This window comes from Vibrio sp. T3Y01 (genome assembly GCF_013114525.1).
Lineage (GTDB): Bacteria > Pseudomonadota > Gammaproteobacteria > Enterobacterales > Vibrionaceae > Vibrio > Vibrio chagasii_B.
Genome location: NZ_VTXJ01000012.1, coordinates 57672 through 115342, shown reverse-complemented (window position 1 = coordinate 115342; position 57671 = coordinate 57672). Strand labels below are relative to the sequence as shown.

Below are 57671 nucleotides of genomic sequence, written 5' to 3'. Positions count from 1 at the left end.
AGTGATTGGACTAGCGAATACGGCGATTAACACGCTCAATCAGCTATCGTCTACAGCGTCTCAACTGATTGATGAAAGTGAACTGGTCGTAAACCAGACCATTACTAACATCGACCGTGTGTTATTTATTAGTGGGTTAGTGATCGCAATGATCATTATTACGTCATGGCTAGTACTGCGTCGTTGGATGAACAAAGGCTTAAAAAACATTACACGTCAGTTAACGTCACTTGCAGAACATGACTTCTCGACGCAGAGTGAGTTGCTTGGCCCACTCGAGCTACAAGTCATCACCTCTAAACTTAATACGGTTGTCGATTCAACTGCCGATTCTATACGTTTAGTTACTCGCAACTGTGAAACGCTTTATCAGACAGCAGAAGTAAGTCACGACGCCGCAGAGCAAACCAACTTGAGCCTGCATGAGCAGAATGAATCTCTGCAGAATATGATCACCACAATCACACAACTTGAAGCGTCGATTGGTGAAATCGCTCGTATTTCGAATGCCTCGAATGATGATGCTCAAGTCGCAGAAGACGAGTCAGTGAGTGGTAGCCAGGTTATTGGTTTAAACCAAGAGCGCTTACAAGCGTTAGAGCACTCTTTAAACATGAACGAACAGTCGATGGCTGATCTTGATGGGCGAGTTAAGCAAATTCGTGAAATGGTCGACATGATCAGTGGTATTGCAGAAAACACCAACCTGTTGGCATTGAATGCCGCGATAGAAGCTGCGCGGGCGGGAGAACAAGGTCGTGGTTTTGCGGTAGTCGCAGATGAAGTAAGGAAATTAGCGAGTGGTACATCCCAACAAACCACCAATATTCGCAATATGATGAATGAGCTGGTGGCGGCGGCGGACCGTTCTCGTACGTCTGTTACTGAATCACGAACTGAGATGGCGAACGCACTTCAAGCGAGCGGCGATGTGAAGCAAGCTTTTGAGAAGATTGAAGTTGCGGTTAACCAGATTAAAGGCCGCGTCGAGCAAATCATGGTCGCAACAGAGCAACAGGCTCGTGCAACTGTTGATGTGACACACTCAATCACGCGCGTATCCGAACAGGGCGAAAATACTAAACTGCAACTTGAGTCCATGATTGAAAGTTCTGAGCAAGTGGGTGAAATCGCAGGCCATCAACAAGCTATGCTTCATAAGTACGTATTGAAGTAAGTGTGTCAACGTCATCCGGAAGTGTGAATTGCCGCTGAAGGGTGAAAAGCTACGCATATAAAAATGGCGCAATCTCTTAATGAGTTTGCGCCATTTTTTGTTATTTTCTTGAGGCGTCAGGTCTTGTCTTTCGAATGAGGGAAGGAAGCGAATGGTTGGCGTAACATCAAGTCGAGTCTTTGTTCTTTTCCGTCTCGTATTTCTGGCACACCAATATTGACCTTGTCATGGCCAAGCTTAGGTTGTGCGCGATACGTTTTAAACCAGATATCCCACACTGATAAGAAGAAGCCAAAATTAGAGTGTGTTTCTTTGACAATCACAGAGTGGTGCACTCGATGCATATCTGGCGTGACAATCACTTTACGAAGCTGTTTGTCGAACCATAAAGGTAGACGACCGTTACTATGGTTAAACATTGCACTTACATTCAGAACGACCTCGAATATCACAACGGCTAGTGCGGACACACCCAATACAAAAATTAACGCGACCTTAATCAACATCGACAAGATCATCTCAATTGGATGAAAGCGGGTACCTGTAGTTACGTCTATATCCAGATCGGCATGATGAACACGATGAAGTTTCCATAGAGCTGGGATACGGTGAAACACCAGGTGCTGAGTGTAAATGGCAAGATCTAATAACACGACACAAAGGAACACGGTGATTTCAAAGGGTAGACTGATGTTATTGAACAGACCCCATTGGTTTTGTTCCGCAATCAGTGCCGCTTGAAATGCCGCAACAGGTATTAATGTCGCCAATAAAACACTGTTAAGCGCCATTAATGAGAAGTTATTTCCCCAACGAAACCATTTATTTTGAGTCAACGTTTTTCTTGGCGCACGATATTCCCACAACGCACACAAAACAAAAGTGCTAACAAAGAAAACAAGGCGAAGTAAGGATGGGTCTTGCATGAGAATTCCTTCTATCATTCTAACGATACTGTAAGTACAATCGGGCCACTTTTCTAGATTTACTGTTATTGTCCATGAGAATCCACGCTTTTCACCGTTTATATCAACACCGTTTGTCCCTTTCTACCAAGCCGTTCAATGCGCGCGGGTGTAAAGTGGTTCGATGTGAGTTCTGTAAAATCAAACAAGACAGCTGTATCTGTGAGCACCAACCGAACATAGATACGAATATTGCCACAATGTTGATCTTGTCAGATAACGAAATATTGAAACCAAGTAATACAGGTCGTTTGATTGTCGACACAGTGAAAGACAGCCATGTTTACCTTTGGCATCGAACAGAGCCAAACACAGAGATGCTGGATGTTCTGAAGGACGAGCAATATCAACCGGTGATTGTGTTCCCAGAAGATTATACCGATGACAAATCGCGAGTGGTTCGGGACCTGCCACAAATGCGTAATCCAAATAAAAAGCTACTACTGATTTTCATCGATGGTAGCTGGCGTGAAGCAAGACGTATCTTTAGACGTTCTGAGTACTTACAAGATCTACCTGTGTTGTCGATTGAACCTGAATCCGTTTCTCAATACATGATGCGAAAGTCAGACAATGAGCAACACCTTTCAACTGCAGAAGTCGCGAGCTTAGTATTAAAACAAGCTGGTGAAGAGCAGGGCGCCAAAACATTACAACTATGGTTTGAAGCATTTCGCGAAAGCTACATGCTAAGTAAGACTCGTTACAAGTCAGATCCGACCAAACCAAGCCTGAATGCTTTCATAGAGCACAGTAAAAATGAGACGTCACTCTAACCTTTAACCGCTTTGTGCTGACTTGTTGTTCAAACAGACTCAAACACGAGATAAGTTTGTTATCTATCACGGTTTGTAGGGGGAGTGTTATGGATAATGTTCCCCAGTTGTTTTATTTAAAGAGTTTATTTGCCCGAATTTAGGGAAAAATTGGAGAGATTTCATGTATTACGGCTTCGATGTTGGCGGCACTAAAATTGAATTTGGTGCATTCAATGAGAAACTTGAGCGAGTAGCAACAGAGCGCGTTCCAACACCAACAGATGACTATCAATTACTGCTTGATACGATCGCTGGTTTAGTAAAGAAATACGATAGCGAATTCTCTTGCGAAGGCAAAATCGGCCTTGGCCTTCCTGGTATGGAAAACGCAGACGACGGCACTATGCTGGTTGTTAATGTTCCTGCATCAACAGGTAAGCCACTACGTAAAGATTTAGAAGCGCTAATCGGTCGTAGCGTAAAGATCGAAAACGATGCGAACTGTTTCGCGCTTTCTGAAGCGTGGGATGACGAGCTAAAAGACGAGCCATCGGTTGCTGGTCTAATTCTAGGTACAGGTTTTGGCGGCGGTTTAGTTTACGAAGGTAAGGTATTCTCTGGTCGTAACCACGTTGCCGGTGAACTAGGCCATATGCGTCTACCTTTGGATGCATGGTTCCACCTTGGTGACAACGCACCGCTTTTAGGTTGTGGTTGTGGTAAAAAAGGTTGTCTAGATAGCTATCTGTCGGGTCGTGGTTTCGAATTGATTTACGAGCACTACTTTGGCGAGAAGAAGAAAGCGATTGAGATCATCCAAGCTTACAACGAAGGTGAGGCTAAAGCGGCTGAACACGTTGACCGCTTCATGGAACTTTTGGCTATCTGCTTTGCGAACCTGTTTACTGGCCTAGATCCACACGTTGTTGCACTGGGTGGCGGTCTTTCAAACTTCGAGCTTATCTACGAAGAAATGCCAAAGCGCGTTCCTAAGTACTTACTGTCTGTTGCTAAGTGTCCGAAGATCATCAAAGCAAAACACGGTGATTCAGGTGGCGTTCGTGGTGCTGCATTCCTAAACATCAAATAGTGATGGCTTTCAGCTAAACAAGTTACGCAGAATAAATAAAAATGCCGCAATCTCGAAAGAGGTTGCGGCATTTTTTATTGTTTGGTGATTTTAGCTATCGATTAGCAAGAGCGAAGCTCTCTAAGAACTTACTTATTCTTTTTACCAACACCAAGGTTTTCTTTTTGCTTCAGCGTAAGCTTTGAAAAACCTAGCTTACGGAAGTAATTGTCTTGGTAGTTGCGAACTGCTTTAGTATCTGAAATCAACTCAAGCTGCTGCTCTGTTTTTAAATATTCAGTGATGTCGATGCCTTCAGCATCAGCAACCGCTTCTTGGATCGTGCGGTGTTCTTGCTTTGAAAACAGTAACTCTTTGTCTTCGTCTTTGTACGTGTACAGAATGGTACGAGCCATGATGCGCTCCAATAGAATTTTTACTTTGGGCGCACTGTACATAAAAACCGTACGTCGCTCAAGGTAATGGTAAGAAATCTTAAGATTAACTTAGTTAATGGGTTACTTATTAAGGTTGTTCAGAAATATAAAAGCCCCTTGCGACTAAACCATCGCAGAAGGGGCTTCGAACGTTCGAACTTCAGTGTAATCAATACACCTTAGGCCGTTTTATTAATTAAACACGACCTTGCAACGGAATGATCGTCACTGTTTCACCAACTTTCACGGTATCAACCGATGGTGAAATTTCAATTAAGCAGTTTGCTTCACTCATTGAGCGCAGAATGCCTGAGCCTTGTTTACCCGTTGTCTTAACTTCAAGTACACCAGATTCGTTCATAGTGAATACACCACGGCTAAATTCAGTTCGGCCTTGGCGAGAACGTAATTGCTCAGTTGCTACCGCATTCGCTTTTACTGGTGTCCAGTTTGTTTGACCTTGCAGCTTACGAATCGCTGGCTCAACAAAGTTAATGAACGACACCATTACGGCAACTGGATTACCCGGTAAGCCGAAGAATGGCTTGTCTTCAATTTTACCGTAAGCAAGAGGGCGCCCCGGGCGCATGTTGATACGCCAGAAGTTAATCTCTCCTAGTTTATCTAACGCAAGCTTAATGTAGTCGGCATCACCAACAGACACGCCACCAGAAGTCAGAACCATATCGGTTTCAAGCGACGCAGCGTGCAGTACATCCATCATCTTTTGTTCGTCATCTTCAATGATGCCGTAATCAACGATGTCACAGCCAAGCTTTTGCAGCATGCCGATAATAGTAAAACGGTTTGAGTCATAGATAGAGTTTGGTTTTTGCTCACTTCCCGGTGCTTGAACTTCATCACCCGTCGAGAACACGCCCACTTTCACTTTACGCAGAACAGGGCAGGTGCCGAAACCCAGTGATGCCATCATACCCATTTCTGGTGATTCGATTCGTGTGCCACGAGTAAAGACAGGTTGGCCGATTTCAAGATCTTCACCCGCCATACGGACATTCTGTCCTACTGAGATTTTCGCATCTGGGAAGCTAACAATGTCACCTTCTTGAACAGCCTGCTCACGCATCACAACCACATCAACACCTTCCGGCATTGGTGCACCTGTCATGATCTTAACCGCTTCACCTTGTTGAACGGTCTTGTTGTAGCTGTGTCCTGCCATCACTTCAGCAACAACATGGTAGCTATCCAGTTCTAAATCTTCACTACGAATGGCGTAGCCGTCCATTGCAGAGTTCGTGTTCTGAGGTACATTGATTGGTGAGATAACATCTTCCGCTAATACGCGACCATACCCTTGTTCTAAGGCAACAGATTCCGTCAGCTCTAATGCATCAATACTATCAACAATCTTTTGCTGACCTTGAGTCACGGAAAGACCTGCAGGAGAGAAAGAGTCACAACACACAACTGGCGTGTTGTCTTTCGATGATGCACACGAAGCGACTTTACTTGTTTTCGAAACTGGATCGAACGATTGTGCATAGTCGATGATGAAATCACGAATCGCTTCTAAGTCGCTGATCGCCATTTGTGGCAGGTCAGATTCGACTTTGCTGTCGGCTGCGATAGCAATGATGTTGTCATCATTTGGATAAAGCCAAGGTTTACCCACTTCATCACGGTGAAGCTCGATTTTAGGAAAAGCGATGTTCTTGCAGCCTTCAACCAAAATCAAATCTAACGTGTTGGTATCGAAACGGGTAAGCAGATAATCAAAGTCAGCTTCGGCTTCTGGCGTTTCTGTCATCATTACATGACGGTTACGAGAGCTGATCAACATTTGGTTTGCGCCCGCTTTACGTAAGCGATAGCTGTCTTTGCCCGGCTTATCGACATCAAAATCGTGGTGAGCATGTTTAAGAACGCCAACTTTCAAACCTGCGTCGGTTAACAAAGGTAACAGGGCTTCAAGTACCGTTGTTTTACCTGTGCCGCTGTAGGCAGCAAAACCTAATAACGGCAGGTTAGGGCGTTGTTTTGAATCTTTCATTATTGAAGCGTTCCGAATTGGGTGAGTTCTTCTGGCGTATTAAGGTTTACAAAGCAATTTGGTGCATCGCTGAAGTCGACGTACTCAGTGACGCACTCTTTATAGAGCAAGATTATCTTGCGATCGCCACGCTCTAAAAAGGCTTCTAGCTTTGGAAGAACACGCTTGTGGAATAGGGTAAATACCGGTTGTTTGAATTCGCCATCGTGAGCCACAAGAATGTCACTATCTTCTTTTACCGCCGCACAAAAGCGCTCTACAAGATCATCACTAATTTGTGGACTGTCACATGGGACAAAACCGACCCAATCAGTGGTCGCATTTTTAAGACCAGCATGAATACCGCCCAATGGCCCCGGATAATCAGGGAACGAATCGGAAACAACCGGAGCGAATGCTTGGTAACTGTCGAGGTTACGGTTGGCATTGATGGTGATGCTGACATCTTGTTGTGACAGCTTGTCTAAAACGTATTGAATAAGCGGGGAACCGTTGAGCTCAACGAGTCCTTTATCTTTTCCGCCCATACGGCTGGCTTGTCCGCCAGCCAAAATAACCCAACTAGTTTGCGTTGGAAGCAGCATAAATATTCTCTTGTGCTTTGTTCTTTTTAATTACTTGCAGAAGCGGTGACTCAGCTAGCGTGTTATCTTTGATCCACCATTGCTTCTTGCACAAATCGGTTAACGCGTTGGTTTGGTGACTGGTAATGACTAAACTCGCGCCTCTCTGAAGAAGATCTTCGGCCATAATCACCAATCTTTCAATAGATTCTTTGTCTAAAGAAGCACTTGGCTCATCCATCAGCAAAATTGATGGCTTGAGAATCCAAGCTCGTGCCATTGCTACGCGTTGACGTTCACCACCAGACAACACAGAAATATGTTCATCTGCTAGGGTTTCTAAACCTACCATCCTCAACGCATTAATTATTTGAGCTCGCTTATCTTTTTGGCTCTCTTTACTAAAGCGAATCCCATAAGCGACATTTTGGTACACAGAACCATCAAATAGGTAAGGTGTTTGATGTAGATAGATGATGTCTTTAAATTTTAGTCTAGGGAACAGGTTATGTTGCCAACTTTGTGTCGGTGACTGAATACGGCCAGAAGTCGGCTTAATCAATCCAGACAGAATTTTTAATAGAGTGGTTTTTCCTACACCGTTATCGCCCTTAAGATAAATCGCATCGTTCGGACCGATCGACAATTCAGGGATGTGGAACAAAACACGCTCTTTGTAGCGCATTGAAATTTGCTGCGTTGTTATTTTTATACTCATGACAGCGTTCCTAAGTTCTTAAATAGCCTTTTCCTCTCACACTAGAAAGGAAAAAGTTAAGGGCTAATGCCAATGCCAATAAAACCATGCCTAACGCCACACCTTGAGCGAAAGCACCTTTGTGACTTTCCATTGCAATAGCGGTAGGGATGTTTCTTGTCATTCCCATAATGTTTCCGCCAACCATCATTGAACAACCCACTTCAGTGACGATGCGAGAAAACGCAGCAATGACTGCCGCCAGTAGAGGAAAACGAGTTTCCCAAATCAAGGTGCAGGCAACGCGAGTGGTTGAAACTCCCAGAGTGCGTGCCGTTTCGACAGCTCGGCGATCACTGGCTTGCAGCGCACCGTGCATCATGGCAACTAGAATAGGAAAGCAGATCAGCATCTGACCTAGAATCATAGCCTTTTGAGTGAACAGCAATTGCCAGTCGCCCAATGGGCCAGAACGAGAGAGCATCATGTACATCAATAAGCCAATAACCACGGTTGGTATTGCTTGCAATGTGTTGATTACAGAGAGTAACGCCCATTTCCCAGGGAATTCCGTGTAGGCCAATAAGAAAGCCATGATGATAGAGGGAACAATTACCAGAGAGATGGCGGACAAAGATACGCTGAAGGACACCGCGACAATTTGCCACAGGTCGTGGTCAAAATTCACCAGTAAATTCAATGCATCTAGCGTTGTTTGCCATAAGGTCATGAAGTATCTCGTGTGAATCGATAATAGGTTTTTATCGGTAATGACTGATGTTAATCATAGCTGACACAATATTAATGAGCCTTATTGGCCAGCTATTATTTCTGTACTTGTTTGGTTTGCTGACTCGTTAAGCGTAGTGCTATTTGGGAAAGAGTGAACCTTTAACCCTATTTAGCACAACGTAGCGAGCGACAAACTACTCAGCACTCGCAACAAACAGTTGCTTGCCGTGCAGCTTAAAGTCGTTGATCAGTTTTTGACCTTTAGGGTTAACCAACCAATCGCTGAACGTTTTTGCTGCTTGGTAGTGAATGCTTGGGTAACGCTCTGGGTTAACTAGAATTACTTGGTAAGGGTTGAATAGGTTTTCGTCACCTTGGAAAAGGATTTTTAGGTCCAATTTGTTTTGGTAAGCCAGCCAAGTACCACGGTCAGTCATTGTGTAACCTTGCATTTCTGACGCCATGTTTAGAGTAGGGCCCATGCCTTGACCAACGCTGCGGTAGCCGCCAAAGTTTGGCTCCATCTTAGTTTGAGCCCAGATACCCATCTCTTTCTTATGTGTACCTGAATCATCACCACGAGACACAAACGTTACATTGTTTGTCGCAATCGCTTTAAATACATCCGCCACTGCTTTTTGAGATTCAACTTTCGCTGGGTCACTTTCAGGGCCAACGATCACAAAGTCGTTGTACATCAATTTACGAGGTAAAACGCCGTAGCCTTTCTCAACAAAGTTAGCTTCTGCTTTTGGTGCGTGTGTCATCACCAAATCCACATCACCGTTTTCACCCATGCGAAGTGATTTACCAGTACCTGCCGCTAAAACATCGACTTTGATACCCGAATCTTTTTCGAATTCAGGCAGTAGATAATCCAGTAAGCCAGAATGATAAGTGCTTGTCGTTGTCGCAAGCTTGATATGAGTGGTGTCTTCTGCGCTGCTAGCCGAGTAACTGACGATAGATAGAGCTGCAATAGTTAGGGGAATTGCTTTCATTATTATTATGTCCATTTTGTTAGAAATGAATGACATGTCTTCAGTTTTAAAGGGCTCAAAGAAGGACATGTGCATAAGATGCTAATTATAGTAATTAGAAATCCTCTCCCTATAAGCAATCTTAATGCCAACAAATAATGCATCAAGTCTCATTAAATTGCTGTTATTTCGGACAAAACTGCGTCATTTCGCTAGGTAAAATCAACCAAAACATGAGCTAGGACAAAATGTCGCACATTGTCCCTGTTGAACAAAAGGTTAATTGGTACACTCTGTCCCAACTTTCCCTTTCGGCTGATCATTATGTCTTTACCTAGTTCAAACGCCTCTAACCTCAATCCAAGCACCTTGACTCAATATCAGGCGTTTTCGGTCCTGGTGGTCGATGATGAAATTGGCATGCAGGCAATTTTAAAGAAAGCACTAGGTAAGTACTTTGGCAAGGTGTCGAGTGCAGGCTCTGTAGAAGAAGCAGAAACGCTACGTTGCAATGAACACTTCGACCTGATCGTTCTCGATATTAATCTTCCTGGTCGCTCTGGTATTGAGTGGGAAGAAGCCTTCAATGATAGCGACCGAAAAGCAGATGTTATCTTTATGACTGGCTATGCCGATCTGGAAATGACCATATCAGCACTCAAGCTCGGTGCTTCAGATTTCATTTTAAAGCCATTCAACTTAGAACAGATGATACAAGCTGTACTTCGTTGTATGGATAAGCGCCTTGACCAAAGAATGCAGTACGCGTTGAAGCGTGATGTCAGCCGCCACATCAAAACCGAGATTATTGGTAACTCAGATAAGACCAAACAACTTAAGCTTCTTATTAGCCAATTTGCTCCATCACGAGCGTCTGTGTTGGTAGAAGGTGAGTCTGGTACCGGTAAAGAGTTGGTTGCACGTGGTGTTCATGAAGCCAGTAAACGAACTGGACCATTTGTCCCAATCAACTGTGGTGCGATTGCTCCAGAGCTTCTTGAAAGTGAATTATTTGGTCACACCTCTGGTGCCTTTACTGGCGCGAAGAAGAATCGCGAAGGTTTATTCAGAGTGGCTAACGGCGGTACATTATTTCTTGATGAAATTGGCGAAATGCCGCTGCCTATGCAAGCTGCACTGCTGCGAGTGCTCGAGCAACGTACCATTCGCCCCGTCGGTAGCGAGAAAGAGATATCCGTAGACGTTCGTGTTGTCGCGGCAACCAACAGGAATCTTCAAGAAGAAGTCGAGAAAGGGCACTTCCGTCGCGATCTATTTTACCGACTTAATGTACTCAAGATTGATGTGACTCCTTTACGCGAACGACCATCCGATCTGAATGAGCTTGTTCCATATTTCACGCGCCTGTTATCGAGTGAATTAGGTATGCCGATACCTAATTGGGCACATGAAGATATCTTAGCGATGAATGAATACGAATGGCCGGGCAATATTCGCGAGCTTAAAAACCTCGTGGAGCGCTGCATTCTGTTAGACAAGCCACCAGCTCACTATTGGCGAGAGATAAATGGCGACCCAGCACCTGCGAGCATTTCAGTGACGGTGTCACATGGTGCTGAAGTGCCGAACTTGAATACAACGGACGCTGCTGAAGGCTATCCAAACACTTGGACACTTAAAGAAGTGGAGAAAGCACATATCGAACAACTTGTGAGTTTTCACGATGGTAATAAGTCTGCAGCGGCAAGAGACCTTGGCGTTGCACGCAAAACCTTAGAACGCAAATACAAAGACTGGAACACAGAAGGCTCAGAATATGCCGATTAGACGTCAGTGGTGGGCAAAGTGGGCGTTCCGCTTCAAAACCATGGTGCGCTACCGTTTACTGTTTCTCACGTCAGCACCGATCTTTCTTACACTGTGTGCGCTCGTTGCGATCACCTTTTATTGGTCTGTTCACTATACGTGGCAAGGCGCTTTGATCGATGTTGATGAACGTCTCGACGTCGCAGACAACAGTATTCATCTGATTCAAAACCAGCAAGCTTATAACGTGCGCGCATTTGCTGAGTCTTACAACTTTCGAATGAAGCTTGCGAGCCACGTGCCTCAAGATGAACTCATTCGTTGGGTCTCAGAGAATAAGTCACGATATGAGCTCGATTTTTTACGCTGGCGCAGCGTAGAAAACATGGAAAAGAAGCTTGAATATCTGAATCTCACACATAAATCATCGTTTTTCAGTGTGTTAGACAGAAATGAACTCGATTACTTAGATCGTGATCTTGCAAAAAAGGCAGAGGTTCCGATGCTTAATGGTCATGATGTTGAAACACGTGGCTTGGTTAGCCGTACTGTCGTATCCATTAAAGATAAACATGATCATGTGATCGGCTTTCTTGATGGCGGGATCTTGTTGAATAACAGCACTCAGTTGGTCGATCAAATCAGCAACCTGATCTATCCGCAGAGAGAGGGCTTCAACCGTCATGTAGGAACCGTCACCGTATTTCTTGACGACCTTCGTGTGAGCACTAACGTACCATTAAGCAGTGAAGACAGTGTAGGGCGTGCAATTGGTACGCGAGTTTCTCACGAGGTTCACTCTAAAGTCTTAAACGAGGGCAAAGAGTGGCTCGACAGAGCATATGTATACGATGCATGGTACATCACGGCTTATCAACCAATTCACGACCAGTTTGGCAACGTGATCGGCATGCTATATACGGGTTACCTAATCTGGCCGCTCATTGAAACCTACCTGACTAACCTTGGCGAAATCAGTATAACTATCGTTCTGTTGTTGCTGGTTTCAGGTTTGATCGTTCACAGAGGTGCGCGCGATCTTTTCAACCCTATCGAACGCATTCATAAAGTGGTGAAGCTAGTACAGATGGGGCAAGACAAGCGAATTGGTACGTTAGGACTGGATGATCAACATGAGCTTACCTTACTTGCTAAACAATTCGACAAGATGTTGGATCTGCTGCATGAGCGCAATCAAGAGATTCAACAAGCGGCGTTAGAACTCGAGTGTAAAGTCCATTCTCGCACCGCTAGTTTGAAAGAGAAAACCGAAGAACTCGAGCTGCATATCAAGCTGCTAAATCAAGCTAGAGATAAGCTGGTGGTCAATGAGAAACTGGCAGCGCTCGGTGAGCTAACCGCAGGTATTGCTCACGAGATCAACAATCCAACAGCGGTAATCCTTGGCAACGTTGAGTTGATGAAATTTGAACTAGGGGATGAAGTAAGCCGTGTCGAAGAAGAAGTCCATGCCATCATGGAGCAAATCGACCGAATCCGAAATATTACGCGAAGCTTGCTTCAATACAGCCGACACGGTGGCGTGCAGGATGAGATCACGTGGCAACACATCAACCCGATCGTCGATGAAAGTATCACGCTCGTGAAAACTGGGGCGAAAAAGCGCGGCATGGTTTACGTTTCGAACTTAAACGCTAAAACATCGGTTGAAGTAAATCGAAACCAACTGCTGCAGATTCTGGTCAACCTACAAATGAATGCTATTCATGCAATGGACGGGCAGGGAACATTAACAATCTCGAGTGAAGATTGGGTAGAAAACGGCGTGTCTCATGGCGCTATCGTGCATGTTGAAGACGAAGGTTGTGGCATCAAAGAAGAGCAGTTAAAGCGCATCTTCTCGCCATTCTATACAACGAAACGCGACGGGACTGGCTTAGGCTTATCTGTATCTCAAAGTATCTTAAGTCAAATTGGTGGCGAGATACGCGTAGAATCAGAAGTGGGTAAAGGAAGCCGCTTTAGTATCTACCTTCAGCAAAAAGCGACACCACAGTTATTGGTGTCTAACCTCTAAACCTGCTACGGCTATCGTTTGATGGTTGTCCTAGCTCGCTTGAGCTGTTGTTTTTACATTCAGCCCAAGCACGAAAATCCCGCACTACTAAACTATCACCAATCAAACCTCAACCTCTGCCTGTTTGACCTATACCTCTTTTTGATTATGTAACACAGTGTATATTTAGTGTTCTTGATGCATATCATCTGAACTGTACAAAATTTTGATAACTTGGTCGAAAATCCATAATCAAAACAAATAATAAAGTCAGTCAGCTATGAAATTAAGTAACTTATCTATCAAGTCAAAACTCGCCTCAATTGTCGTTCTATCGGTTGTACTGCTAGTAATGGCATCTACATTTAACCTCATGCAGCAAAGAGCCAGCTCTATGGAAGAGCGGCAAGATAAGCTCAGTGCTCAAGTTGAAACCGCAGTAAGCTTAGCCGGCTATTACTACAGCCAACGTAGTGTACTAGGTGAAGAAGTCGCAAAGGAGCGAGCGCTACAAGCCATTAAGACGCTTCGTTATGACAACACCAATTACTTCTGGATCCTTAACCAACAACTCAACATTATTAGTCATCCGCTCAAGCCTGAGCTTAATGGTACCAACGCAGGTAATTTGAAAGACGGAGCAGGAAAGCACCATTGGCGTGAAATGGTGACGATCTCACGCTCTCCTCAAGAGAAAGGCTTTCTTGATTACCAGTGGATGAGCCCTCAAGGTGAGCTAAAAGATAAAATCTCTTACGTACAACTTTTCCCTGAGTGGAACTGGATTATTGGCTCAGGAATACTGGTCGCTGATATTCAAGAGGCTTTCTACGCATTAGCACTTAAAGAAGGCATGGTCGCAGTTGTTTTATCAGGCTTACTGTTTGCGATGGGTTATGCGATTTCAAATAACATAATCGTCCCGCTTAACAAGCTCATCGATAACACGCATAAAATTGCCGATGGTGACCTTCGTGTTCGTATGAATATGACACGTAAAGATGAGTTGGGCGATATGAGCCACCAGATTGACACCATGCTCGACAAACTGCAAACAACGCTTCGTACAGCAAACGAGTCTGCGGATCTGTCTAGTAATATGGCAAGTCATATCGCTCAGGCCAGTGAAGAAGCAGCAACCAGTGTGAATTCGCAACATGCACAGCTTGAACTGTTATCGACCGCAATGACAGAGATGAGCGCGACCATTTCAGATGTCGCGATGAATGCAGAAAACACCGCCGCGAGTACCAACAAAGTGGTCGATCACGCTAACCAAAATGATGAAAACATGAAGGTAACGGCAACGACCATATCTCAAGTATCTGAGAACATTTCAACTGCAAATAACTTGGTCAGAGACCTTCAATCTGGTGTCACCGAGATAAGCCAAGTGGTTGGGGTAATTCGCGATGTATCAGAACAAACCAATTTACTGGCACTCAACGCTGCGATTGAAGCAGCACGTGCAGGGGAACAAGGGCGCGGTTTTGCTGTAGTTGCTGATGAAGTTCGTAACCTAGCAAGTCGCACGCAAAATTCTACCAACGAAGTGCAATCGACCATTGAGAAGCTAACACAACAAGCCGAACGTACATTTAATGCTATGCAAAGCAGCAACGAAAAAGTGGACCACAGCGTCGTTGCATCTAGTGAGACACGCCAGCAACTCGATGTGATTGTGAATGAGCTACACAACGCCAATGATATGGTCTCGCAAATTGCTGCAGCGTCTGAGCAGCAGAGCACAGTAGCAACAGAGATGAGTGAGAGTGTTACTGGTATTCATTTGGCCGCTAACGAAGTCCTACAGGCTTCACAATCGCTGGCTGAAGACAGTCAGAAGATGGCAAACACCACTGAACATCTCACAGAACAGTTGAAGTACTTTAAGGTTTAGCGCTTTTCGCCAGAAACTTATGGAGCCATAGCGCCGTAGAATCAATAGTTGTTACATAGGCGGCAACCATAAAAAACACCTCCGAATCTTATTCAAGTGCGGAGGTGTTTTTGTTTCGAACAATCGAGTAATCAACCTAAAACTATGAGTGAGCAGCCACCGATATTTTAGGTGGGTTGATGTTGTGTTTCTTAAACTCTTTCATGACACGAAGCGTAATATCTGTCTCGAACAGTTTCTCATAAGCTGTATCCACCACATAAGCCTTACAGGTTAGCTGTATTGCTAGGTAGTTGTCAGTAATGGTCTGTTTCACCAATACCGTCACAGGCTTAGGTAGGTGGATGTAACGGCTTGATGAGGCCGCTTCCTGTATCAGATCACGGGCGAGGGTGATGTCCTCATCCATACCGACGTAAAACGGAATCACTACCTGCATATCCAACGCGCCATAGTTACCACTGGTGGTGACTTCGTTTAAGAACTTGTTGTTCGGAATCGTGATGATGTCGTCATTCAAAGTTCTCATACGTACCGAGCGTAAACCGATAGTAATAATGTCGCCGTAGTTACCTTCAAACGTGACGCGGTCACCTACCTGAAATGGTCTGTCAATCATAACGGTGATACCCGCGATGAAAGAGGCCGCCAAGTCTTTAAGCGCAAAGCCGACCGACACGGCAAGAGTACCGCCAATCAGAGCCAAGATTTGGTCGTTGATACGGAAACTCATCATGAACACGATAAGACCCGTGCTCACATAAATGAAGAACTGCATGAACGATTGAAGCTTTTGCAACAGCATTCGATATTGAACGAACTGACTACCAAAGCTTGTCACCATTGAGTTAATGAACTTCAATAATAACCACATCGCTGCAATGACGATGATGGAGAAGAACACGCCACTCCAACGAACCAAGCTCGCGATCTTCGAAATGTTTTCTACATTGGCTAACTCTTCTGTCGCATAAGTCGGGAAACTTACCGCCGTTGCCAAGCCAACAAATAACAGGACAAATAACTTCTTCATTTTACTTCACCAATAAATGTTGACGGTCGAGAACGTTAGTAATGTGTCGGAACCAGTGGTCGGAAATTTTCGCCTTGTCTTCATTCCAACCAATGTAACCACGGCTTTCAAAATAGCGAAGAATACCGGTGACTTCAGCAATACTTAGCTGAGTACACTCTGATAGCACCTCGGTAGACGCGATCTCTAACTGAACGATAGAGCGAAGGACCGCCAACATTGGTTTTGGCATGTTCTCTAGTTCTTGCGCCTCGGGTACGTGGAAAAGCCTTACCACCGCTTGGTCTGTCTCTTTATTTCTATTTAAAGAGAGACGGAAGAAGCGCAGTGCAACGGTTGGGTTACCATCGGAGTAGTGCCACAAGATACGATAGAAACCTTGGCGCGCGCGCTCTTCTTCGCTCATGTCATCTTGGTCCCACTGTTTTGGTACCACTAAACCATCAAACGACAATGGCTTATCGAGTTCAGTATTGATACGGCTGGTTAGCAACTCGCCAACTTGTTTCTCAGTCCAACGTGGAAGGAAACAAACCAAATCAAACAATAGACGCTCGCCACGAGCTCGGTCGACAAATCGCCAGCTAGACTTGGCAATCGACATCACGATTCTGTGGTTCTTCTTCGAACGACGAAGTAAGTTAGTTAATCGAATCAGATCAGAAAGACCACCAACCATTGGTTTAACTAGGCGCTGGGCATTATCAATTGCAATCAGATAAGTCGTTTCGCTCTTACGAAGATGTGCCAAGATTTGAATCTCAGTTGCGTCTTCTTCTAAGCCGATGCTTACTGCTAGGTGACACAGTAATTCTTGGTAACCCGCGTAAGGGCAACTAACGTAAATTGGTTCTGCATTCGATACCTTGTGCAGTAGGGTATACAGAAGCGTTGTTGCACCCACGCCACGTTCACCAGAAACAATACAAATCGCTGGGCTATCAGACATAAGATAACGAGACAGTTGTTTTACTTCATCGCCTGCATAGTCAATCAGCTCGCTGTCGATGGATCCAGGTAGAATGTATTCGTATGTCTGATCGCCTTTAATACGCACTAAGTTTTTCTGATTCTTATCAAGGTCAGACTGCTTAGCCACTTCAATCCTAAACAGGTAAGCCAGTGCTTGACTGAATACTGTGTAGTTCGAAAGCAGTGACATGATGCGATGCTGGAAGTGATAAACACTCAACCAAGCAATACCAAGCGCAGTCGCGATGATATTAAGTAAAAAAGTATCTTGGCGATTCACGGCCCAATTAACCCACACTGGGCGATCAGAGATATGTTCTAGGCTATTGAATACCTTCGCTCTCCATAATCGAAGTACCGAGATGGTCACCAACACAAACCAAAAGAATAGAACGCTGTAAATCCAACTGTAGATGGTGCCTTTACCCAGCGTGATGCTTGAGATTTGCAGAATCACACCAGCAACAATGAAACTCCATACGTAACGGCGAATCGTTGAAAGGCGTAGCGCAATGACTTCTTTGTTTGAGGTACGTCCCATGCGGTATGCAAACTCAAGAATGAAGCTGATTGCGATCGAGCCACCTAAAATCCACCACGTGAAGATCTCAAGGAATATCAGATGTTGCAGGCTAGGGATACTTGATAGCACACGCAGAGACAGGGTGATAGCAATTAACCAAGCAATGGCTCTATCCGCACGGCTCACATACCAAATTAAACGAATCAGGAATGGAGGGTTTGGCTTCGCTTCGAGCAGGTTAACGCGAAACAGTTCGATCAACCTTTTACTGTTCGCTAACCACCACACCAGCGCAAAATAGATGAACAGCACTTTTAACGCTGCACCAATCACAGGCACCGGGGAAATGAAGATGTCTTTAATAAGCGCTTTGAAGCTGCGTATTTGGAAATACACCAAGTATTCGACGTTTAGCTTTGTCAGTTCCCACTCTTGTTTAAACTGGGTAACACCGTAAGGACCAAAACCGGTCAAGCGTTCTCTGTTACTTGTGGTGCTTTGCTCCAATAAGTGCTGCTTGCTCACATTCAAGCTGTTCAACGTGACGTAGCTAGACTCTACATCGAACCACTGTTTTGGCTCGCTGTTTTCTCGATAAGCCTTGAGTCGTTTATCGAACGTTGCGATTTGCTGATTCTGAACACGCAGCACTTCAGCGAGCAACAGATTTACCTTGCGCTTATCTGACGCCTCCATAAAAAGAGGGTCGGGAAGCTCATCGATACGATTACTCAGATCTTGGGCAATGTCAGAGACCTGAGGTTGTGATTGTAAGTCATATTCCAAGTTGGCATGACTCGGCCATGAGAGCATGGCTAATATGAGGAATAAGAAGCGCGGTAATGAACGCATAAAAGTCTCTTAGAATTATGAGGTTAGGATTACTATAGTTAGATAATCGAGCTTTGTGAAATCTCATGCATTAATGAGGGCGAGTACTTTATCCCCGAATCTTGGTGTTTTGTCATGAAACTGTCAGGCGTTAGACTAGTATTTGTGCATTAGAGGGTGTTGTGAATAGCTATGTATAAAGAAGCTTTGGCTGTAACGGGTTGTTATGCGATATATTAAATTATTTATAAGAGATATGTCTTTATATAAGGCGGATTTTACTCAGTGGCTCAATACTTTATATGTTGCACAGTTTGGCTATTTATCGCTCTATAAATAGAAATCAAAAATGTGAGTTATCTCAAACTATGATTTAGCTAGGTTATCGCTCACTTATTAGCGGGTAATTGCAATCAATACTTGCAGTTAAAGCCCTGAACAAGTAACGTTGCGGCGTTTTTCACATTAAAAAGGTAAAGGCATTGATCTCCACAGCAAATATCACCCAACAATTCGGCGCTAAGCCACTTTTCGAAAATATTTCAGTTAAGTTCGGCGAAGGTAACCGTTACGGTTTAATCGGCGCGAATGGCTGTGGTAAATCGACGTTCATGAAGATCCTATCTGGTGAACTTGAGCCGAGTGCTGGTAACGTAAGCTACGATCCAAACGAGCGCGTTGCAAAACTGAACCAAGACCAATTCGCTTACGAAGAATTCTCGGTAATCGACACAGTTATCATGGGTCACAAAGAGCTTTGGACTATTAAACAAGAGCGTGACCGCATCTATTCTTTGCCAGAAATGAGCGAAGAAGACGGCATGAAGGTAGCTGATCTTGAAGTTCAATTCGCTGAGATGGACGGTTACATGGCAGAAGCGAAAGCGGGTGAGCTTCTTCTTGCTGTAGGTATCGAAGAAGCACTTCACTTCGGCCTAATGAGCGAAGTAGCACCTGGTTGGAAACTTCGTGTGCTTCTAGCACAAGTTCTGTTCGCAGACCCGCACATCATGCTTCTTGACGAACCAACGAACAACCTGGACATGGATACCATCAAGTGGTTGGAAGATACGCTAAACCAACGTAACTGCACAATGATCATCATTTCGCACGACCGTCACTTCCTAAACTCTGTTTGTACGCACATGGCTGACCTTGATTACGGTGAACTTCGCCTATTCCCGGGTAACTACGATGAGTACATGACGGCTGCGACTCAAGCGCGTGAACGTCTACTGTCTGATAATGCTAAGAAGAAAGCACAAATTGCTGAACTTCAAACCTTCGTTTCTCGTTTCTCTGCTAACGCATCTAAAGCGAAGCAAGCAACGTCTCGTGCTAAGCAAATCGATAAGATTCAGCTTGAAGAAGTGAAAGCTTCTAGCCGTCAAAACCCATTCATTCGTTTTGAACAGTCTAAAGAGCTATTCCGCAACGCACTTGTGGTTGAAAACCTATCTCAAGGCTTCGAAGAAGACCTATTCAACAAGTTCGATGCGATCTTCGAAGTAGGTGAGCGCGTTGCGATCATCGGTGAGAATGGTGTGGGTAAAACAACACTTCTGAACACACTAGCTGGCGAACTTGAAGCTCGCACTGGTGAGTACAAGTGGTCTGAAAACTCAAACATCGGTTACTACGCTCAAGACCACGCACATGACTTCGAACAAGACATGAACCTGTTCGATTGGATGAGCCAATGGCGTCAAGAAGGTGAAGACGAGCAGGTAGTTCGTGGCTTCCTAGGTCGTATGCTATTTGGTCAAGACGACATTAAGAAATCAGTTAAGGTAATTTCTGGTGGTGAGCAAGGTCGTATGCTTCTTGGTAAGATCATGATGCACAAGCCAAACATCCTACTTATGGATGAACCAACTAACCACATGGATATGGAATCTATCGAAGCGCTTAACTTGGCTCTTGAGAACTACAAAGGCACATTGTTCTTCGTATCTCACGACCGTGTATTCGTAGACTCTCTAGCAACGCGTATCCTTGAAATCAAAGATGGCAAGATCAACGATTTCCGTGGTACTTACGCTGAATTCCTAAAAGCACGTGGCTAATCTAGACTAGTGCTTCGGACAACCGCTGTTTATAGACACCTGTAGTCTGCAGATAACAGAAAGTGTCCTTATAGAATTAAAACGCCCTTATCAGCATAAAGCGATAAGGGCGTTTTTTATTACCTACAGTTTATGCAGAGGTGGTGACAGCCCACAACAAAGTAGGCTACACATCAGTATTTAAACTGAGCCACAATCTTCTCTAACTTCACACTCACGCTCGATACCTGCTCACTACAACGCACTGATCCTGATACTACGGTATGTGTATTACTTGCTAGATGAGCGATGTCGCTGATGTTTCGGTCGATCTCCGCAGATACCATGGATTGTTCTTCAGATGCTGTCGCTATCTGACTGTTAAGGTCGAACATCTCTCCGACTTGAAAGTGGATACCTTCAATCGCATTGACCACATCTTTAGTCTGGTGCTTAACTTGTTCGGTTTGCTCCAAGCTTGCCGACATCTTAGCGACTGTCTTGGCAATGCCGGACGTTAAACCATGAATGGTCGATTCAATTTGATGGGTTGAGTCGTTAGTCATTAAAGAAAGCTCTCTCACTTCAGAGGCGACCACCGCAAAGCCTCGTCCATGATCGCCTGCTCGTGCAGCTTCAATCGCAGCGTTAAGCGCAAGTAGGTTAGTTTGTTCGGCAATTCCCTGAATCGTCGTTACCACTTGATTGATTTCACGGCTCTGTTCTTCAAGCTGCACGATTAGGTCTTGCGACTCTGCAATGTTTTCAACCAACACATTGATACTCGCATCTGTTAAGTGTGTTTCTTGTAATGCTTGATGGGCGTTATCTTTAATTTTCTCTGCATTAGTTGCGGCATTTTCTATATTGGCTGTGACCTCGTTACTGGTCATCACCAGTTCGTTCACAGCGGTCGCGACGGACTCCGATTGTTGTTTCTGTTTCTCAGCATTACTCATGCTTTTGATCGCGGCTTCTTCAGAGCTACATGAACTCTCTGTCAACACTGTCATAACTCCCGACAACTCTTTAATGTTGCCGTGCAGCTTGTTGATGAAGGTATCAAACGAGTGAGCAAGTTGAGCGAGCTCGTCGTTACCTTTAGCGTTCATTCGCACCGTTAAATCACCATCGCCATTGGCAATCGACTCCATCATCACGTTTATCGCTTTGATACGACCCAAGATATTGCGACCGATGAACACCAACAGCAAAGAAAGCAACGCAACAATAGCGGCGCCAAACAGATGCAACATATTTTGTGTGTGCCTAACTGCCACTGTAATTGCATGGCTTATCTCATTCTGCACTTCTTCAATGGCTTGTTCCGTTTTATGGACATTGCTACGTAATGCGCCTCTAAGCCCCAACTCTGCAGACAAGCCTAGATTGCTGTTAGCAACCAACAGAGTTTCAACTGCAGCCTTATATTCGGAATAGGCTTGTTCAGTCGCAATCGAGGTTTGGGAGTAGGGTTCAAACTCAACAAGAGCATTGGTTAACGCCGCATTCGTTTCGCTATTAATATGAGCGAGGTAATGGAAGTCTTTTTCGATCAGTTCTAACAACGCAAGTTCCAGTGCCAAGCTTGATTCTGATTCGATTACTGATTTCAGCGCTGTTCTTTTTCCATCAAGAGCGCCGACAAAGCCCAAAGGTGGGGTTGTACGTTCAATGTCGTTCACTTGATTGACGATCTGGTGGAACTGTTTCTGGTACTGATGAAGGGTATCGGAGATCTTGGTCATTTGCTCGGTCAGGTGAAGTTCGTGCGAGGTGAGAGTTTGGTTCAACGTCACCAATCTTTGATTCAATATGTCGGCGGTTTTATCGAAACGCTCTGCGTATTTTTGATCGTGGCGAGACAAGAAGTCTTTCTCATGTCGCCTAAGCGTTAATAAATCTACTGAGCTTCTGAGGTTTTCGGTCGCAGCGATCTCCAATGATTCCAATTTGTCTAAACTAAGTTGCTCGTAGACGGCATAGATAAAAACAGAAATAAACAGGGTGAGGTTGATTAAAATAAACTTACTGCGAATAGAAAGAGACAGCAGAGGATGCTGAGGTTCCGATGGATTACTCATGGTTAATTCCCTTTAAGCCGGTGACGTTGATATTCATCTTTAATTTGTATTAATAGATTCATTAAATTGACGAATATGTAACTAATAGCTTATTGGGGTGTTAAATCAAGATTTGTTTTAGGAAAAGCTAATTTAAGACATGATACGTGTAGGTTTAGATGGTCTGAAGCGTGAAACCTGTATCGGGAACGAATTGGGATAAAAACTGAAGAATATAAAAAAGGTGCAGCTGATACTGCACCCATAACAAATTAACTAAGCACGAGTTAACTTTACGTTTACTGCTCGCCTTTGACGTCAAAATCTATCTTGTCTGCACCTGTAAACACTTGGAAGCGCAAGCCTTTAGCACGAGCAATCGTTGTTATGCCGAACTTCTGAGCTAAATCTAAGCCCATTTGTGTAACGCCAGAGCGTGACAGTAGAACAGGGATTCCCATCTGCGCTACCTTAATCACCATTTCAGAGGTTAGGCGGCCTGTGGTGTAGAAGATCTTATCTCCGCCATCTTCTTTGTTAAGCCACATCTCACCCGCTAGGGTATCAACCGCATTGTGACGGCCTACATCTTCCACAAACGACAACACTTGATCGTCTTTGCAAACAGCACAGCCATGAACCGCACCCGCTTTCTTGTAGGTGTCGTTATAATGAGTCAGCGCTTCTAGAGCCGTATAGATTTCAGATTGCTTAATCTTGGTTTGAGGCACTTGGTAATCTTCCAATTGCTTCATCACGTTGCCATACATGGTACCTTGACCACAGCCAGACGTTACGGTCTTCTTCTTCAGTGCTTGTTCAAGTTGGCTCGTATCTTCTTTAGTAATAACCGCTGCAGAACTGGTTTCCCAATCGATAATGATTGATTCAACGGCTTCTGGGTCGGAAAGGAAGCTTTGGTTTTTCAAATAGCCCAATACTAATGACTCCGGACGAGAGCCCAATGTCATTAACGTTACGATCTCTTTCCAGTTCAACATCACGGTAAGAGGGCGCTCGCACGCAATTTGTTTCGTTAGCTTTTCGCCATATTCATCAAACACTTCAACTTCGATGGTCTGAAGTGGGTTTTCACTGGTTTTTATTATGTTTGGTTTTACCACAGTCACGTCCTACTTAATGAGATAGCGATTATAAGGGATAAGAAGTTAGGCAAGAGTCATCATACGACTCTTTAGAATACATGCGTTATCTGTCACTTAGTCATTCTTAGCTTTAACTCAAGCATTTAGCAATTCTCATTCCAAAATAGCGGCTATTCGAGAAAACATGAAGCATTCGATTAAAATAGCGCAAAATATGAGAGTTCACCGAGACTAACTGTCTCAAACCAGCGCAATCGACTAACGTTATAGGGGTAACTTTACGACAAACGCACTAAAGACGGAGCAGGACTTAAAATGTATTGGCGTGTTTATTGCTTTGTAGAGGGTATATGATTATGCGAAGTACAAAATGTCCTACGTACGAACAGAATAAAGAAAATCAATTGGGTGCAGTATGTCTGAGATAAAAGAATTCCAAGAACACTACGAAAAAACAGAATCAGCTTGGCCAATAGGTGTCCAAAGAATAGAGAAAGAGATCAAAACGGGCATTTGGGTAACGACTCAATGGGAACTCATCGGTTTTGAATTATCACCTGAACATGAAACCCCAGACGTATGTTTGCTCCAGTTACACAAAGACGAACGTACCGACTACCGCTTCAATCTAAGCTCTCAGCAACCTAAGCTATTCTTAGTTATGGATAATGTTGACTCCGGTAAGCCTATTATTCAATTACTGACGGCGTCACAAACAGTCGCAGGCCAGTACATGGACGGAGATAACCAAGTATTGTCTTACGACATGCCTTTACCTGTACAAGCGTGGATGGAAGCCTTTATCGGTCGTCATGGTGAATTATTAGAAGCGAGACGCAAGAAGCGTAAAGGGGCAGGTCGTTCTAATGGCAACTAACTTTTTTAGCCGTTGGTCTCAACGAAAGCTCGATGAATCGACTGATAAAGCGCGTGAAGCTGAACAGCCTCTTGAGGAAACCTCGGTTACCTCTCCTGAGTCTGCTTCTCAAACACCCACCTCTGCTGAAGAACTCGCACCAAATGACCCAGCTCCTATCGAGCCAACTAACGCTTTAGGAGAGTCAGGTGACACTAAAGAGTCGGCATCAGAGGCAACTGAAGAGCTGTCTATGGCTCAATTATTGGTATCAGAAGCATCAGAAAGCGTAAAAAAAGCCGCATTACGTAAGTTATTTCTCTCAGAAGAGTTTAACGTACGTGATGGCTTAGACGATTACGATGACGATTATAGTAATCTTAAGTCACTTTCTGAAGGTGTCGCTGAAAGCTTACGTGATTGGGTAAAAGAGAAGGCAGAAGAAGAAACGTCAAGCGAACAAGAGCAAGTTACTGAAAATAAAGAAGAAGTTTCAGTGAGCAACGCTGAAGACGCGGAATCAGATCTTGTTGAAAGTGACGAAATTACGGGACAACAAAAAGAACTGTATAAAAACACAGTATCGGATGGTTTCGACACCGATGCTATCGAAAATGACCCAAAAGAGGTGGGACAAAATATACCACACAAAGAATAGGTACATTTTGACTAAACACTCAATGAACCGCTTGCGACAAAATGTCCCAAGCGGTTTTTTTATTATCAAAATCGATTTAAATTTAATCTAATCCATTGAAAATATTGAATTATTAAATTGGCACGGCATTTGCTAAAACTAGTCCATTATCGACTTTTTTGTAGATAACTCGCGTAAACTTGATGAGTGAATGAATAGTTAACGAGACCATACGTTGTTAACTGAATACTCAGCAAGTTCTCCAACGCTAACTACAATGAAGATTGAACAGATTATCCATATCCAAAAATGGAACTGAGCAATGCTTAAACAATTATTAGAACAAGCAACTTCAAATAACGCAAAGGCGAGGCTGTATGCGTTTGAGAATACCGTTGAGTTAACAAACCTAATTCCACCGACAGTAAGTTATGAAAGTGGTGGTAATACGCTAATTATTGGTCCAACTGCGATCATCGAAAGTGCTGCGGCGCAATTGCCTCAGTTAACAAGCCTGACACTACTTTCAACAGACGGTGCGAAAGCGACCAACACTGAGTCAGAGCTTTACTACGCAAATGCTGTTCAGGTTTCAGGGTTCCTTGGTACGTTCGAAGTTCTAATCGAAAACAAAGGCCTAACCAATAACCTTGCAAAAGTAGCAATCAATCATGACTGTTTTGATGTGGTTTTGGACTTATGTCTGAATAGCTGCATGACTGAAGAAGTGCCTGTTCCTGGTTATTACCCAGTAGGTCGTGGTTATCCAAAACTAGCTGAAGCGTTAGAAGAAATTCCTACGTTAATGGGCACGTTTGATAAGCCTAAGTTCTTCCGTTTGGACACAGACCTATGTGCACACAGTTCTCGTGGTGTTAAAGGTTGTGAGCGTTGTGTTGATGCTTGTCCTGCTGGCGCGCTTTCAAGTGAAGGCTCAGATAAGACGGGTCATAAGATCGAGATTAACCCTTACCTATGTCAAGGCGTGGGTACTTGTGCAACGAGCTGTCCGACAGAAGCTATCTCTTACGCATTACCTAACCCTGACGATACTCAAAAATTCATTGAACGTACGCTAGCTAACTATGAGCAAGCGGGTGGTCTGGATCCAATCGTACTTATCTGTAGCTCACGTCATGAAACTTACAACGTGATGGCTCTTAAAGCGCTACCAGATAACGTGATTCCAATTGTCGTAGAAGAACTGCCATCTATTGGTATCGATACTTGGTTTGCAGCATTAGTTAATGGCGCGACTCAAGTTCTGTTTGCGGCATCCCGCTTTATGCCAGAAACGATCATTCGTGTTCTAAATAACGAAGTAGGGATTGCACAAGAACTACTAGATCAAATCGGTATTCCAAAAGAAACCATCGATATTCTGTACTTAGAATCTCTACGTGAAGGGCCTCCAACACTTTGTGTGGATTCATTCGACCTTGCACTTGGCGATCTTCAAGGCAACAAGCGCCAACGTCTATTTACAGCACTTGATGCGATGTCTTCAGCTCGTATTCCTGTTGAAAATATTGTTGAGCTTCCGTCAAACGCACCTTACGGCAACGTTTCGTGTGATAGCAAAGATTGTACGTTATGTATGAGCTGTGTGGCTGTGTGTCCGACACGTGCACTTCATACCGACGGGGCTTCTCCATCACTTAAATTTGTAGAACAAGACTGTATTCAATGTGGCTTGTGTGAAAAGGCATGTCCTGAAAATGTTCTGACTCTTACGCCTCGTATGAACTGGGTAAAAGAAGAACGTCAAAAAGCAGTTGTGATTCATGAAGAGAAAGCTGCGGAATGTGTACGTTGCCATAAACCATTCGCACCTCAGTCTATGATTGACATGTTACAGAACAAGTTACGCGGTCACTCTCACTTTTCAGATGAAGCAGCGATTAATCGTATTGCTATGTGTGAAGACTGCCGTGTGGTGGATATGTTCGATTCAATGGCTCAAGACCCATTGAAACAATTGAAATACTAGGAGTTAGCCTTGGAAACGAATTTGGATCAGGCACAAGAACAGACACTAAGAACTGAGATCTATTTGGTTCTATCCGCACTGTTTCGCAGCGCACCTTCTGAAGAGGTGATCGACTTTCTAAAAACGCTCGATATTGAAGCGTCTGAAAGCGCAATGCAAAAGGCTTGGATTGCCATTCAACAAGCGGCAACAGAATCAAACCGTGAAGCTCTTGAAGACGAATATCAAGATTTGTTCATCGGTATTGGGCGTGGAGAAGTCGTTCCATTTGGTTCTTGGCATCGCACTGGCGCCATGATGGAAAAACCATTGGCAGAGATTCGTCATGACTTAGAGCTTTTAGGCATTGAGCGTGACGATCAAGTGAAAGAGCCAGAAGATCACATCGCAGCACTGTGTGAAGTGATGGCTATGCTAACGGCTGAAGAAGAAGCACTGCAACAGGCGGTATTCAATAAGCACCTTGGCCCTTGGTTTAACTCTTTCACGCGTCAGCTTGAAGGGGCAGAAAGCACGAACTTCTACAAATCGGCCGCTCAACTGTGTGAAGCATTCTTAACGTTAGAACAAGTGCGTTTTAGCGTGAATACAAAAAGCAGTAAGCACAAATTAAAGATTGATGTGAAAAACGTCACTGATTACGAGTAATCGAGCAGTACGCGATTATATCGATAGAGGGGCATTAAGCCTCCAAAAAAAGATCTACCGTAAGGTAAGGAAGCAATGATGAAAGATAATAAAGATATAAATACAAGCCGTAGGGACTTACTCAAAGGCTTGACGACTGCAGCCGTAGCTGGTGCCGTTGTCGCTGGTACAACTAAAGTGGCAACCGCTTCAGAAACTGTTGAAATTTCGAAAGAAGACGTGAAGAAGACAGGGTATCGTGAGACGCAACACATTCGCGATTACTACGACACACTTTAGGAGATAACGGATGAAACTTGTCAAACGCTCCGATAGTGTGAGCAAAGAAACCAATCAGCTAGGTGTGTCTCGACGTGCCTTCATGAAAAACACTTCATTAGCTGCTGGTGGCGCAGTGGTAGGCGCAAGTCTATTTGCACCAGGTATGATGAAGAAAGCACAGGCTAAATCAGTCGATCCAGAAGCGAAAACAGAAGTGAAACGTACTATCTGTTCTCACTGTTCTGTGGGTTGTGGTATCTACGCTGAAGTTCAAAATGGCGTATGGACAGGTCAAGAGCCTGCATTCGATCACCCATTTAACGCTGGTGGACACTGTGCGAAAGGTGCAGCACTTCGTGAGCACGGCCACGGTGAACGTCGTCTTAAGTACCCAATGAAATTGGAAGGCGGTAAGTGGAAGAAGCTTTCTTGGGAACAAGCGATTGAAGAGATCGGTAACAAAGCGCTAGAACTTCGTAAAGAGTCTGGCCCTGATTCAGTTTACTTCCTAGGTAGTGCGAAACACAGTAACGAGCAAGCTTATGCATTCCGTAAGATGGCTTCGCTTTGGGGCACGAACAACGTTGACCACCAAGCGCGTATTTGTCACTCAACCACAGTAGCAGGTGTTGCGAACACTTGGGGTTACGGTGCAATGACAAACTCGTTCAATGACATGCACAACTGTAAATCGATGCTGTTCATTGGTTCAAACCCAGCGGAAGCTCACCCAGTAGCGATGCAACACATCTTGATCGCGAAAGAGAAGAACAACTGTAAGATCGTTGTTGCGGATCCTCGTCGTACGCGTACTGCTGCGAAATCAGATCACTACGTTTCTCTTCGTCCAGGTTCTGACGTTGCGTTTATTTGGGGCGTGTTATGGCATGTCTTTGCAAACCAATGGGAAGACAAAGAGTTCATTAAGCAACGTGTATTCGGCATGGACGAGATCCGTGAAGAAGTCGCGAAGTGGAACCCAGCAGAAGTTGAACGCGTAACTGGTGTTAGTGAAAAAGACGTATACCACACCGCGAAACTACTTTCTGAAAACCGTCCGGGTTGTATCGTTTGGTGTATGGGTGGTACTCAACACACGACTGGTAACAACAACACACGTGCTTACTGTGTACTTGAACTGGCGCTAGGTAACATCGGTAAATCAGGTGGCGGTGCAAACATCTTCCGTGGTCACGATAACGTACAAGGCGCAACTGACCTTGGCGTACTGTCAGACACACTTCCTGGCTACTACGGCTTGTCTGAAGGTTCTTGGCGTCACTGGTCGAAAGTTTGGGATATCGACTTTGATTGGATCAAAGGCCGTTTCGACGACAACGCATACGGTGGTCAAAAACCAATGAACAGTGCAGGTATTCCTGTATCTCGTTGGGTTGATGGCGTACTTGAAGACAAAGACAAGATTCGTCAGCGCGAAAACATCCGTGCCATGTTCTACTGGGGTCACGCGGTGAACTCTCAGACTCGTGGTCCAGAGATGAAGAAGGCGATGCAGAAGCTGGATATGATGGTTATTGTTGACCCATACCCAACGGTTGCAGCGGTAATGAACGATCGTACCGACGGCGTTTACCTGCTACCAGCAACGACTCAGTTTGAAACCTACGGCAGTGTAACGGCGTCAAACCGTTCTCTACAGTGGCGTGACAAGGTTGTTGATCCTCTATTCGAATCTAAACCTGACCACGAAATCATGTACCTGCTTTCTAAGAAGCTTGGTTTCTCTGATCAGCTGTTCAAAAACATCCGTGTTGAGAACAACCAACCACTGATTGAAGATATTACACGTGAATTCAACAAAGGTATGTGGACGATCGGCTACACAGGCCAAAGCCCTGAGCGTTTGAAAGAACACCAACAGAATTGGCACACATTCCACAAAACGTCTCTAGAAGCAGAAGGCGGTCCAGCAAATGGCGAGACTTACGGTCTACCTTGGCCATGTTGGGGCACACCAGAGATGAAACATCCGGGTACACACATCCTTTACGATACGTCTAAGACGGTTGCTGAAGGTGGTGGTAACTTCCGTACTCGTTTTGGTGTTGAGTTTGAAGGTCAAAGCCTACTAGCAGAAGACAGCTACTCGAAAGGCTGTGAGATCAAAGACGGCTACCCAGAGTTCAGTGACAAACTACTGAAACAACTTGGTTGGTGGGATGATCTAACTGCAGAAGAGAAAACGGCTGCTGAAGGCAAAAACTGGAAGACTGACGTTTCAGGTGGTATCCAACGTGTGGCAATTAAACACGGCTGTATCCCATTTGGTAATGCGAAAGCACGTGCGATTGTTTGGACATTCCCAGATCGTGTACCACTGCACCGTGAGCCGCTTTACACGCCACGTCGCGACCTAGTTGCTGATTACCCAACGTGGGACGACAAAGAAGCTATCTTCCGTGTTCCTACGCTTTACAAGTCGATTCAAGAGCAAGACAAATCTGGCGAATACCCGATTATCCTGACCTCTGGTCGTTTGGTTGAGTACGAAGGTGGTGGTGAAGAAACCCGTTCTAACCCTTGGCTAGCAGAACTACAGCAAGAGATGTTTGTTGAAGTGAACCCGAAAGATGCAAACGACATCGGCTTTAAAGACGGTGACGATGTTTGGGTTGAGGGTGCAGAGAAGGGCCGTATTAAGGTGAAAGCGATGGTTACACGTCGTGTGAAACCGGGTCTGGCATTCATCCCATTCCACTTCGGTGGTAAGTTCCAAGGCGAAGATTTGCGTTCTAAATACCCAGAAGGCACTGATCCTTACGTTATTGGTGAAGCTGCTAACACAGCAACCACATACGGTTATGACCCTGTCACGTTGATGCAGGAAACGAAAGTAACCCTTTGTAATATTCGTAAAGCGTAAGGAGTCTTAAAATGGCTAGAATGAAATTTCTTTGTGACACCAAGCGTTGTATCGAATGTAACGGTTGTGTCACTGCATGTAAGAATGAAAATGATGATGCTCTGGAATGGGGTATTCAACGTCGTCGCGTTGTAACACTGAACGATGGCGAACCAGGTGAAAACTCAATCTCAGTAGCGTGTATGCACTGTACTGATGCGCCATGTATGGCCGTTTGTCCTGCAGACTGTTTTGAACATACAGAAGACGGCATCGTACTTCACAATAAAGATCTGTGTATCGGTTGTGGTTACTGCTTGTTTGCTTGTCCGTTTGGCGCACCTCAATTCCCTAAACAGGAAGCGTTTGGTGAGCGCGGTAAGATGGACAAGTGTACCTTCTGTGCTGGCGGCCCAGAAACAGAGCCAGGTTCTGTTGAAGAGCGTCAAAAGTACGGTGCGAACCGTATTGCTGAAGGTAAACTGCCAATGTGTGCTTCGCTTTGTTCAACTAAGGCACTGCTAGCGGGTGACGCGGAGAAAGTTTCTGATGTTTTCCGTCAGCGTGTTGTTGAGCGTGGTGCGAAAGGTGCAGGTTGGACAGACGGCAATGACCTTTCTTACGATGCGACTAAGAGCTAAGTAGGAGAGACATATGCTTACAATGTTTAAGCGTCTCTTCCTTGTTGTGCTGCCGATGTTGGCAGCACTAACAATGCTTTCTCCTATGAGTCATGCATCTGAGACGAACTCATCACAAACTCAAACAAGCTCTGCTCAAAGAGAGATCACACAACTTGCGGGTGCCGATTTCTGGCGACAAGTAAGAAATGGTGAAGAAGGTTACACCACATCTCAATCGGCTGAGCACGGTGTGTTAATCAGTACTCCAGGTCAAACGTGGTACATATTGAAAGAGAAGTGGATGTCACCAGCCGGTGCTGTCGCGATCTTTGGCAGTATTGCTTTTGTGACTTTGATGTACGTTGTGATTGGCCCGCTAATGCTGAGTGCACCAAGAACAGGTCGTAAGATCAAACGTTGGTCGCGACTTGATCGTGCATTGCACTGGAGCATGGCGTTTACCTTCTTAACACTGGCGTTCAGTGGTTTGATGTTGGTTTACGGTAAACACTTCTTGAAACCTTATATCCCGACGGATCTATGGGGTTTCATCGTTCTACTGGCTAAGCAGTATCACAACTACATCGGCCCGATTTTCTATGTACTGTTGATGGCGGTTCTTATCAAATGGTGGCGTAAGTCGATCTTTAAAAAAGTCGATATTCAGTGGTTCTTGAAATTAGGAGGTATGGTAGGGAAACATAAAGGTTCTCACCCGTCTGCAGAATTCTCAAATGCCGGTGAAAAAGCGCTGTTCTGGCTACTTATAGTAATGGGTAGTGTCGCTGCGATCAGCGGTTTGGTATTGGACTTCCCAATCTTCGGTCAAACTCGTCGTGATATGGAGCTTTCAAACTTAGTTCATATGCTGGCAGCTTTGATTCTTATCTGTGGCTTTGTGTTCCACATCTACATCGGCTTGTTCGGTATGGAAGGTGCACTAGAAGGCATGGTAACCGGTGAAGTTGATGAGACTTGGGCGAAAGAGCACCATGACCTTTGGTACAACGAAGTAATGGAACAAGAGAAAAACGGCGTTGAACAAAGCGCAAACGCAACAACAGAGAAAACGGAAGGGGTGAATAAGAATGAACAAACCTCATAAAGGTATTTGGGTTGCTTACATCCTAAGCTGCTTTACACCATTTACGTGTCTTATCTCTGGTGTGATTGCGATTATCTACGCAGGCTACCGTTTAGACAAAGGCGAAGATGGCGAAGTAGTGGATACCCATTACTACGGTTTGATCCGCTCGTTCTTCTTGAACCTGACGTTCTTCGTGGTGCTTATCGTAACGGTAGCAACCTCAAACGGCGTGTTAATTGGTGTGAACGATTACTGGTATCAAAACCATATTATCGATGACATCGCTTACTACATTCCATATGTAGGCATGTTGTTCGGTGGTGTTGCGATTGTGGTTTGGTTCATCCGCATGTATCAAGGTATGCAGCGTTTAAGTCAAAACCTACCGCAAAACCCGTCGACAGGACCAAACCTGTAGCGCTAACGCGTTAACGACATACCTAAAGAAAGCCCAGTGATTCATTTCACTGGGCTTTTTGTTTTTAAGTCTCTAGAACAGTAAATAGTTTTCGGCGGCTCCCTGCATCAGAACCTACTCATTGACCGCTTCAATATGGTGCAACTCCCTTATTTGGTGCAATTGTCGATGTGATTTTTTCTATTTTCAAGAACCATAAAAGTGCACCTAAATATTTAGACTCTAATAATCAATAAGTTAAAAATAAAACCTGTTGCACGAAAATTACCCTTCACACTTGGAACGCATCTTGCGTTCACTGTTGAGTCTTTAATTAATTACAACATTGAATCGCACGATATCAGTGCAAATCAGATAAAGCGAAGGAGAATGCTTTAATGAGTGAAACGGTGACTCAAGTTCATAGTGCAGTACAAACCCTTACCCAAAGTTCAGATACTTTATTCCTATTACTCGGTGCAATCATGGTCTTCCTGATGCACGCTGGCTTTGCGTTTCTCGAAGTCGGTACCGTCCGAAAGAAGAACCAAGTCAACGCGCTGGTTAAAATCCTTTCCGATTTTGGTGTCTCCGCAATCGCTTATTTCTTTATCGGTTACTGGGTTGCTTACGGCGCTCACTTTTTTGCCGACGCTGAAACGCTCTCACAAGGTAATGGATACGAACTGGTTAAGTTCTTCTTCCTAATGACCTTCGCAGCCGCAATTCCAGCCATCGTTTCAGGCGGTATCGCGGAGCGCGCGCGTTTCTATCCAATCCTAATTGCAACGTTATTTACCGTTGGTTTCGTATATCCATTTTTCGAAGGCATCATTTGGAACGGTAATTTTGGATTCCAAGATTGGTTAGAAGGTAAGTTTGGTTATGGATTCCATGACTTTGCGGGTTCAGTCGTGGTTCACGGCGTTGGCGGTTGGATCGCTTTGGTTGCCGTTTACTTCTTAGGTATGCGTAAAGGTCGCATCCGCGCGGGTAAACACACTAACTTCGCACCATCGAACATTCCTTTCCTGGCATTAGGCGCGTGGATCTTATGTGTGGGTTGGTTTGGCTTTAACGTGATGTCTGCACAAGCAATCAACGGAATCAGCGGCCTAGTGGCGATGAACTCACTGATGGCAATGGTTGGTGGTATTCTGGCGGCACTTGTTGCAGGTAAAAATGACCCAGGCTTTATTCATAATGGTCCTTTGGCTGGCTTAGTAGCAATTTGTGCAGGGTCAGACTTAATGCACCCATTAGGCGCTCTGATTACTGGCGGCGTCGCGGGCGCTTTGTTTGTTTACCTATTTACTTACATGCAAAACAAAACACAGATTGATGATGTATTGGGTGTATGGCCTCTACACGGCGTATGTGGTGCCTGGGGTGGCATTGCAGCTGGTATCTTCGGCCAACAAGCTTTCTGGGGTCTAGGCGGCGTGAGCTTAGCTTCTCAGTTGATTGGTACAGTCGCAGGTGTTGCAGTTGCTGTCGTAGGCGCGTTAATCGTATACGGTGTGTTGAGCAAACTAACAGGCCTACGCTTAAGTGAAGAAGATGAATTCAACGGTGCGGATCTTTCTATCCATAAGATCTCTTCTATCAACGAAGACTAACGTTATTCACTTGGTGGGTTAAAGCACATCAAGTAGACAACTGTTGAACAGAACTAAGCGGCTGCGGTCGCTTTTTTGTTTCTATGGATAGCAAAACAGAGAATTTGAGTAACAACCACCACAACTATCAAGCGAGTTATGTCACAAATAGCCAATGAATTCAGTTGCCTAAGACTATGGTCTAATCCCCAAAACTATTGTTGGAATTTGAACAGTGCTAAGCTGTTACAAAGTGACATATCTAAAAGGACGTTATATGCATTTCCCATATCGAAATATCGTAATTCTTACTGGCGCTGGCATCTCTGCAGAGTCGGGGATACAAACATTCCGAGCACAAGACGGGCTATGGGAAAACCACAAAATCGAAGATGTCGCGACGCCTGAAGGGTTCGTAAAAGATCCTGACTTGGTACAAGCTTTCTACAACAAACGTCGTCACGGCCTGCAAAGTGAGAGCATTCAGCCAAATTCAGCCCACAAGGCGCTAGGAGAGCTCGAAGACAAGCTTGATGGCAAAGTTACCATTATTACTCAAAACATCGACAATTTGCACGAGAGAGGCGGTAGCAACAACATTATTCACATGCATGGTGAGCTTTTAAAAGCGCGTTGCAGTGAATCCAATCAAGTTGTAGAGCACAAAGACGATATTGAAACGGGTGAACTTTGTCATTGCTGCCAAATCCCTGCACAAATGCGTCCACATATTGTTTGGTTTGGCGAAATGCCACTAAGAATGGGCGACATTTATTCCGCACTAGAAGAAGCCGATCTATTTATCTCAATTGGTACATCAGGCGTGGTATATCCAGCTGCTGGGTTTGTACATGATGCGAAAATGCATGGCGCACACACGATAGAAATCAACCTTGAGCCAAGTGCAGTAGAGAGCGAGTTTGAAGAGAAGCGCTACGGCAAAGCCAGTATCGAAGTGCCCAAGCTAGTGAGTGAACTATTGTCGGTTGAGAGAGGCTCATTAACCGCTTAATCAATACTGCCACACTGTCGAATGAACTTAAAAAGGAAGCAAACGCATGTCTGACTGCAAAAGAGAGCCCAGAGACGTGTTTGCTTTTTTTGATCTGATCGTTTGAAATCTTGTCTTGGGCCGATCAAACGTCAGCGACAACGGAGCGTCGTGCTTGTTTCATCGCATACATAGCTTTATCCGATTCTTCCAACGCTTGTTGAAAGTTATCTTGGTTCGTCACTTCGATGCCGTAAGAAAAAGAGATGTTTTCACCGTGAAGCAGGTTACTGACTTGGCTTACGAACTCACCACCACGTCCCAGTTGTGCTGTCGCAACAAACTCATCACCACCGACACGAAACACCATTTCATCTTCCAATACCGACTGACTTAATGCTTGAGAAAAGCGTACGATCATCAGGTCTCCAACTTTGTGGCCCTTGCGGTCGTTGACCTTTTTTAATCCATCTAAATCGAAATAGATGAGCTCGAACTCCTTCAGCTTGATCGCATCAAACTTTTTACGATTGTATAAGCCCGTTAGCTCATCTTGCTTACTTTGATCTTTCAATTGAGTGGTAAGTTCAGTAATGCCATAGGCAAGAAGTAGGAAAGCTATCTGCAACAAACCATCTTCGAGAAAGGTATCGAGCAATTCATTTCTATCTGCCCACTCATCGAGGTATTTGAGCTCAGTGGTCACATCATAGAATAGGTTGAAAATAAGCAGCAGTGCGCCGTAGCGGAGGATCTTATGGGGACGAATACCGTGACGAGCGACGTAATAGATGTACATGGTAATCACGAGCGTATTCGTTTCGAAGAACAGGTCGTAATTAGAATCTATGTGAATGAATGAGCTCAGTCCAAGCATCAAGAATGACGCCACGAGCATCAGAGTCACAATCAATAAAATAGGGTTTGTAGGCATACTAAATCGAACTTTATACGGTTAAATCAATCCTATATAAAGTGTAGATAAAAATAAAGCGGCTTACGCCGCTTTAGTAACCAATCAGTAACAAACTTAGTTGTTTACTTTTAGTTTTTGGAAGTACTCGTCATAAATAACGCTCGCTTCACCAACTTCATCTTGCCATACGCCGTTATCCATCACTGATTGTGGTGGGAAAACGTTCTTGTCTTCAGCAAACTCTTTTGGAAGAAGAGGGTAAGCAGTCTTCACTGGAGTCGGGTAACCGATCTCTAGAGCAATCTTAGCTGCGTTCTCTGGGCGAAGAAGGAAGTCGATCATTTTATGAGCCGCTTCGATGTTCTTTGCACCTGAAGGAATCGCTAGGCTGTCCATCCAGAAGATAGCGCCTTTCTCTGGCCAGATGATATCAATCGTTGCGCCTTCTTGGCGTGCCATGTAAGCAGAGCCATTCCAAAGCATACCAAGAGACACTTCACCAGCAAGATAAGGGTTCGCTGGGAAATCTGAGTTAAATACCAATACGTTTGGCATTAGCTTACGAAGTTCTTCGTAGGCTTCTTTGATCTCTTCAGGGTTAGTTGTATTTGGAGAGTAACCCAGTTTAGATAGTGCAATATGGAAAACCTCACGAGAGTCGTCCATCATCATCAGCTGACCTTCCCACTGTGTATCCCACAGGTCGCCCCAGTTTTTCACCGAAGATTTGTCTAGCATGTCTGAGTTGATACCAATGCCCGTTGCACCCCAAATGTATGGGATAGAGTAGTTGTTGCTTGGGTCAAATGGCTTATCTAAGTAGTTTGGATCCAAATCAGCAAAGTGGCTTAGCTTGGTTTTATCAAGCTCTTGAAGCATACCTTCTTTACGCATCTTAGAAACGAAGTAAGTAGAAGGAACCACCAAGTCATAACCCGTACCTTGAGTTTTTAACTTAGCGTACATGCTTTCGTTCGACTCGTAAGTAGAGTAATAAACCTTAATGCCCGTCTCTTTTGTGAAGTCTTCTAATACTTCATTTGGAATATATTCAGACCAGTTGTAAAAATACAGTTCTTGGTCAGCTGCGAAAGAGGGTGTAGAAAGTAAAGTAGCAGCACACAATGCGCCGGTATACAGTGTTTTTTTCATTACTGTTCCGTTCATTTGTTTGATTTGAAGTTGGGTAGTGAGCCCAAAGTAAAAGGATTCCTAAAAATCGCGATATATTATAGCAGCGATATAATAAAATAGGCAGCCTAAGCTGCCTATTCATTGATATTGTTGTTTTTAACCAATTGACTGTCGAGTAAGACTCGTCAAATAAGCCAGTTATTGACCCGCTTTAAGCTTCATGAAGTAATCTTCGTACTTCACGGTCTTATCGCCAACTGCAGCTTGCCATTCAACACGATCAAGGTCTTCTTGAGACGGGAACAGAGCCGGGCTGTCTTTGAACTTCTCGTTAGACGCTTTCACTGCTGTTAGGTAACCAGTATCACGAGAGATTTGCTCAGCGATTTCAGGACGAAGTAGGAAGTCTATCATCTTGTGAGCCGCTTCTACATTTGTTGCACCAGAGCTGATTGCGAAGTTATCAACCCAACCGATACCGCCTTCTTTAGGGAATACCAGTTTAATTGGTAGACCTTCGTTTTGAGCCGCTGCTGCAGAGCCGTTCCAAAGCATACCAAGGCCAACTTCACCAGACATGTATGGTGCACCAGGGTTGTCTGAGTTGAACACAAGAACATTTGGCATTAGCTTTTGTAGCTCAGCGTATGCTTCGTCGATCTCTTTCTCGTTGGTTGTGTTACCTGAGTAACCTAACTTGCTTAGTGCAATGTGGAACACTTCGCGAGTATCGTCCATCATCATCAGCTGACCTTCAAGCTCAGGCTTCCATAAGTCAGCCCAGCTTTGAAAATCTTCTGGATCGTACATGTCTGTGTTAACAGCCAAACCAGTAATAGCAACTACGTGTGGAATAGAGTAGTCGTTATTTGGGTCGTAAGGCTTATCTAGGTAGTTTGTATCTAGATTCTTAAAGTTGTTCAGCTTGGTTTTGTCGATCTTTTGAAGCATACCTTCGTCACGCATCTTAGATACGAAGTAAGTCGACGGCACAACCAGGTCGTAGCCTTTGTTGTGTGTTTTTAGCTTTGCATACAAGGTTTCGTTCGACTCGTAAGTAGAGTAGATAACCTTGATGCCAGTTTCATCAGTGAACTGTTCTAGAATCTCACTGTTGATGTAAGGTCCCCAGTTCATGAATACCAATTCTTTGTTATCTTTTGCAAAAGACGGTGCAGATAACATTGAAAGCGCACATGCACTACCAGCTAATAGAGTAGCCCATTTTTTCATTGACGTTAGCTCCAAACTAAACGTTGCCCGAAGGCAGTAGATAGAAAAACAGAATGGCAATTTACCATTCTGTTTATGATTAACACTTTGTAGAACATGAAGTTTGTTAACTTCTTATCAAGTTAGTCTCTGTATAGAGTAGGAGACTTACTTAATTTTCTCTCTCGCTAATAACTGAGAAATAATCACCAGTACTAGCGACACCACTAACATCACTGTTGCTAGGGCGTTGACCTCTGGAGAGATACCCACTTTAACCATAGAGTAAATCTTCAGTGGCAAGATTTCATACGTTGGACCGGTTACGAAAGAACTGATAATCACATCGTCCAGAGACAGTGTGAAGCTCAATAACCAACCCGCAGCAACCGCAGGCTTAGCAAGAGGCAGGATGATCTGTTTTAGAATCGTCCATTCACTTGCACCTAAGTCTTTTGCTGCTTCGAGCATTTTCACATCGAAGCCATTCAAGCGACTGTAAACCGTTACAACAACAAACGGCAAACAGAAGGTAATATGCGCAGCAAGCAGGGTAAAGAAGCCTAGTTGCACACCCATTACTAAGAACAGAGCCAGTAACGAGATTGCCATTACGATGTCTGGTGACATCATCACGATGAACAACATGCCATTGACTACACCTTTACCTTTGAATTGGTAGCGGAATAGGGCTACGGCTGTAAGGCTGCCGACAATCGTAGCGGCTGTTGCTGAGAACACCGCTACGTTAATCGAGTGCCACGCAGCCTGCATTAGGCTGTCGTTGTTAATAAGTGCGTCATACCACTTGGTGGTGAAGCCACCCCATTTCATACCAAACTTGTTGGCGTTAAATGAGTTCGCAATCAATACGATAATAGGTAGGTATAGAAAAGCGTATACCAACGCCATAAAGCTGAACTTAACTGTGCGACCCATTAGTCTAGCTCCACCTTCTTGTTCAATAGCTTGCCTGCTCGGTAGTAGGCATAAAGCATAATTGCCATCGCAACCGTCAGCGCAATACTCGTAGCCGCGCCAAACGGCCAATCTCGGGCGTTGAGTACTTGGCTCTTAATCACGTTACCAATCAGCAAGTTCTTAGCACCGCCTAGCAAGTCAGAGATGTAGAACATGCCCAACGCAGGAAGAAGTACTAATAAACAACCACCGATAATGCCAGGCATCGTTAGCGGTAGTACAACTTTCAACAAGGTTTGAAGCTTGTTTGCGCCTAAGTCTTTTGCTGCTTCTAGGTACGTGTCATCCAGTTTTTCAATCGCTGAATACAACGGCAGAATCATGAATGGCAGTAGGATATACACCAAACCGATCATCACCGCCGTTTCTGTGTACATAATACGCAGTGGCTTATCGATGATATCTAGCGCTAGTAAGCTTTTGTTTAAGACACCTTGAGTACCCAGTACAATCTTCAAGCCGTAGGTACGAATCAAAGAGTTCGTCCAGAATGGCACAATCACCAAGAACAGCATGAAAGGGCGCCATTTCACCGGCATTTTTGCCACGATGTAGGCAAACGGGTAGCCAATAATTAAACACAATAGCGTCGCGATAATCGCCATATAGAAAGAGTGCATCAGCACTTTAAAATACAGCGGGTCGGCCAAACGGATGTAGTTATCGAGAGTGAAGGTCATCTCGATCAAGTTTGCTTCGTCACGAGTTAAGAAGCTGGTACCGATGATCATGATGTTTGGAATCATCACGAACAGCACCAACCAACCTGTGATTAAAGCAACAATCGCGTTTTGTAAATTAAACTTCTTGCTCATCTTCTAATACCACTTCCCAGCTCTCAACCCAAGTTACTGCAACTTTTTGGCCCAGTGAGTGATCAACATCAGGGTCATCTTCGTTGAAGAATTCGCTTACCATTACGCGCATGCCAGATTCTAGCTCTACAACTGAATCTAAAGTCATGCCTTTGTAGGTACGCTCGACAATGTGGCCAACAATACCGCGTTGCTCAGACTCTTTAATCTCTTCAATACGAAGATCCTCAGGACGAAGCAATACCTGCAGTTTTTGACCAGAGGTGATGTCTTTATCGTGGTAGATAACCGACTCTTCACCTTCAATTGTCGCAACAATGCGTTTCTCATCTAAACGAGATGTCGCTGTCGCATCGAATACGTTAATTTCACCAATAAAGCGAGCGACAAAAAGGTTCTTAGGCTCTTCGTAAATCTCTCTTGGTGTTCCGTCTTGCTCAATCACGCCATCACGCATCACAATAATACGATCAGACATAGACAGCGCTTCTTCTTGGTCGTGCGTTACAAAAATGAACGTGATACCAAGCTGGCGCTGAAGTTGTTTCAGCTCGATTTGCATCTGCTTACGAAGTTTGTAATCCAGAGCAGACAGAGATTCATCCAACAAAAGAACTTTAGGCTTATTAACGACAGCACGAGCGATTGCGATACGTTGCTGTTGACCACCAGAAAGCTGGTGTGGTTTTCTTTGTGCCATCTGTTCTAGGCGCACCATTTTTAAAGCTTCCAATACACGAGGTTCAATCTCGCTGTTTGGAACTTTCTGCATGCGTAAGCCAAATGCCACATTTTCGAAAACGGTCATATGTGGGAATAGGGCATAGCTTTGGAATACAGTGTTAACATGCCTTTGTTCAGCAGGGACGTGGGTTACGTTCTGTTCAGCTAGCAGTATTTGACCACTATCTGCCGTTTCAAAACCCGCAATCATTCTTAGTACCGTTGTTTTACCACAACCTGACGGGCCTAAAATCGTGAGAAACTCACCATGATTTACGTTTAGATCAAGATTGCCGATGACTTCCTTACCATCGAAGCTTTTACTAATACCAGTTAGCTGTACTACTGGTTTTCCTACTGATTTTTTAGCGTTCAACGTCTGTTTTTCTCCACCTTGGTTCTGTTTGAGAACCTGTTGCTATACACCTTTGAGGCGCGCATCATAATCACCAAAAACGTGAAATCAAAGCATTTTTTACCATTCGAAGATAAAAAATTTCGCAGGTAAAAGTAAACATCCTTTACCATACTGTTATTTACTGGGTTTACGCCCCAACAAGTGTCTAATTATTAACCATTAAGACGCAAAAGCAAGCCTTGTTACAGATTCATATTTTAGTTTGTATCCGACATATGAGTATAATGAAGGTAATTTTTTATCAATAAGTTAGGTGGCTCAGTTTAATTGGCGCACCTAGGTATCACTATGAACAACGACATCGAAAAAGATTTTAATTTGGGCGGTAGTATCGACCGTGCACTTTCTGGCGATTATCAGCTCAAAGCAACGGCTGTATTCCAAGAGGCATGGAAACATACGGTAAGTCACTTTCTTTCGTTTTCCCCTGCGATTGTTGCTCTGATGTTCGTGCAACTGGCTATCTTTTATATCGCATTAAAACTGCAACTGGGTGACCCTGCGGTTATCTTAGACGCGGTTATCGATCCTGAGGCGTTTACTCCACAAATTGTTGAGTCCATTTTTATTGCCAACTTCAGCTATGAAGTTATCAGCGCGCCTATCTATGCAGGTATCTGTTTGATGGCGATGAGCCACGCAGCTGGGCTACAGACCAAAGTACGCCACATTGGCAAAGGCTTACAGTTTACGATTCCAGTAATTCTTGTGACTCTGTTCAGCCTGATGCTTCAAGGTATTGCAGGTATGATTCTGCCGTTTCTGTCGATTTACTTCTCGCTTGCGTTCAGCCACTCAATCCTGTTGATTTGCGATAAGAAAGTACCACCAATGCAATCGCTGCTACTGTCTCTGCGTGCTGTAAACAAGAAAATCTTCACCGTTGCTTCTATCTACCTATTAGTAATGCTGATGTTCATCGTCGCGGCAATGATGTACGGCATTGGCCTTATCTTCGTTTTACCTTTCTTCTTCCACGTGAAAGGGATTCTTTACCGCGAGATGTTTGGCATTAAACTCAAACTGATTGCGTCAGACAGACCAAAGAGCGACGACGACCACAACGGTAGCAACAACAAAGATCCACAGGTATTCGATGCATAACAACTCTAAATCAAGCGCAAGTAAATCACTTGCGCTAAAAGTGACAGCATTAGCCCTAGTTGGCTCGATCTCGTTAGTTGGCCCAATGCTTTACCAACAAGAAGAAGAGCGCAGGCGAGCGGGGCAAAAGGCCCCAGACTCAGAGCAAAAGTTTGGTGACTTGACCGTCTCTTCTAATAAACCAGATTTCGCAGCGATTGAAGATGTAAATGAAAAGAAAGACACCTTCTTTTCTTATCTTCGCCCAAGTATCAACATCGAAAACAAGCGAATCACGAAAGAACGTGCGTTTCTAACCAAGCTTTCAGAAGCGGGGCTGAACAATGTTGACTCTGAAGATGCGTCATACGCAAAGAGACTAGGGAAACTGTATAGCCTGCCTGTACCTTCATCGGGCTTAGATGACGCTTGGCTGAAAGAAATGTTGAATCGTGTAAACGTGCTACCTGAAGCGCTTGTGTTAACTCAGGCAGCCAATGAATCGGCATGGGGTACATCTCGTTTCGCCACTAAAGCGAATAACTATTTTGGTCATTGGTGTTACACCAAAGGTTGTGGCCTAGTTCCGCTACAACGTAACGAAGGTAGCTCACATGAAGTGGCAACATTCTCTTCAAGCCAAGAGTCTGTGCACCGTTACTTCATGAACCTAAACCGAAACCGTGCTTATGCAGACCTAAGAGCAATTCGCGCAAAACTAGCGGCACAGGGCGACGATCTGTTAACAACCGAAACCGCAACAGAGCTCACCAACGGCTTGCTAAAATATTCTGAGCGAGGTTCAGACTATGTGACTGATTTACAAGCTATGATCCGTCACAACGAGGTATACTGGAAAAAGTAACTCGATTTGATAGTCATTTGGCGAGCTTAAACGGTAAGTTTGACCAAATAACATCACATAAAGAGCAGCTCATTGGCTGCTCTTTCTATTTATAAACGCTCAACTTCGACAAGACTATAACAATGAAAAAGACAGCACTCGCTTTATTAGCTTCTCTAAGCCTAGGGATCTCTTTACCTGCTGCAGCGCAAGAATACATGTTTACCTATTCTAAGCTTTACACACAGCTTAAAAACAACACCAAAGAAGGGCATGATGACGTTAAAGTTGCAGCCTTCTTTGTCGATCAGCAAGCCCAAACAACCTGTCATATCAGCAAAGCTTGGATGGAAAAAGAAGAACACTACGAAGAGCTGAAAGTCTCTCCAGCTAACGAGCTTCTGCTACCAGTAGACCAAAACCTTCGTTCAGCAAACCCGCTTATTTTTGTGCAAACAAAAGAACAAGAGTGCGCATACTCTTTGGTTGTTATGACGAAAGCACCTTTAGCTGGAACGGTTGAGGTTGCACAGCTGGAAAACCTGTTACCACAGATGCAAGCTATGTTAGAAGACGTAAGCGGTATGTTCTCAAGCTGGTTCACACCGGACATCCAAGGGTTAACGCTTGAGTTTGCAGACAAGCTTGAAGGTAACATAACGCTTTCTAACGGCAAGCAGCTCCCAATTACCCAAGGGCGCGCTAAGTTCACACTAGAAGAACTCAATGGAAGTGACAGCATCACGCTACCAGAAGCGACAACTCGTGTGTTACCTTACATTCCGGCTCAGTAGCCTTGGGTTAGGCGATTGACCACACGGCGTTAATCTAAACAAAACAATGTAAAGCAGCCAACTCAAACCAAGTTAGGCTGCTTTTCTTTTCCTACAACCAGCGTGGTTTGCGCTTTTGAAGCTCATTTTTTATGAAAGATGAGCGGTTATCACTAGATAAAGTGGCATCTTTCAACCAGTCACCTTGTTTATCCTGCCGTTACTATTTCAACATGAAATAAAAATCCGTATAATCCACGCCCTAAAACAGTCCCACTAGCAATCTACAGTCGGTAATACGACGGTGTGAGAGTCGCAATGAACCAAAACGATAATAGAAAAGAAGTACTAGAATTCAACAAACTTCAGAAACGTCTGAGAAGAAATGTTGGAAATGCCATCATCGACTACAACATGATCGAAGAGAATGATGTGGTAATGGCATGTATCAGTGGCGGTAAAGATTCATTTGCGATGCTAGATATTTTGCTACGTTTACGTGAAGCAGCACCAATCAAATTTGATGTTGTTGCGGTAAACCTAGATCAAAAACAACCTGGGTTCCCTGAACACATTCTTCCTGAATACTTTGAAACGCTGAACATTCCTTACTACATCGTAGATAAAGATACGTACTCAGTAGTTAAAGAGAAGATTCCAGAAGGTAAGACAACATGTGGTCTATGTTCTCGTCTGCGTCGTGGTACTTTGTACTCGTTCGCTGAGAAGATTGGCGCGACTAAGATCGCTCTTGGTCACCACATGGATGACATCGTGGAAACTATGTTCCTTAACATGTTCCACGGCGCTCGCCTAAAGGCTATGCCACCTAAGCTACGTTCTGATGATGGTCGTAACGTTGTTATTCGTCCACTGACTTACTGTCGTGAAACAGACCTAATCAAATACGCTGAACACAAAGAGTTCCCAATCATTCCTTGTAACCTATGTGGTTCGCAAGAAAACCTACAACGTCAGAGCATTAAAGCAATGCTGATTGATTGGGACAAGAAAACACCAGGCCGTGTTGAAAAGATCTTTAAATCAATTCAAAACGTTAGCCCAAGCCAACTGGCTGACCGCGAACTGTTTGACTTCGTAAACCTTCCACTAGACCGTAGTGGCGAGCGTGAAGAGTACGAATTCCAAGAAGCTGAAATTTCATCTTCTAACATCGATGAGTCAATGTTCATCGACGTAACAAACGTATAATAAGAATATTCGTTGTGGTGCAATAGATGCGCCTACAACAGACAAATAAAAACGCCTCAAGCAATGCTTGAGGCGTTTTTTTATAAGTTGAACTCGCCGTTAAGTTCGTCTGCTTAAACGCATTAACCTTTCGAAAGGTTAGGGTCGAGTGGGCTAACGTAACCAGATGGCTTAAGCGCCAAAACATCACAGTTAATTTTATCGATAACATGCTCCGCAGTATTACCGATGAACACCGCAGATAAGCCGGTACGACCGGTTGTACCCAAGATTACCATTGCAGCGTTGTTTTCAGACGCGACACGTGGAATCACATCTTCTGGTAAGCCTTGTTCAACAACGGTCTGCTCTTCACACATACCGTGCTTCTGACGCAGTGCCTTCATCGCCGTTAAGTGATGACCACGAACCGCATCGGTGTAAGACGTAGGATCGAACTCAGGCAGTTCGATAGTGATATTCGCCGGAGTGACTGGGTAAGCGTTAACTAAGAAAGGTTCCGCATCCAAACGACCAGTTATCTCGAGGAGTCGATCAACCATAGTATCGTTAAGTTCTAAATGCGCTTCTGTCTCTGAGCCTACGTGAACGGACGCATAAATTTTCGCGTGCTCTGGCCAGAAATCGTTTTTAACGAGCAGTACAGGGCTAGGGCATTTTCTCAATAGGTGCCAATCAGTCGGCGTGAAGATAACTGACTCCAAGGTGTCGTGCTTGCGCGTGCCCTTAATCAAGATATCGTGACCACCGCTGTATACCTCTGCAATGATCGCTTCATACGGGCGGTTATGCCAAACCACCTGCACATTAAATTCGATAGAATCATCTAGATAAGGCTGTGCGACTTTGTTCATCCAGATTTCACGCTGATGAATCACGCCCTTGCGCATTGCGTCTCGTTCATCAACAGAGAGCATAGATGTCATTTCATACGAGAAGTCGTAGATAGACAAAAAGAAAGTGATATGGCTTGTTGAGGTGCTTTTCTTAGCAAGTTGGATAGCACGAACTAGAGCAGGTTGCTCATCGTGATTAATGTCTGCGACAACTAAAATTTTGTTATAGATACTCATAACTAAGCCTACTTTTCAGACCGAACATATAAATAATGTAGCGTAGTTATGGAGAGATTAAGAGAAATAAAAGAGGTTTTAAGGGAGAAACATGATGTAGCTCATTATTGAACTACATCATTGATATCTAGACTATTCTTTTGAAACGCCAGCAAGTTCCATCAGCGCATCGTGATCTTCGATAGTGATATATTTGCCTTTAACGCTTAGGATGTCTGCTTTCTGGAAACGACCTAAAAGACGGCTAATAGTTTCAACTGTTAAACCTAGGTAGTTACCAATATCGCCACGAGTCATCGTTAAGCGGAACTCACGTGGGCTGAAACCACGTTGAGAGAAGCGAGTTGAAAGATTGTAAAGGAATGCAGCAAGACGCTCTTCCGCGTTCTTTTTAGAAAGAAGCAGAATCATTTCTTGGTCGCCTTTAATCTCGTTACTCATCAGGCGCATAATTTGCTGACGCAACTTCGGCATTTTTCCTGATAGGTCATCAAGAATTTCGTATGGGATTTCACATACCATAGAAGTTTCTAGTGCTTGTGCGAAACTAGGGTGTAGGTCACCAGTAATCGCATCAAAGCCAACAAGATCGCCCGCTAGGTGGAATGCAGTAATCTGCTCGTCACCTTGCTCGGTAATCGTGTAGCTCTTGATCGTTCCAGAGCGAATAGCGTAGAGAGATTTAAGCTCGTCACCGGCTTTAAATAACTCTTGGCCTTTTTGAATAGGCTTTTTTCTCTCAATGATCTGATCAAGTTGATCAAGTTCAGATTCATTCAAAGTGAACGGAATACAAAGTTGGCTAATACTACAATCCTGGCAATGGATCGCACAGCCACCAGATTGGACACGTTTCGTTACAGGCTTTTCAGAAATCATAACAATCTTTCACTATTTGATATACGTCAATATTTTAGCATTCCTTTATCCAGTTGGGTAGTAAAAAAACCGGATTTAAAGAATGGCTATACGGTATAAATAATGAGCTGCAGTGCCATATATCCGGTGTAGAAACCGTAAATCAGGATTAAAATCGCACCGAGTTGACGAAATAAGTCAGCTTGTTGCAATTTCTTGAGGAAGCTAGCGCCCATACCAACCGTCAGCATCGCAGGAAGCGTTCCTAAGCCAAATGCGAGCATAATTCCCGCTCCATTATACCAACTGCCTGACACAGCCGCCCAGGTCAGCATAGAGTAGACCAGACCACACGGTAACCAACCCCAAATGAAACCAAACGGTAGAGCGTGGCTTGGATGCTTGAGTGGAAGGAAAGACTTACCGGCAGGCGCAATATAACGCCATAGCTTCTGACCGACCTTCTCAAAGAACAGCAATCCAAACCACCACTTACCGATATACAGACCCAAAATGATCATAAAGATGGCAGCAAACAAACGAAGCCAATTAAGTAGCGCGTTGAAATCGCTAAGTTGACCGATTGAAGAGATAGCACCGCCGATCACACCACCAATAACGGCATAGCTGAGTAGGCGACCAAGGTTGTAAAGTAGGGGAATAACCGGGGAGGGTTTGGTATTGCCGATTGAAAGGAGCGACGCAATGCCACCACACATTCCCATGCAGTGGCCCGCGCCGATCAGTCCGACAACAAAGGCTCCGATCCAATCAGGCGTCATCGTTCTTTTTATCTAAGTTAATTGGGCTTTCAGTATTGGCTTTAACATTGTTCACAGGCTTACTGTCAGAGTGAGCGTGGGCTTTTTCGTCTTCATCAAACAAAATGTTGTGACCTTGACGCTCCAGGTCTTCAAACTGTTCGCTCTTAACGGCCCATAGAAAGATACCAACAGCGATACACACGAGTACGATCGCAATGGGAATCAGAATGTATAAACTTTCCATTATTTACCTTGCTCTTTTAAAAGCCTTAACGAGTTAGACACAACAATAATAGAGCTTGCAGACATGCCAACAACGGCAATGTACGGAGCAACCAAACCAGCGACAGCCAATGGAAGGATGAGTAGGTTGTAACCCAATGACCATGCTAGGTTTTCGCGGATTATCTTACGCGTTTTTAGCGCCAATGTACGCGACTTAAGTAATCTATCAAGCTTGTCGCCCAACAAAACCATATCAGCCGATGCTTTAGCTACATCTGTACCACCGCCCATCGCAACAGAAAGGTGAGCCCCTGCAAGAATAGGCGCATCGTTAATACCGTCGCCGACCATCATGGTAATGTCCTTTTCGTCACGAGAATTAAGGTAAGCAAGCTTATCCTCTGGTTTCGCGTTCGCGACAATATCGGTAATCCCAATTTCTTCAGCCACAGGCTTCGCGTTAATCAAGGAGTCGCCAGTCAACAGGGTGGTTTTAATACCCGCTTCTTTGAATTTTTGGATGAACTCGATGCTTTCTTTACGAATCGGGTCTTCATAAGTGAAGGTTGCGATATGACGTCCAGCCATCGACAAGTAGATACCGTTGCTTTGTGTTGGCTGAGCTTCACCAAGAATAAACTCGCTACTACCGATCGCAACTTCTTGACCGTTCCACTGACCAGTAATACCTGAACCGATAACGTTGTTTACCGCATCGACTTCAACATCATCTGACACGTGAGTCTTGAATGCTTTCGCAATAGGGTGGTTAGCATGCTGTTCTAGGCTCGCAGCCACTTTTAAACACGTCTCTTTATCAAGCTCAGAGAAAGTTTCCACACGGCTGATACGAATATCACCCTCAGTCAATGTACCCGTCTTATCGATGATCAAGTGATTCACTTTACACAAGGTTTCGAATACGTGGCCTTTACGCAGTAAAATACCAAAGTTGCCCATACGGGATGTTGAACAAGTAATTGCAGTCGGTGTCGCCAATGAAAGAGCACAAGGACAAGTCGCTACCAATACCGACAACATAATCCAGAATGCATCTTCTGGACGAGTTTGGTGCCAGTAGAACCAAGTACCGAAAGAGATAATCAAGATAACCGCTACAAAGTAACGCGCCACAATATCTGCAATCTCCGCGATACGAGGCTTAGACAACTGTGCTTCATCTTGAAGACGAACGATATTAGAGATGACCGAATCCGCTTTTGATGTCATCACTTCCAGTTCAAACGACTCGTCACCATTCAACGTGCCAGCGAAGACAGTATCGCCTTCGTTTTTCACGACATGGATAGATTCGCCAGTCAGCATGGATTCATCAATGTGAACTCGACCAGAAAGTACTTTACCGTCCGCAGGAATATGCTCACCCGGTAGTACGCGAATCTGATCGCCTACTTTAAGGGTTTTCACTGGAACTTGGTCGCCATCTAACGTTGTCGCCATTGCAGGAACGAGCTTAAGCAGATTACCACTCGCTGCCGCCGCTTTACGACGCGCTCTCATCTCTAAGAAACGACCAAGCAGCAGGAAGAAGGTAAACATCGAAATAGATTCGAAGAAAACTTCTCCTTTCTCTGTCACGGTTGCCACCAAGCTCGCAACGTAAGCAAACAGCAGAGCAATCGACACAGGCACATCCATACCCAGCGTTCGCCCCTTAATACTGCGCCATGCATTGATGTAGAACGGCAGAGCAGAATAAAGCAATACCGGCGTTGCAAAGATCAAGCTTACCCAGCGGAAGTAGTTTTTAAACTCAGGCTCAAGATTGCCAAATACTTCAAGGTATAGTGCGACCGCCAGCATCATCACCTGCATGGTTGCTAAACCAGCAACGCCAAGGCGATAGAGGTAGTTCTTCATTGAGCGGTGATAGGCTGCTTCTTGTTGGTCAGCCTCGAAAGGCGCAGCTTTGTAACCTAAGGTATGGATCGCCGATAACAACTCACTCAATTTAACTTGCGTGTTGTCCCAGCTGAGTAGGGCGCGGTTGGTGGTGGTGTTCACCCGGATGCTACCAACACCTTGTTTTGAAGAGACTTGTTTCTCGATTAGCCATGCACATGCTGCACATGAAACACCCTCTAGTGACAATGTCACTTCAGAAACATTCTCAGAGTTCCTTACAAACTCCAATTGAACGTCTTCATTATCATAATGACTGAGTGCCAGAAGTTGCTCTGGCACTAGATCCGCTTTCTCAGCGGGAGCGGTACGGTATTGGTAGTAAGAAACCAAACCGCTATCAACGATTGTCTGAGCTACAGTCTCGCAGCCCGGACAACACATCTTACGAGGCGATCCTAAGATCTCGACTTCAAAATCCGTTTCCGCTGGTACATCTTCACCGCAGTGATAACAGGATTCACACATAAGCTTTAGTTCGTTAGTTGAGTAGGAGTTTCAATCGGGAAGTTCATGCGACCTTGAACTAACCATTGTTCGTCATGCGGCGTCAACTCAATGAACCACGGACCTTCTAAGTGATGATCCAGAGTCATTGTGTAGTTGCCTCTCGCATCAGCGGTTAGTAGCTGAGTGAAATCGCGATCTGGTAGTGTTCTGTGAACAAACATTGCGCTGATAGCAGGGAAGTGATCAAGTTTGCCTTTATCTAACGTGATGATAACTGAGTTACCTTTCTCATTAAGCGAAGCTGATAAACCCAGCTCTTTGGCGATATTTACTTTTGAAATGTCGACATTAATGCCTTTTCCTTTTTTATAGTAATCCTCAGTCACTAGGTCTACAGAGTTCTGTGTAAACACAATAACCGTCATAATGGTCCAAATAACTACTGTCGCTGGCAACGCGATTAAGAACCACGGCCAAAACTGTTTATACCAAGGCTTTACCATAAAAAAGATCTCAAAAAAGAATAAAAAGAAGAGGTTATAAAATAAAGGAAAGACAGCCTCTTAGAAAGAGGCTGTTATTGAAATGTTACTTATTATCTGAGTTGCTTAAGCTCCACACGTAAGATGAAACCAGTTGTACTTTGTCTTCGCCTAGAATGTCTTTCCAAGCAGGCATTACGCCAGAACGTCCGTACATAACTGTTTCAGTTACGTCTGCACGAGAATCGCCAAACAACCAATCGCGGTCAGTTAAGTCAGGTGCGCCAACAGCAGGGTTACCCTTACCATCAGTACCGTGACACGCTGCACACACAACAAAGCGAGCTTTACCAGCTTCTGCTTCACGTGCGTTTACGCTACGACCAGAAAGGCTAAGAGTGTAGCTAACTACTTCTTTTACGCCTTCTTCGCCAAGCGCGTCTTTCCAACCTGGCATTTGGCCAACACGACCGTGCATGATTGTTGTAACGATAGCCTCAGGTTCACCGCCATATAGCCATGCGTCATCAGTTAGGTTAGGGAAACCTTTCTGACCACGTGCATCAGAGCCGTGACACTGAGAACAGTTTTGCAAGAATAAACGTTGACCCACTTTGATTGCGTCAGCGTCTGATGCAATGTCAGGGATTGAACGTAAACCGTTTTCGTCGTGAGCTAGCTTTCTGAATGCTTCACCGAAGTAGGTGTCTGCATCATCAAGCTCTTTCGCGTACGCATCTAACTGTTTGTTTGCTTGCGCAGCAGCAATTGCAGAGCGAGACTCTTCAACGCTACGTACCGTTTGGTCTGAACTTGTCCAACCTAAAAGGCCTTTAAAGTTACCTAGGCCAGGGTATAGAGCAAGGTAAACCGCTGCAAAAACAATCGTACTGATGAAAAGGTATGTCCACCATTTTGGTAGTGGGTTGTTAAGCTCACGAATACCATCGTATTCATGGCCCATATCTTGACCTTCTTCTACGCCTGTTTTGTCTTTAAAACACCAACGAAGTAAGACAGCACAACCAATTAGGGTACCAATCGTAATCGCACTAACCCAGATACTCCAGAATGTACTCATTACTTTGTCACTCCTTCATTTTTAGAACTTGTTGCTGGCTCGTCGTCAGCAAACACTAGGTTCGCATCTTCGTCGAAACGTGATTTACGGTTCTTGCCATATGCCCACCAAACGATGCCGATGAAGCAAGCAAAAACAGTCACAGTCCAAACACTTTGAAATGTAATAATGTCCATAATTATTCCTTATTTCATTGCGTGGCCAAGCGATTGAAGGTAAGCGATGATTGCATCCATCTCTGTTTTTCCTTCAACATCTTGTTTAGCGTTAGCAATTTGTTCGTCTGTGTAAGGAACACCAAATTGATTACGGAAGAGTTCAAGCTTCTGTTGAGTCAATTTGCCATCAAGTACATTCTCAGCAAGCCATGGGAAACCAGGCATGTTTGATTCAGGAACAAGTTCACGAGGGTCGATAAGGTGAACACGGTGCCACTCATCAGAGTAACGATCACCAACACGCGCTAGATCAGGACCAGTACGCTTAGAGCCCCATAGGAAAGGGTGTTCCCAAACGCTTTCGCCAGCTACAGAGTAGTGGCCGTAACGTTCAGTCTCAGAGCGGAAAGGACGAATCATTTGGCTGTGACATACGTTACAACCTTCACGAATGTAGATATCACGACCTTCCATTTCCAGAGCAGAGTAAACGCGTAGGTTTTCTACAGGTTCAGTTGTCTGCTTTTGGAAGATAAGAGGGGTGATTTCTACTAACGCACCAAAACTGATAGCAATAACGATTAAGATCGCTAATAGGCCAACGTTTTTCTCTACCAACTCATGGCGATTATTTGAATTTGAGCTCATTCTAAATCTCCTTAAGCCGGTTGAGGGATAGCTTTAAGGCTATCTTTAGGTGCAGAAACAGTTTTGTACGTGTTGTATGCCATTAAGAACATACCAGATAGGAAGATGAAACCACCTAGGAAACGTACAAAGTAGAACGGGTAAGACGCTTCTACAGATTCAACGAAGCTGTAAGTTAATGTACCGTCAGAGTTAACTGCACGCCACATCAGACCTTGCATCACACCAGAGATCCACATTGCAACAATGTAGAAAACCGTACCAATCGTTGCTAACCAGAAGTGAACATTGATTAGAGATACAGAGTACATACGCTCTTGACCAAATAGTTTAGGAACTAAGTGGTAAACCGAACCGATAGAAACCATTGCAACCCAACCTAACGCACCAGAGTGAACGTGACCGATAGTCCAGTCCGTGTAGTGAGATAGTGCGTTAACCGTTTTGATTGCCATCATTGGGCCTTCGAAAGTCGACATGCCGTAGAATGATAGAGAAACGATTAGGAAACGTAGGATAGGGTCGTAGCGAAGCTTATGCCACGCGCCAGACAGAGTCATGATACCGTTGATCATGCCACCCCAAGAAGGAGCAAACAGAACCAAAGACATAACCATACCTAGAGACTGAGTCCAGTCTGGAAGTGCAGTGTAGTGTAGGTGGTGAGGACCAGCCCAGATATACAGAGACACAAGTGCCCAGAAGTGAACGATCGACAAACGGTAAGAATAAACAGGGCGACCAGCTTGTTTAGGAACGAAGTAGTACATCATACCTAGGAAACCAGCTGTCAATAGGAAGCCTACCGCATTGTGTCCGTACCACCATTGCACCATTGCATCAATTGCACCTGAGTAAATCGAGTACGACTTAAACGCAGATACAGGAACAGCTAGGCTGTTAACGATGTGCAACACGGCAACCGTGATGATGAAGGCTCCGAAGAACCAGTTTGCTACGTAAATGTGTGATGTCTTACGTTTAATCATGGTTCCGAAGAACACGACCGCATAAGCTACCCACACAAGAGTAATAGCAATATCGATTGGCCATTCTAGTTCTGCGTATTCTTTACCAGAGGTCAAACCTAACGGTAAAGTAATTGCAGCGGACAGGATAATCGCTTGCCAACCCCAAAAGGTAAAGGCTACGAGAGGGCCACCAAAGAGACGCGTCTGACAGGTACGTTGCACAACATAATATGATGTTGCAAACAGCGCACTTGTACCGAACGCAAAAATAACCGCATTAGTATGCAGGGGACGTAAACGACTGTACGTCAACCACGGCGTATCAAAGTTTAGCTGTGGCCAAACTAATTGAGCGGCAATCAAAACACCAACGCCCATACCGACAATACCCCACAAAATTGTAACCAGGGTAAATTGACGGACGACCGTATAGTTGTAGTTTTGTTCAAGCTGCTTTTCTTGGCTCATTTGCATGCTTCCAATTTCTTATTTACTACACTTTACTTCCAACACGACTCACGTCGTAATGCCACCCAAATTAGAAAAGGAAATTCAGCCTATTCAGGACCTTATTTCCACTTGCTGATTTTAAAAAAAAGTGGCATTTTCAACGCGACACTATACTTGAATTAACAAATCAATGACAGAGTAGTAACCTTACGCTTGGTCTGGAATTGGATTTTTATTTAAAAACTTTGAACTTTGTAACAAGGAGTAAAGATTATAATGGCGGCACAAAAGCTAACAAAAGGCAGGCTTGTTCAAATTATCGTCATGTTGGTTATTTTAATAGCTGCATTTACTTGGAGAACAGTGACATACGATAATAACGAGACAATAACCTGTATCGTTTCAAAACCTTGTGAATTTGGTATTGATAATAATAATGTTTTAATTTCGGACGATAGCCAGGGGTATTCGATCGAAACATCTAAAACTGGCAAATTTATCATTAGCTATGAAGGAAGCGGAGTTTTAGAATCGAAAGGGTCTTCATCTTGGCTTTTACAAACCGATGATAAGAGCGCCTCAATAACGGTTACATTTCCACAACAGGTCATGACGTATACAGTAAACCTATCCAAAGAATAAAATGGAAAACTGAGCAACACCTCGCTCTTTGATAGAAATGTTGACTAAACCAGTGAAACCTTGTGCATTAAAGTGTTATAAAGAAGACATTAATAAAGTTTCCAGAAATCTATGAAATTTCTATCAAAAGTCTCTTATTCCCTCGACGATAAAATCGCAGTAGATGAACTGCTTCAAGGGGTGGAAAACCCTGAGAATATCGCTTGCCTCATTTGTTACTGCACAGAAGAGTACTCCACGCTCGCTGTGCAGAGATATTTCGTAGATGCGCTTCCCAACACTCCCATACACGGCTGTACCACCTGCCATGGAATAATGACGGAAACGGGCTTTCATTCAGGTCCAGTCATCGGTGTACTCATCATCTATGATTCAGGTATTAATGCCTACGGAACGGGTATTAAACACTTCAGCCAATCCATCGAGCAAAGCACCTTCGACGCGATAGATACAGCGCTTAGAAACGCAAATAGAGAAGGTGAGATCCCAGATTTAATCTTGCTTCATTCTACTCCTGGTAACGAGGAGAAAGTAATGGCAGCGATCGATACTAAGTTCGGGACTGAAGTTCCTATCATTGGTGGCAGTGCTGCCGATAATCAGGTATCTGGTAACTGGAGTATCTTTACCGAAGAGTCGCTTTCTATTAACGGGATCTCTTTAACGGTCTTTTTCGCCTCTCAATCCATCTATTCATCATTCAGTGCAGGTCACACGCCCACGCGTTACTCAGGTACCGTGACTAAAGTACGAAACAGAATCTTACTGGAGATAGACCATAGGCCAGCTGCTACGGTTTACAACGAGTGGACCAATTTCCACTTAGGGGGCAGCGACGACGGCTATATCTTTGAAAAATCGTCTGTTTATCCTTTGGGAAGAAAAGTCGGTTCGTCTTACAACTATCCGTATTTCAAGCTTTCACACTCTATCCGAGAAACAGAGTGCGACGGAATCGAGTTATTTACCGACATCAACGAAGGCGACACCATATACTTAATGCAAGGTTCTAAGCAGCAGTTAATTAGCCGCGCCGCCAACATCATTCATTCGTCTTACTACAATGACATGGATCTGGAAGAGAAATTAGGTGCTATCAACATCTTTTGTGCTGGTCCAATGTTAAACCTTAAACAAGACATGGATGAGGTTTGTGAACAAATAAATCAAGCACTTAATGGGCTTCCTTACATATGCCCATTCACTTTTGGTGAGCAAGGAAGACTTTCTGGTGGAGAGAACGCACACGGTAACTTAATGGTGTCATCAGCAACGTTTTATAGGTTAAAAAAATAATGGGCTCTGAAGGTCAAGAAGCGCTGCAAGAAGCACGTATTGAACTACAAAAACTAAAAGCCCGTGAGAGGAAACTGGCTGAAGAGAATAGGGTGATCCTATCGACTATCTCTGCGATCAGTAAAGCAAGTAACATCTCTGAGATATTTTCTAGCCTTGAGTTTGTCTTAAAAAAGTACATCAAATTTGACGACTTTATCGTAGTCTCAAGAGTAGGGAACGAAGGTAATTTCAAGACTCTACTGACAAATAATAAAGTCTTTGAACAGATGCACTGGACAGATTGTGGCAAGCTGTCTCGAGTCATTAATGGGGAATGCGCTATCCTTTTTGAGCCCAAGTCTCTGGGTGAATTCAACTCTTTGCATCCCATTATTCTTGACCAAATAAACTCGGTGTTGATTACTGGTATCGATAGCGGGCTAACGCAATCGGTCATTATTTTTATTCACTCGAATACCAAACATTTTAGTATCGAAACTAAAGCAACTCTAAACCGTTTTCGCCCGCTTATTGAGCGCGCTGTTTTCGACATAGAGAACAAAGAGAAACTCGAAGCCACAGTGAGAGAGCGAACCGCGGAGCTTGTAACAGCAAGGAAAGACGCTGAAAGAGCCAACAAAGCAAAGTCAGAATTCCTGGCAATGATGAGCCACGAGTTAAGAACGCCACTGAACGCCATCATTGGGCTAATCGACACGTTAAAATCGACTCAACTAACGCCAGAACAACAGTCTATACTGCTAAATATGAGTACATCGTCTGAGCTTTTGCTAGCGATCATCAGTGATGTATTGGACTTTTCCAAAATAGAATCCGGGTGCTTCTCATTAGCACCACAATGGAGCAATGTAAGAGACACTGTAACTTTTGTTTTATCTGAACAAAAGAAGGCGGCAGACGATAAAGGTCTAACGCTCACGATTTCTAGTGATATCC

The 57671-nt window shown here is 44.3% G+C and carries 52 protein-coding genes (2 of these 52 cut by a window edge); 25 read left to right on the top strand and 27 right to left on the bottom strand.

The window, feature by feature from the left end:
• Window positions 1–1177: the 3' portion of a methyl-accepting chemotaxis protein gene (locus F0232_RS14670; protein WP_105057149.1), read on the top strand. 869 nt of this gene lie to the left of the window's left edge; only the last 1177 of its 2046 coding nucleotides appear in the window; its start codon lies beyond the left edge, outside the window; its stop codon occupies window positions 1175–1177.
• A 116-nt stretch (window positions 1178–1293) separates the two neighbouring features.
• Here the strand turns inward: F0232_RS14670 and F0232_RS14665 are convergent, their stop codons facing one another.
• The gene (locus F0232_RS14665) at window positions 1294–2103 is read right to left on the bottom strand and encodes a sterol desaturase family protein (protein ID WP_105057150.1); all 810 of its coding nucleotides are present in this window, start codon (window positions 2101–2103) and stop codon (window positions 1294–1296) included.
• 74 nt (window positions 2104–2177) lie between these two features.
• On the opposite strand from F0232_RS14665, the gene F0232_RS14660 reads away from it, so the two are divergent.
• Window positions 2178–2918 carry a tRNA-uridine aminocarboxypropyltransferase gene (locus F0232_RS14660; protein WP_239936214.1) on the top strand — a complete coding sequence of 247 codons (741 nt, stop codon included), beginning with the start codon at window positions 2178–2180 and terminating at the stop codon, window positions 2916–2918.
• Window positions 2919–3081: 163 nt separating this feature from the next.
• Window positions 3082–3990, top strand: a complete 909-nt coding sequence (nagK, locus tag F0232_RS14655) for an N-acetylglucosamine kinase (RefSeq protein WP_008217891.1) — start codon at window positions 3082–3084, stop codon at window positions 3988–3990.
• Between the two features lie 128 nt (window positions 3991–4118).
• On the opposite strand, the gene F0232_RS14650 is transcribed toward nagK, so the two are convergent.
• The 6 genes from F0232_RS14650 to F0232_RS14625 form a co-directional block, all read right to left on the bottom strand.
• Window positions 4119–4385 carry a DUF2960 domain-containing protein gene (locus F0232_RS14650; RefSeq protein ID WP_061034061.1) on the bottom strand — a complete coding sequence of 89 codons (267 nt, stop codon included), beginning with the start codon at window positions 4383–4385 and terminating at the stop codon, window positions 4119–4121.
• A 217-nt stretch (window positions 4386–4602) separates the two neighbouring features.
• Complete coding sequence (locus F0232_RS14645; RefSeq protein WP_105057152.1) at window positions 4603–6420, bottom strand: bifunctional molybdopterin-guanine dinucleotide biosynthesis adaptor protein MobB/molybdopterin molybdotransferase MoeA; 1818 nt, start codon at window positions 6418–6420, stop codon at window positions 4603–4605.
• Window positions 6420–7004, bottom strand: a complete 585-nt coding sequence (gene mobA / locus F0232_RS14640) for a molybdenum cofactor guanylyltransferase MobA (RefSeq protein WP_105057153.1) — start codon at window positions 7002–7004, stop codon at window positions 6420–6422. The genes F0232_RS14645 and mobA overlap by 1 nt, the downstream gene beginning before the upstream one ends.
• Window positions 6982–7701, bottom strand: a complete 720-nt coding sequence (locus tag F0232_RS14635) for an energy-coupling factor ABC transporter ATP-binding protein (RefSeq protein WP_008217897.1) — start codon at window positions 7699–7701, stop codon at window positions 6982–6984. The genes mobA and F0232_RS14635 overlap by 23 nt, the downstream gene beginning before the upstream one ends.
• Window positions 7702–7711: 10 nt before the next feature.
• Window positions 7712–8410: an ABC transporter permease gene (locus tag F0232_RS14630; protein WP_008217899.1), complete on the bottom strand. Its 699-nt coding sequence runs from the start codon at window positions 8408–8410 to the stop codon at window positions 7712–7714.
• Between the two features lie 196 nt (window positions 8411–8606).
• Window positions 8607–9413: a substrate-binding domain-containing protein gene (locus tag F0232_RS14625; protein ID WP_061034058.1), complete on the bottom strand. Its 807-nt coding sequence runs from the start codon at window positions 9411–9413 to the stop codon at window positions 8607–8609.
• Between the two features lie 303 nt (window positions 9414–9716).
• Between F0232_RS14625 and F0232_RS14620 the strand changes: the two genes are divergently transcribed.
• The 3 genes from F0232_RS14620 to F0232_RS14610 all read left to right on the top strand — a co-directional run bounded on the left by F0232_RS14620 (window position 9717) and on the right by F0232_RS14610 (window position 15076).
• Window positions 9717–11180: a sigma-54 dependent transcriptional regulator gene (locus F0232_RS14620; RefSeq protein ID WP_105057154.1), complete on the top strand. Its 1464-nt coding sequence runs from the start codon at window positions 9717–9719 to the stop codon at window positions 11178–11180.
• A complete protein-coding gene (locus F0232_RS14615) occupies window positions 11170–13197 on the top strand; it encodes a cache domain-containing protein (RefSeq protein WP_105057155.1) in 2028 nt (675 codons plus the stop codon). The genes F0232_RS14620 and F0232_RS14615 overlap by 11 nt, the downstream gene beginning before the upstream one ends.
• A gap of 259 nt (window positions 13198–13456) precedes the next feature.
• Window positions 13457–15076, top strand: a complete 1620-nt coding sequence (locus F0232_RS14610) for a methyl-accepting chemotaxis protein (protein WP_105057156.1) — start codon at window positions 13457–13459, stop codon at window positions 15074–15076.
• A gap of 142 nt (window positions 15077–15218) precedes the next feature.
• Here the strand turns inward: F0232_RS14610 and F0232_RS14605 are convergent, their stop codons facing one another.
• Both F0232_RS14605 and F0232_RS14600 read right to left on the bottom strand, forming a co-directional pair.
• Window positions 15219–16109 (bottom strand): mechanosensitive ion channel family protein, encoded by an 891-nt coding sequence (locus tag F0232_RS14605; RefSeq protein ID WP_061034054.1) that lies wholly within the window; start codon window positions 16107–16109, stop codon window positions 15219–15221.
• Between the two features lies 1 nt (window position 16110).
• Entirely contained in the window at window positions 16111–18456 is a 2346-nt protein-coding gene (locus F0232_RS14600; protein ID WP_061034053.1) for an ATP-binding protein, read from the bottom strand.
• A 461-nt stretch (window positions 18457–18917) separates the two neighbouring features.
• Here F0232_RS14600 and F0232_RS14595 point away from each other — a divergent pair, with 461 nt between their 5' ends.
• Window positions 18918–20501, top strand: coding sequence for an ABC-F family ATPase (locus tag F0232_RS14595; protein WP_008217915.1), 1584 nt, complete (start codon window positions 18918–18920; stop codon window positions 20499–20501).
• Between the two features lie 173 nt (window positions 20502–20674).
• On the opposite strand, the gene F0232_RS14590 is transcribed toward F0232_RS14595, so the two are convergent.
• A complete protein-coding gene (locus F0232_RS14590; RefSeq protein ID WP_105057157.1) occupies window positions 20675–22564 on the bottom strand; it encodes a methyl-accepting chemotaxis protein in 1890 nt (629 codons plus the stop codon).
• Window positions 22565–22842: 278 nt separating this feature from the next.
• A complete protein-coding gene (locus F0232_RS14585; RefSeq protein WP_105057158.1) occupies window positions 22843–23667 on the bottom strand; it encodes a formate dehydrogenase accessory sulfurtransferase FdhD in 825 nt (274 codons plus the stop codon).
• 397 nt (window positions 23668–24064) lie between these two features.
• On the opposite strand from F0232_RS14585, the gene F0232_RS14580 reads away from it, so the two are divergent.
• From F0232_RS14580 to cobB, 11 genes are all read left to right on the top strand, one after another.
• A complete protein-coding gene (locus tag F0232_RS14580; RefSeq protein WP_061034050.1) occupies window positions 24065–24526 on the top strand; it encodes a DUF3305 domain-containing protein in 462 nt (153 codons plus the stop codon).
• Window positions 24516–25163, top strand: a complete 648-nt coding sequence (locus F0232_RS14575; RefSeq protein ID WP_105057159.1) for a DUF3306 domain-containing protein — start codon at window positions 24516–24518, stop codon at window positions 25161–25163. The genes F0232_RS14580 and F0232_RS14575 overlap by 11 nt, the downstream gene beginning before the upstream one ends.
• A 301-nt stretch (window positions 25164–25464) precedes the next feature.
• Window positions 25465–27132: a 4Fe-4S dicluster domain-containing protein gene (locus tag F0232_RS14570; protein ID WP_061034048.1), complete on the top strand. Its 1668-nt coding sequence runs from the start codon at window positions 25465–25467 to the stop codon at window positions 27130–27132.
• A gap of 9 nt (window positions 27133–27141) precedes the next feature.
• The gene (locus F0232_RS14565) at window positions 27142–27780 is read left to right on the top strand and encodes a molecular chaperone (protein ID WP_105057160.1); all 639 of its coding nucleotides are present in this window, start codon (window positions 27142–27144) and stop codon (window positions 27778–27780) included.
• A 78-nt stretch (window positions 27781–27858) separates the two neighbouring features.
• Window positions 27859–28059, top strand: a complete 201-nt coding sequence (locus F0232_RS14560) for a twin-arginine translocation signal domain-containing protein (protein ID WP_008217926.1) — start codon at window positions 27859–27861, stop codon at window positions 28057–28059.
• A gap of 10 nt (window positions 28060–28069) precedes the next feature.
• Window positions 28070–30925 (top strand): formate dehydrogenase subunit alpha, encoded by a 2856-nt coding sequence (locus tag F0232_RS14555; protein ID WP_105057161.1) that lies wholly within the window; start codon window positions 28070–28072, stop codon window positions 30923–30925.
• An 11-nt stretch (window positions 30926–30936) separates the two neighbouring features.
• The gene (fdh3B, locus tag F0232_RS14550) at window positions 30937–31545 is read left to right on the top strand and encodes a formate dehydrogenase FDH3 subunit beta (protein WP_004742271.1); all 609 of its coding nucleotides are present in this window, start codon (window positions 30937–30939) and stop codon (window positions 31543–31545) included.
• Window positions 31546–31558: 13 nt separating this feature from the next.
• On the top strand, window positions 31559–32632 hold the full coding sequence (locus tag F0232_RS14545) for a formate dehydrogenase subunit gamma (protein WP_061034045.1): 1074 nt from the start codon (window positions 31559–31561) through the stop codon (window positions 32630–32632).
• Window positions 32616–33032, top strand: a complete 417-nt coding sequence (locus F0232_RS14540; protein WP_004742273.1) for a hypothetical protein — start codon at window positions 32616–32618, stop codon at window positions 33030–33032. Before F0232_RS14545 ends, F0232_RS14540 begins: the two co-directional genes overlap by 17 nt.
• Window positions 33033–33409: 377 nt before the next feature.
• Window positions 33410–34630 carry an ammonium transporter gene (locus tag F0232_RS14535; RefSeq protein WP_105057162.1) on the top strand — a complete coding sequence of 407 codons (1221 nt, stop codon included), beginning with the start codon at window positions 33410–33412 and terminating at the stop codon, window positions 34628–34630.
• Between the two features lie 256 nt (window positions 34631–34886).
• On the top strand, window positions 34887–35621 hold the full coding sequence (gene cobB, locus F0232_RS14530) for a Sir2 family NAD+-dependent deacetylase (protein WP_061033408.1): 735 nt from the start codon (window positions 34887–34889) through the stop codon (window positions 35619–35621).
• Window positions 35622–35745: 124 nt separating this feature from the next.
• Here cobB and F0232_RS14525 read toward each other — a convergent pair whose 3' ends face one another.
• The 6 genes from F0232_RS14525 to potA form a co-directional block, all read right to left on the bottom strand.
• Window positions 35746–36534 (bottom strand): GGDEF domain-containing protein, encoded by a 789-nt coding sequence (locus tag F0232_RS14525; protein ID WP_105057163.1) that lies wholly within the window; start codon window positions 36532–36534, stop codon window positions 35746–35748.
• 96 nt (window positions 36535–36630) lie between these two features.
• A complete protein-coding gene (locus F0232_RS14520; protein WP_008217941.1) occupies window positions 36631–37668 on the bottom strand; it encodes an extracellular solute-binding protein in 1038 nt (345 codons plus the stop codon).
• Between the two features lie 180 nt (window positions 37669–37848).
• On the bottom strand, window positions 37849–38883 hold the full coding sequence (locus F0232_RS14515; protein WP_105057164.1) for an extracellular solute-binding protein: 1035 nt from the start codon (window positions 38881–38883) through the stop codon (window positions 37849–37851).
• Window positions 38884–39030: 147 nt separating this feature from the next.
• A complete protein-coding gene (gene potC, locus F0232_RS14510; RefSeq protein WP_008217945.1) occupies window positions 39031–39801 on the bottom strand; it encodes a spermidine/putrescine ABC transporter permease PotC in 771 nt (256 codons plus the stop codon).
• The gene (potB, locus tag F0232_RS14505) at window positions 39801–40658 is read right to left on the bottom strand and encodes a spermidine/putrescine ABC transporter permease PotB (protein WP_061033411.1); all 858 of its coding nucleotides are present in this window, start codon (window positions 40656–40658) and stop codon (window positions 39801–39803) included. The genes potC and potB overlap by 1 nt, the downstream gene beginning before the upstream one ends.
• On the bottom strand, window positions 40642–41757 hold the full coding sequence (potA, locus tag F0232_RS14500) for a spermidine/putrescine ABC transporter ATP-binding protein PotA (RefSeq protein WP_061033412.1): 1116 nt from the start codon (window positions 41755–41757) through the stop codon (window positions 40642–40644). Before potA ends, potB begins: the two co-directional genes overlap by 17 nt.
• Window positions 41758–42087: 330 nt before the next feature.
• On the opposite strand from potA, the gene F0232_RS14495 reads away from it, so the two are divergent.
• The 4 genes from F0232_RS14495 (at window position 42088) to ttcA (ending at window position 45711) form a co-directional block, all read left to right on the top strand.
• Window positions 42088–42903 (top strand): hypothetical protein, encoded by an 816-nt coding sequence (locus F0232_RS14495; RefSeq protein WP_105057165.1) that lies wholly within the window; start codon window positions 42088–42090, stop codon window positions 42901–42903.
• Complete coding sequence (locus F0232_RS14490) at window positions 42896–43747, top strand: glucosaminidase domain-containing protein (RefSeq protein WP_105057166.1); 852 nt, start codon at window positions 42896–42898, stop codon at window positions 43745–43747. Before F0232_RS14495 ends, F0232_RS14490 begins: the two co-directional genes overlap by 8 nt.
• A gap of 122 nt (window positions 43748–43869) precedes the next feature.
• Complete coding sequence (locus F0232_RS14485; protein ID WP_105057167.1) at window positions 43870–44520, top strand: DUF2987 domain-containing protein; 651 nt, start codon at window positions 43870–43872, stop codon at window positions 44518–44520.
• Between the two features lie 297 nt (window positions 44521–44817).
• Window positions 44818–45711 (top strand): tRNA 2-thiocytidine(32) synthetase TtcA, encoded by an 894-nt coding sequence (gene ttcA, locus F0232_RS14480; RefSeq protein ID WP_008221945.1) that lies wholly within the window; start codon window positions 44818–44820, stop codon window positions 45709–45711.
• Between the two features lie 122 nt (window positions 45712–45833).
• Here ttcA and uspE read toward each other — a convergent pair whose 3' ends face one another.
• From uspE to ccoN, 10 genes are all read right to left on the bottom strand, one after another.
• Window positions 45834–46784, bottom strand: coding sequence for a universal stress protein UspE (gene uspE, locus F0232_RS14475; protein WP_008221946.1), 951 nt, complete (start codon window positions 46782–46784; stop codon window positions 45834–45836).
• Window positions 46785–46916: 132 nt separating this feature from the next.
• Complete coding sequence (locus F0232_RS14470) at window positions 46917–47663, bottom strand: FNR family transcription factor (protein WP_017632474.1); 747 nt, start codon at window positions 47661–47663, stop codon at window positions 46917–46919.
• 86 nt (window positions 47664–47749) lie between these two features.
• The gene (locus F0232_RS14465; RefSeq protein ID WP_105057168.1) at window positions 47750–48424 is read right to left on the bottom strand and encodes a sulfite exporter TauE/SafE family protein; all 675 of its coding nucleotides are present in this window, start codon (window positions 48422–48424) and stop codon (window positions 47750–47752) included.
• The gene (gene ccoS / locus F0232_RS14460; protein WP_105057169.1) at window positions 48414–48650 is read right to left on the bottom strand and encodes a cbb3-type cytochrome oxidase assembly protein CcoS; all 237 of its coding nucleotides are present in this window, start codon (window positions 48648–48650) and stop codon (window positions 48414–48416) included. The genes F0232_RS14465 and ccoS overlap by 11 nt, the downstream gene beginning before the upstream one ends.
• Window positions 48650–51022: a heavy metal translocating P-type ATPase metal-binding domain-containing protein gene (locus F0232_RS14455; RefSeq protein ID WP_105057170.1), complete on the bottom strand. Its 2373-nt coding sequence runs from the start codon at window positions 51020–51022 to the stop codon at window positions 48650–48652. The genes ccoS and F0232_RS14455 overlap by 1 nt, the downstream gene beginning before the upstream one ends.
• A 5-nt stretch (window positions 51023–51027) precedes the next feature.
• A complete protein-coding gene (locus F0232_RS14450) occupies window positions 51028–51507 on the bottom strand; it encodes a FixH family protein (protein WP_008221951.1) in 480 nt (159 codons plus the stop codon).
• Between the two features lie 85 nt (window positions 51508–51592).
• The gene (ccoP, locus tag F0232_RS14445; RefSeq protein ID WP_061033419.1) at window positions 51593–52567 is read right to left on the bottom strand and encodes a cytochrome-c oxidase, cbb3-type subunit III; all 975 of its coding nucleotides are present in this window, start codon (window positions 52565–52567) and stop codon (window positions 51593–51595) included.
• The gene (locus F0232_RS14440; protein ID WP_004742291.1) at window positions 52567–52743 is read right to left on the bottom strand and encodes a CcoQ/FixQ family Cbb3-type cytochrome c oxidase assembly chaperone; all 177 of its coding nucleotides are present in this window, start codon (window positions 52741–52743) and stop codon (window positions 52567–52569) included. The genes ccoP and F0232_RS14440 overlap by 1 nt, the downstream gene beginning before the upstream one ends.
• Window positions 52744–52752: 9 nt before the next feature.
• Entirely contained in the window at window positions 52753–53373 is a 621-nt protein-coding gene (gene ccoO / locus F0232_RS14435; protein ID WP_004742292.1) for a cytochrome-c oxidase, cbb3-type subunit II, read from the bottom strand.
• An 11-nt stretch (window positions 53374–53384) separates the two neighbouring features.
• Complete coding sequence (gene ccoN, locus F0232_RS14430; RefSeq protein ID WP_009846707.1) at window positions 53385–54818, bottom strand: cytochrome-c oxidase, cbb3-type subunit I; 1434 nt, start codon at window positions 54816–54818, stop codon at window positions 53385–53387.
• Window positions 54819–55070: 252 nt separating this feature from the next.
• Here ccoN and F0232_RS14425 point away from each other — a divergent pair, with 252 nt between their 5' ends.
• The 3 genes from F0232_RS14425 to F0232_RS14415 all read left to right on the top strand — a co-directional run.
• Window positions 55071–55436: a hypothetical protein gene (locus F0232_RS14425; protein ID WP_008221954.1), complete on the top strand. Its 366-nt coding sequence runs from the start codon at window positions 55071–55073 to the stop codon at window positions 55434–55436.
• 111 nt (window positions 55437–55547) lie between these two features.
• Entirely contained in the window at window positions 55548–56732 is a 1185-nt protein-coding gene (locus F0232_RS14420; protein ID WP_061033420.1) for an FIST signal transduction protein, read from the top strand.
• On the top strand, window positions 56732–57671 hold the 5' portion of the coding sequence (locus F0232_RS14415; protein WP_105057171.1) for an ATP-binding protein. 785 nt of this gene lie beyond the right edge of the window; 940 of the gene's 1725 nt are visible here — the first part of the coding sequence; it begins with the start codon at window positions 56732–56734; the stop codon falls past the right edge of the window. Before F0232_RS14420 ends, F0232_RS14415 begins: the two co-directional genes overlap by 1 nt.

Excerpts from the sequence above, each read along its gene's own strand:
- F0232_RS14665 (WP_105057150.1), bottom strand. The coding sequence starts at position 2,103 with ATGCAAGACCCATCCTTACTTCGCCTTGTTTTCTTTGTTAGCACTTTT.
- F0232_RS14660 (WP_239936214.1), top strand. The coding sequence starts at position 2,178 with ATGAGAATCCACGCTTTTCACCGTTTATATCAACACCGTTTGTCCCTT.
- nagK (WP_008217891.1), top strand. The coding sequence starts at position 3,082 with ATGTATTACGGCTTCGATGTTGGCGGCACTAAAATTGAATTTGGTGCA.
- F0232_RS14650 (WP_061034061.1), bottom strand. The coding sequence starts at position 4,385 with ATGGCTCGTACCATTCTGTACACGTACAAAGACGAAGACAAAGAGTTA.
- F0232_RS14645 (WP_105057152.1), bottom strand. The coding sequence starts at position 6,420 with ATGAAAGATTCAAAACAACGCCCTAACCTGCCGTTATTAGGTTTTGCT.
- mobA (WP_105057153.1), bottom strand. The coding sequence starts at position 7,004 with ATGCTGCTTCCAACGCAAACTAGTTGGGTTATTTTGGCTGGCGGACAA.
- F0232_RS14635 (WP_008217897.1), bottom strand. The coding sequence starts at position 7,701 with ATGAGTATAAAAATAACAACGCAGCAAATTTCAATGCGCTACAAAGAG.
- F0232_RS14630 (WP_008217899.1), bottom strand. The coding sequence starts at position 8,410 with ATGACCTTATGGCAAACAACGCTAGATGCATTGAATTTACTGGTGAAT.
- F0232_RS14625 (WP_061034058.1), bottom strand. The coding sequence starts at position 9,413 with ATGAAAGCAATTCCCCTAACTATTGCAGCTCTATCTATCGTCAGTTAC.
- F0232_RS14620 (WP_105057154.1), top strand. The coding sequence starts at position 9,717 with ATGTCTTTACCTAGTTCAAACGCCTCTAACCTCAATCCAAGCACCTTG.
- F0232_RS14615 (WP_105057155.1), top strand. The coding sequence starts at position 11,170 with ATGCCGATTAGACGTCAGTGGTGGGCAAAGTGGGCGTTCCGCTTCAAA.
- F0232_RS14610 (WP_105057156.1), top strand. The coding sequence starts at position 13,457 with ATGAAATTAAGTAACTTATCTATCAAGTCAAAACTCGCCTCAATTGTC.
- F0232_RS14605 (WP_061034054.1), bottom strand. The coding sequence starts at position 16,109 with ATGAAGAAGTTATTTGTCCTGTTATTTGTTGGCTTGGCAACGGCGGTA.
- F0232_RS14600 (WP_061034053.1), bottom strand. The coding sequence starts at position 18,456 with ATGCGTTCATTACCGCGCTTCTTATTCCTCATATTAGCCATGCTCTCA.
- F0232_RS14590 (WP_105057157.1), bottom strand. The coding sequence starts at position 22,564 with ATGAGTAATCCATCGGAACCTCAGCATCCTCTGCTGTCTCTTTCTATT.
- F0232_RS14580 (WP_061034050.1), top strand. The coding sequence starts at position 24,065 with ATGTCTGAGATAAAAGAATTCCAAGAACACTACGAAAAAACAGAATCA.
- F0232_RS14575 (WP_105057159.1), top strand. The coding sequence starts at position 24,516 with ATGGCAACTAACTTTTTTAGCCGTTGGTCTCAACGAAAGCTCGATGAA.
- F0232_RS14570 (WP_061034048.1), top strand. The coding sequence starts at position 25,465 with ATGCTTAAACAATTATTAGAACAAGCAACTTCAAATAACGCAAAGGCG.
- F0232_RS14560 (WP_008217926.1), top strand. The coding sequence starts at position 27,859 with ATGAAAGATAATAAAGATATAAATACAAGCCGTAGGGACTTACTCAAA.
- F0232_RS14555 (WP_105057161.1), top strand. The coding sequence starts at position 28,070 with ATGAAACTTGTCAAACGCTCCGATAGTGTGAGCAAAGAAACCAATCAG.
- fdh3B (WP_004742271.1), top strand. The coding sequence starts at position 30,937 with ATGGCTAGAATGAAATTTCTTTGTGACACCAAGCGTTGTATCGAATGT.
- F0232_RS14545 (WP_061034045.1), top strand. The coding sequence starts at position 31,559 with ATGCTTACAATGTTTAAGCGTCTCTTCCTTGTTGTGCTGCCGATGTTG.
- F0232_RS14540 (WP_004742273.1), top strand. The coding sequence starts at position 32,616 with ATGAACAAACCTCATAAAGGTATTTGGGTTGCTTACATCCTAAGCTGC.
- F0232_RS14535 (WP_105057162.1), top strand. The coding sequence starts at position 33,410 with ATGAGTGAAACGGTGACTCAAGTTCATAGTGCAGTACAAACCCTTACC.
- cobB (WP_061033408.1), top strand. The coding sequence starts at position 34,887 with ATGCATTTCCCATATCGAAATATCGTAATTCTTACTGGCGCTGGCATC.
- F0232_RS14525 (WP_105057163.1), bottom strand. The coding sequence starts at position 36,534 with ATGCCTACAAACCCTATTTTATTGATTGTGACTCTGATGCTCGTGGCG.
- F0232_RS14520 (WP_008217941.1), bottom strand. The coding sequence starts at position 37,668 with ATGAAAAAAACACTGTATACCGGCGCATTGTGTGCTGCTACTTTACTT.
- F0232_RS14515 (WP_105057164.1), bottom strand. The coding sequence starts at position 38,883 with ATGAAAAAATGGGCTACTCTATTAGCTGGTAGTGCATGTGCGCTTTCA.
- potC (WP_008217945.1), bottom strand. The coding sequence starts at position 39,801 with ATGGGTCGCACAGTTAAGTTCAGCTTTATGGCGTTGGTATACGCTTTT.
- potB (WP_061033411.1), bottom strand. The coding sequence starts at position 40,658 with ATGAGCAAGAAGTTTAATTTACAAAACGCGATTGTTGCTTTAATCACA.
- F0232_RS14495 (WP_105057165.1), top strand. The coding sequence starts at position 42,088 with ATGAACAACGACATCGAAAAAGATTTTAATTTGGGCGGTAGTATCGAC.
- F0232_RS14490 (WP_105057166.1), top strand. The coding sequence starts at position 42,896 with ATGCATAACAACTCTAAATCAAGCGCAAGTAAATCACTTGCGCTAAAA.
- F0232_RS14485 (WP_105057167.1), top strand. The coding sequence starts at position 43,870 with ATGAAAAAGACAGCACTCGCTTTATTAGCTTCTCTAAGCCTAGGGATC.
- ttcA (WP_008221945.1), top strand. The coding sequence starts at position 44,818 with ATGAACCAAAACGATAATAGAAAAGAAGTACTAGAATTCAACAAACTT.
- uspE (WP_008221946.1), bottom strand. The coding sequence starts at position 46,784 with ATGAGTATCTATAACAAAATTTTAGTTGTCGCAGACATTAATCACGAT.
- F0232_RS14470 (WP_017632474.1), bottom strand. The coding sequence starts at position 47,663 with ATGATTTCTGAAAAGCCTGTAACGAAACGTGTCCAATCTGGTGGCTGT.
- F0232_RS14465 (WP_105057168.1), bottom strand. The coding sequence starts at position 48,424 with ATGACGCCTGATTGGATCGGAGCCTTTGTTGTCGGACTGATCGGCGCG.
- ccoS (WP_105057169.1), bottom strand. The coding sequence starts at position 48,650 with ATGGAAAGTTTATACATTCTGATTCCCATTGCGATCGTACTCGTGTGT.
- F0232_RS14455 (WP_105057170.1), bottom strand. The coding sequence starts at position 51,022 with ATGTGTGAATCCTGTTATCACTGCGGTGAAGATGTACCAGCGGAAACG.
- F0232_RS14450 (WP_008221951.1), bottom strand. The coding sequence starts at position 51,507 with ATGGTAAAGCCTTGGTATAAACAGTTTTGGCCGTGGTTCTTAATCGCG.
- ccoP (WP_061033419.1), bottom strand. The coding sequence starts at position 52,567 with ATGAGTACATTCTGGAGTATCTGGGTTAGTGCGATTACGATTGGTACC.
- F0232_RS14440 (WP_004742291.1), bottom strand. The coding sequence starts at position 52,743 with ATGGACATTATTACATTTCAAAGTGTTTGGACTGTGACTGTTTTTGCT.
- ccoO (WP_004742292.1), bottom strand. The coding sequence starts at position 53,373 with ATGAGCTCAAATTCAAATAATCGCCATGAGTTGGTAGAGAAAAACGTT.
- ccoN (WP_009846707.1), bottom strand. The coding sequence starts at position 54,818 with ATGCAAATGAGCCAAGAAAAGCAGCTTGAACAAAACTACAACTATACG.
- F0232_RS14425 (WP_008221954.1), top strand. The coding sequence starts at position 55,071 with ATGGCGGCACAAAAGCTAACAAAAGGCAGGCTTGTTCAAATTATCGTC.
- F0232_RS14420 (WP_061033420.1), top strand. The coding sequence starts at position 55,548 with ATGAAATTTCTATCAAAAGTCTCTTATTCCCTCGACGATAAAATCGCA.